The organism is Synergistetes bacterium HGW-Synergistetes-1 (genome assembly GCA_002839185.1).
GTDB lineage: Bacteria > Synergistota > Synergistia > Synergistales > Synergistaceae > Caenicola.
Genome location: PGXO01000005.1, coordinates 173015 through 230685 on the forward strand (window position 1 = coordinate 173015; position 57671 = coordinate 230685).

The window sequence follows — 57671 nt, forward strand, 5'->3', positions numbered from 1 at the left end:
AGTGAGGACTGATATCGCAGATCCTTCAACAAGCCTTGGATCATCAACACATTCCGCAAGATCCTTGTTGTTCGTTATACAGACATAAAAAAAAGGGAACAAGCCCACAGGAACCCCGCCTTCCAGCAAGAGATCCTCTGTCCTCGTTCCCTAAAAGTCATACAAACAACCTTTAGCCGTCTTCAGAGTACTGTCCGGCAGCAATCCTTATGCCTGAGAGTTTCAGCTAATTAATGCCTTGCCCCTTCGGCGCTCCCGACGATAAACCAGGAGTCTCTCTTGCTGCTTTCATACAGATTATTGTCAGTATAACAAGAGCCACGTTCTTGTCAACCGTAGCTCTTGTTTTGCAAAAAAATATTTTCTGGTTACTTTATACGATATACGATGCTATTTACCACTTGAGTCCTGTAATAAATATCAATCCAATGCATACAGGTGCTACAACGCGGCAGATCCAAAGCCAGACAGTGTACATCGGGAAGGCGAGCTTGCCGTTGTCAGTAACTTCGGCCTTGGCGCCATCTGTCCACACCCATCCAACGAAGATTGCGATAAAGATACCGCCAAGAGGCATTATGACGTTGTTAGTAAGGAAATCTGCAGCGTCAAGGAAATCCTTGCCCGCGATCTGCGGTATGTGTCCCCCGACAGAAAGAGCTGAGGGGATCCCCAGCAAAGCTATGGCTGTTCCCATGATTATTGCAGCCTTTGCCCTGCTCCACTTTAGCTGGTCGATAGCATATGTGACGACGACCTCAAGCAGAGAGATGGCAGAAGTAAGCGCCGCGATGAAAAGGAGAAGGAAGAATGCAAATGAGAATACCGCTCCCATGGGCATCTTAGCGAAGACCGCGGGAAGTGTTACGAAGGTAAGACCAGGTCCTGCTCCGGGCTCGATCCCAAATGCGAAAACTGCCGGGAAGATAACAAAACCGGCCAGAATAGCAACAGAGGTATCAAGAAAAACAACAGTCCTTGCTATCGACGGCAGGTAGTCGTCTTTTCCAAGATAGCTGCCATAAGTGATCATACAGCCCATGCCAAGGGAGAGCGAGAAGAAGCCCTGCCCAACAGCAGCAAGTATGGCTTCGCTGGTAAGTTTGGAGAAGTCAGGTTTGAGGTAGAATTCAAGCCCTGCACCCGCCCCTGGGAGAGTGACTGAACGGACGATCAGGACAAGTAGTATAACGAACAGGGCAGGCATAAGTATCTTGCAGCTTTTCTCAATACCGCCGCTGATGCCTTTGTAAACGATACCGCTTGTTATCGCCATTACTGCTACATGATAAGAAATCGACTGCACCGGATCTGAAACAAAAGCGCCAAAAACATCTCCCGCTTTCCCTTCTCCTGCAGCAGCCATAAGACCACCAAAGGACTTGAACATGTATGCAAGAGTCCAGCCGGCAATGACCGCATAATAAGACAGGATAACAAAACCGCAGAAAAAGCCCATCCAACCTACCATAGGCCACGCTCCGCCACCAAGTTTCCTGAAAGAGCCGACTGCGTCAGACTGTGCTTTCCTACCAATTACAAATTCCGCAAGCATTACAGAAATCCCCAAAACTATAACTACAGCAAGATAAACCGCAACAAAAGCCGCTCCGCCAAATTTCCCCGTGATGTAAGGGAATCGCCAGATATTACCAAGACCTACCGCCGAACCTGCAGCAGCCATAATAAACCCAAACCGGCTGCCCCACTGTTCTCTGTTCTCAGACATATGATCCTCTCCTCTCGATAATTAAAAAAGCCACAGCCAAAGAAAAGCCCCTTCAGCGCTTAAGTTGTATATCATATTACAGTCAAAAACACAAGTTTGCAAATAGTTACAAAGCGGTCGTAATATCACATAATGGTATGATTATTTAAACTAATTACCATAAAAAACAACATAACAAAGGTTCCATATAGTAAAACTTGTTTATAAGAAAAGGTGGATTTAGTAAAAGTAATGGCGGGAGAAAAACAAGAAACCATGAAGGCAATCTCCCGCCATTACTTTAATATCAGCGTTAAATATTAGTTATCAGTTATCACACTGAGTGTTGATCCGTCGAATATCCATTCCCCTGCCTGTTTCATCATCAACATCAATTACCACGGCCTGGAACCTTACGTCTGTATCACATATCTCGAATTTGCTCGGGGTGCCGTATAAAAATTTAGGGATCACAGACTCTGCGGTCATCCCAATTATTCCACCATGTCCACCTGTCATTCCTACATCAGATATAAAAGCGGTACCCCCTGGAAGGACCTGTTCGTCCGATGTCTGTACATGTGTGTGGGTCCCTGCTATTGCAGAAATTTTACCGTCAAGCCAATACGCAAGTGCCTTTTTTTCTGACGATGCCTCTGCATGGAAATCAACAAAGATACATGGAGTCCTGGATTTCTCTATCAGTTTCTCTGCCGTACGGAATGGGCAATCGAGAGGGGGCATGAAGGTTCTTCCCTGAAGGGAGATCACTGCAAGTTCCTTTCCATTCTTTTCAAATATCCCAAATCCTCGCCCGGGAGTTCCTTCCGGATGATTGGCAGGTCTCAGTATGCGTTTTTCACTGTCGAGCAGAGGTAAGATCTCTTTCTTGTCCCATACGTGGTTGCCGCTGGTCAGAATATCTATGCCCATTGAGAAGAGTTCTTTCAATACTGATTCAGTCAGGCCAAAGCCAGCAGCGCTATTTTCTCCGTTGGCAATTATAAAATCAAAACCGCCATATTCTTCGCGCAAAGAAGGCAAAACCCGGGGGACAGCTTTCCGCCCGGGTCTTCCCATTATGTCTCCGATAAAAAGGATCCGCATCATGCCTCACCTATTTTGCGTATTCTACAGCTCTTGTCTCTTTGAGCAGGGTCACTTTGATCTGCCCCGGGTATCTCATTTCTTCTTCTATCTTTCGGGCGATGTCATAGGCCAGTTTCTGCATGGCTCCGTCATCAGTCACAGAAGGAGAAACGGCGACACGAACTTCGCGACCTGCCTGGATGGCAAAAGCTTTGCTTACGCCGCTAAAGGACTTGGCAACTTCTTCCAGTTTTTCAAGCCTCTTGACATAAGCATCAAGACTTTCTCTTCTGGCTCCCGGACGTGATGCGCTGACCGCATCAGCTGCAGCTACAAGTACAGCATAAATAGTCTGCGGCTCTTCATCTTCATGGTGAGCTGCGATCGAGTTTACGATGTCAGGGGCTTCTCCATATCTTTTTGCAAGATCGGCTCCGATTTTTGCATGAGGTCCTTCTACCTGATGGTCAACAGCCTTTCCGATATCATGGAGAAGTCCTGCTCTTCTTGCCTTAAGCTCATCAAGACCCATTTCTGCAGCCATGATCCCTGCGAGGTGAGCTACTTCAAGGCTGTGAGCAAGTGCATTCTGACCATAGCTGGTACGATATCTAAGTTGACCTATGATCTTCGTAAGTTCTATATGCATGTTTTTGATACCAGTTTCAAGCAGTGCCTGTTCCGCTGTTTCAAGTATCTGTATCTGGACGTCTTTTTCTGCACGTTCAATAATTTCCTCTATCCGCGCAGGATGGATGCGTCCGTCAACAACAAGCCTTTCAAGGGAAAGACGTGCAACTTCACGCCGCACTGGGTCAAAGCTGCTCAACGTAACAGCTTCCGGAGTATCATCTACAATCAGGTCGACACCGGTAAGTGTTTCAAAGGTCCTTATATTGCGGCCTTCTCTGCCGATTATCCGGCCTTTCATCTCGTCGGAAGGAAGATTTACAACGCTGACCACTGCGTCAGACGTAAATTCAACACTGCAGCGCTGGACTGCGGTTGCAATAATTTCCTGAGCTTTACGATCTGCATCACGCTTCGCACGTTCTTCCAGTTCTTTAAGCCTGAGACCTATAAGATGGTTGGCTTCAGTTTCTACTTCAGCCAGCAAGAGGTCTCTGGCCTGTTCGCGTGAAAGCTGGGCGATCTGTTCGAGATTGGAAATCAGTTCCTGTTCCTTAACGGAGAGCTGGTTCAGTTTTTCCTGTGCTTGTTCGTGTTTTTGGATAAGTTCCTCTTCTTTGCGGCTTATGCTTTCGATCTTCCTGTCAAGGTTCTCTTCTTTTTGTTCGAGACGCCTTTCAGAACGCTGCAGTTCATTCCTTCGTTCTTTAGTGTCCCTGTCAAGTTCTTGTCTTAATCTGTGTATCTCTTCTTTTCCTTCGGAAACGATATCCCGCTTCATCTGTTCGGCTTTTTTTACTGCTTCGGAAATTACCCTTTCTGATTCAGAGAGCGCTCCTTTGTACTTCTTATCTGATGCATTTTTTTGATACATAAACCCTATCAGGACTCCAACAGCGAGTCCTGCAATCACACTCAAAATTACTGTCATTGTCATTATCTATCACCTCAGTTTCAATTGTCATGGTTCGGTTGGTCACATACATTTAAACCTTGATCATTCTATTTACAATTTGACTATATTGCATACTGCTTCATGTTTCACGCCGATGGGATGTATTGTACAGAATAAAACCTAACTTCACAAGTGGTAGTTATATGTATATATTATGCCTTAAATGATGCATCAATGCCATTCATCCGGAAAATTTCAAGTTTTTTAGCAAATCCGGGATCATTTAAAAGGGCCGGGGCATCAGAGATCAGCCATTCTGCATCTTCCTTCGCATATTTAAGTAATTCACTATCCCTTAAAACATCCGCAATTTTGAATCCGGCAGCTCCATGCTGTTTCAAACCGGTTATCTTTCCCGGACCCCTCAAAAGGAAATCAGCCTCGGCAATTTTAAAACCGTCATCTGTCTTCAGCATTATCTTAAGCCTTTCAGCAACTTCGTCCCCGATCATATTTATAAGCAGCAGACAAACTCCACGTCTGCTTCCCCTGCCCACTCTCCCTCTAAGCTGATGGAGTTGGGAAAGGCCATACATATCAGGAGATTCTATTACTACCACCGAGGCTTCAGGGACATCCACGCCTACTTCAAGGACTGTCGTTCCGACTAGTACCTTTGTAGTTCCATCCCTAAACTTTTCAAGCTCGGTATTTTTTACATTACCTGCCATTTTACCGTGGATAAAACCTATCCCGAGTGGTCCCAAATGTTTTTTCAGGAAAGCGTACCTTTTTTCAACTGAAACCAGTTCGTTTTCTGCGTCGTCTTCCACTCTTGGGCAGATCCAGTATGTTCTGCCCCCCGCAGCAGATTCATTTATGATAAATTGCATCAGATCCCTGATTTTTGTGAAATCGATCAGTCTGGTTTCAGTCTTTTTTCTTCCTACCGGTCTTTCTCGGATCAGCGAAATATCCATATCACCAAACAGACATACAGATACAGTTCTGGGTATAGGGGTCGCTGACATCATCAGAAGATGAGAGGTTTTTCCTCTGCTGAGCATTTCTCCTCTTTGCATTACCCCAAAGCGCTGCTGTTCATCTATGATCACCGTTCCCAAATTTAAGAACTCAACACCATCCTGTATCATCGCGTGAGTCCCTACGACTACTTTAGTCCGGCCATCCCTTATCGATCCGATCAATGGGATCCTTTCTGACCTGGCTTGCCCTCCTTTAAGCAGTGCGCACGATATTCCGGAAGGAGAAAGAAATTTTTGAGTCTGTGAGTAAAGCTGTTCTGCAAGTACCTCTGTCGGCGCCATGATCGCCGTCTGTATTCCGGCATCAGCGCCCGCAGCAGCAAGGCCAAGCGCTATGACAGTCTTTCCTGAACCTACATCTCCCTGTAATAGCCGCGACATAGGATGACCATTTTTCGTATCTTTAAATATCTGGGCAAAAACATTTTTTTGAGAAGCAGTAAGTTCAAAGGGCAGAGAGTCCATGAAACTTAAGTAGTAATATCCGTCCGGCGTTATTTTTGCTGCCTCATGAGATCTCTTAAGTCTTTCTTTTCTCAAAACCAGAACTGTCTGGAGAAAAAGAAATTCCTCATAGGCGAGTCTCTTGCGGGAATCTTTCCATCGTTCTTCTGAATCAGGTCTGTGCATACCCCAGAGGGCCTCACTAATGCTTTGCAAACTCCTTTTTTCCATGATCCCTTGGGGAAGATATTCCGGAACAAGAGGAAGATGATCTTCCAATACTTTGCACATAAACTTTCTGAACCACCTGACAGGCAAACCCGCTGTTGAAGGATATACAGGCACTATTCCTGAAAAACTTTCGACATCTGATTTATTTTTTACTACTTCAAAATCGGGATTTGAAAATTCTATCTTGCCGTCACAAAAAGAAGGGAGTCCGAAAATCGCTATGGACATCCCTTGTTTTAAAATATTATTAAGGCCTTTTCTGTTGAACCATACTATAGAGACAGTTCCGGTCCCGTCTTCTGCTTCGCACAGACAAATGTGAGTGCCCGTCCTGAAACTTCTTTTACAGTTGACGCTCGTTATCCTTGCGGCCACTACAGAGCTTAGGCCTTCCTTCAACGCAGAAATTTTACATATTTCTCTTCTGTCCTCATACCTTCGTGGGAAAAACCATAAAGCATCATTTACTGTAAAAATGCCCAGGTTTCCCAAAAGCCCGCCTCTTCCAGGACCGATCCCTTTAATATTTATTACCGGTTCATAGATATCTGCGGTCACGGATAATTCAGTTATGTCCCTCTCTGCCCGGATCCTTCTCCATTATTTCCTTTGGATCAACTCCAAGCATTGCATAAGCAGCTTCCAGATCTCCCTTGTCAACAGAAGTTGCTGTTTCCCTTTCCATTGGATCATCCGTTACTGGGATCTCTTCAAGTATCGAATTTACCGCTGCAGTTAGTGTGGAAGAGTTAATGCTCTGGTTGAGCATGTTGTCAAACTTTGCAAGCAGGCCCCTAAACTCCTGTTCGTATAAATTTCTTACATTTCTGATCTGGGATACTCCATCGCGCAGGCGCTCTGCCTCTTGCGCAGCATCCTTGCATATTATGTCAGCTTTTTCTTTTGCCTCAAAAATTATTTTTGACGCCTGCTCCTGCGCGCTTTTGACTTTTTCATCAGCACTTTTTTGTGCCATAAGGAGCGCTTCATGAAGTATATCCTTCATTTTTTCATATTCCGCAAGGCTATCCTCTTTTACAGTCAGGTCACGCTCCAGATCCTTTGTCCTTTGTGCATATGTCTGAAGTGTCTCCGCCACATTGTCAAGGAATTCATCTACCTCAGCTGAATCGTAGCCTCTCATGCTTTTTTTGAAAGATTGATTGACCACATCAAGAGATGTTAAAAGCTCAACCATAAAAACCCACCGTCCTTTTCGCTTTTACATAAAAAAGCACTAATTCTGTTCATTCATTATATATATTTAATAATAATTATACATTTATCTAAGGTATAAATTGGTAATTAAATAATTTTAACTCTGTAATTTTGGTCTTGAACCGAATATCCCTGTCCCAATCCTGACTATCGTACTTCCTTCTTCGATCGCAATTTCATAATCGCTGCTCATTCCCATTGATAGGTCATAAAGGGAAAGCCCTGAAAACAACCTTAAGTTATCTCTTAAGAGGCGGAGCCCTTCAAAAGCTTTTCTTATTTCTCCACTATCATCCGTGTTGGGTCCTATCGTCATCAATCCTTCTACAGATAAACGTGGGCAATAACGCATCACTCTTTCAAGAAGGCTAGCAGCTTCCTGAGGAACTGCTCCGCTTTTTGTCAGCTCACCGGACATGTTTATCTCAATATAAATTGGAAAACCATGATCATCAGTTTCAGCCAGTATCCTGTCCAGCATACGTGCAAGATCAAGTGAATCGACAGTTTCTATCAGATCAAAGACTTCAAGCGCTTTTCTTGCCTTATTCCTCTGGAGGTGACCAATAAGGTGCCATGGCGTCTTATCTTCTGAGGGCCATTTAAGCCTTTTGTCAGCTGCCTCCTGGACTCTGTTTTCTCCAAACATGTCAAGTTTAGCTGCAGCAGACAACATGTATTCTATAGGTTGGGTTTTTGAGACCCCCATCAGCTTTATCTCCGCCGGATCAAGACCGCTCCGCTTTGCTGCGGATCTTATCTTTTCACGGATGTCAACTATGTTCTGATCTATGAAATCTACCAAAGCTGTATCCTCCCCTCACGAGCAGTAGAGGCGTCTTCTACTACGGCATCTCCCACAGAGACCCCTTCAGTAATGATAAACATATTGTTGTCTACTCTTTTGCCCTTAACAGGAACAAAAACAACTCTGGAACCTCTTACCATGTATACTCCTGATCTTCCATCAAGTTCTATGATCGAGGTTTGCGGTACCAGTGCGCCCTCTGTCCTTCCTGCTTCTATTGTCAACGTATATTTTCTTGAAAGGACAGATTCGGGCTGGAACCAGGGCAGCGTAAGATATAATTTTATTTTATTGTCTGCCTTCGTGCTTACCCTTATGTCTGCTGCGGAAACTGTGTCTACCCCGTCCATTTTTACTCGCAGTTTTTTATTCTTTATTTGTTCCGCCATATTCCCTAATATCCTTGAGTAGCCAATAAACCTCAGCTCCTGCGGCTGCTCGATAAGCTTTCCAACCGGCTGGCCTTTTCCTACAAGCAAACCATTTTTTAAACGATTTAATGCCCCCGGCTCAGGCAAAGTCTGAAATCCAGGCCAGATCTCTGAGTAACGCCAGGTCTGTTCCTTCCCGTCAAGTGCCGCGACGAAATACCCCTGCTGATATGCCTTGACATCAGAGGCCCTGTTTCCTGAGGTGATCTTCGCAACGACAGAACCTCTTGAAACACGTACCGGCCCGGTACCCTGAGGATATGTTACTATACCCCCAGCAGAAGCCGGAAGGGGAACTTCTTTCCATAGCAAAACTCCGCGGATCTTCACCAGTTCTACATCTATCCCAGGTATAGCCCATGTTATCTCCGGGTGGAGATACTCGTACCTGTCAAAATAGAGTTTAAAAGCCCAGATCCATATGACAATTATTAAAAATACCATGAGCCAGTACATTGGTTTGAATCTTCTTGGTTCATCGGGCTCAAAACGTCTTACCATCGATTATACCTTCTGTCACTCAGCAAAAAGCAGTGGGATCTCTCCGAGGTCGTCCTTGACCTCCCATGCTCCGGCTTCACTCAAAGCTCTCTTGTCGAAATTGCCCGTAGTCATTCCTATTCCCCTGCAGCCGGCAGCCACTGTCGTCATCATGTCTATGTCCGTATCTCCCGCATAAAGTCCTTCTGACGGCGCTACTCCCAGAATTTCAAAACCCTTGAGGAGGGAGTCAGGTTCTGGTTTAGCCCGTTCAACATCTTCCAGGCCGACAACCACATCAAGCATTGGAGTGAGTCCCATAAACTCAACGGGTCTTTTTGCAAAACGGCGGTTCGATACTACTCCGACCTTGATCCCCATCATCCGCAGCCGTTCAAGAGTGCTGAGTGTGTTTGGGAAAAACTTCAGCCTCGCCTGTTCTTCTTCCCTGTAGTTTGCCCTGTAGAAATCCACCCATTCCTGGCGAAAATCTCCCCAAAACATCCGCCAGCTGTCCTCTATCGTCAGCCCTATCGCCGAAAGGACTTTTTCTCTTGAAATCTGATCAAACCCAAGATGACCTGCGAGTAAATTGGTACAGTGGTGTATTGCATAGCTGCTGTCGACAAGCGTCATGTCAAAATCGAACAGTACAGCTTTGATTTTTTTTGTGCATACCATTAAGACTGGACCCCCATAACAAAACCTTTGAGATAATCTGTTTCAGGTACTGCGGAAAGAGCCGGATGATCAAAAGGCTGATGTATCTCCAGCGCAATGCGGCATGAGATCCCTGCATCTATGGAGGCTTCGTTGAGCACAGAGAGAAGCATTTCTCTTGTAAAAGCATGGCTGCAGGAAAGGAAAACAAGATGCCCTCCATCTTTGATCCGGTTAAGTCCTCTGATGGCAAGTTCCTTGTATCCGCGACGTGCTGAATCCACCTGTCCTTTGGCTGGTGAGAAGGGAGGCGGGTCCATTATTACTATGTCGAATCTCTCCCTGTCGCTGTCCATCTTCCTCATGATGTCGAATGCATTCCCGCATATCCACTCCATCTTTTTGGGAAGACCATTTATCTCCAGGTTTTTCCGTGCAATCTCTATTGCAGATTGTGACTGTTCTACAGCCACGATCTCAGAAGCTCCTGCGGCAAGGGCATGAAGCCCGAAATGCCCCTGATAGCTGAAACAGTCCAGCACTCTGGCTCCTTTGAAAAGAGGTGCTATCATATCGGGAATACTTTTAACATCCAGATATGCCCCAGTTTTTTGTCCGTTTTGAATGTCTACGAGTTCATAAATGGAACCCATTTTTATCTTGAGCGGTTCCTTAGGTATCTCTCCAAGGAGAGCCCTTATCTCTTTGGGTATACCCTCTTTTTCGAGATGTTTGGTCTCGTTGCGAAGCACTATCGCAGATAGTTTGCGAACCTTCCTGAAAACATCCGCAACCTTGTCGATGTGCTTGTACCATCCTGCAGCTGATATCTGAAGAGATAAAACATCACCGTAGAGATCAGCGACTATCCCCGGCAGGCCATCAGCTTCCCCATGTACCCACCTGAAAGCTTCTTCTCCCTGATACCATGTCTTGCGCCAGTTTAGCGCTGATGTCAGTCTTTCCCTCAAAAGCCCCATCTGATCAGGCTCTTTGGCTCCGTAAGTCAGGACACGTATTGAAAGAGCGCTTTCGCTCCAAAGGCCCCATCCTTTGATCGAACCAGCCCTGTCAGTAAAAGCGATCAGATCTCCCTGTGCGCATTGCGGGATCTGCCTGAGATTGCCCCTGAATATCCATGGGTGCTTCATCCTGACCCTCTCAAGACCCGATTCGTCAAGGACAGCCCTTCTTGCAAGTCTTTTTTCTGAAGGCACTAATTTTTGCTCCTCTCTACACTGGCGAAAGCATCATGATTATGTATGCTTTCGTGGCTTGTCACAGAAACGCTGTACCATGTTATCCTGTGATCTTTTTCCATCGCAATTGATAGTTCACGGACCGAATCCTCCACAAAACGGGGATTGGCATATGCTTTTTCTGTTACTGCTTTCTCGTCCTCGCGTTTAAGTATACTGTAGACCGGAGCAGAGGCGCAGAGATCAGCCGCCTCGGCAAGTTCTTCGATCCAAACAAAAGTCTTCATCCTTACTGAGATCTTTGCATGTGCTCTTTGGTTGTGCGCTCCTCTGTCCGATATCTCTTTTGAGCAGGGACACAATGTCTGAATAGGAGCTGTAAGTTCAGTTATGAGATCAAACTTGCTGCCCTTAAGTTCCGCGAAGAAACGGACATCATATCTCATTCGTCCTGGAGCACCGCTTACAGGAGCTTTTTTTGTAATAAAATAGGGAAATTCAAAATCAGCATGGGCTTCATCCGCGTCAAGCCTCTTCTGGAGCATCTTAAGAAGATTCTCCATGTTGTGAAATGTGACCTGATTTTCCTGTTCTCCCAGCACTTCAATAAAACGGCTCATATGCGTTCCCCTATAGTCACGAGGCAGAAAAACAGAAAGGCTGACATTTGCGACAGTATCCTGGATACCATTTGAACGGTCAAGGACCTGTATCGGCCAGGACAGACCTCTTATGCCAACTTTGTCTATCGCAATATTCCTTTTGTCATGCTCACTCTGAACATCACGCACCTCTAGACATCCTCCCTGCGGCAAATAACAGATGAGCTTTCTGTCTCCCAGACTTTGACCTCGTATAGCTCACAGTTATCGCGTTTTAGCGGCTTGTCCAGTATTTTAAATATCCACATAGCAATATACTCTGCTGTCGGCTGAGGCAGTATGTCATTGATATAAGCATGATCCAGCTTTGATAAGACAAGCTCTGTGACATGCTTTTTGAGCTCCACAAAATCAAATACCATACCTTCATCGTCAGGCTGCCCTTTTAACATGACCGCAAGCCTGTATGTATGGCCGTGGAGGTTCTCACATTTTCCGTGATAGTTTACAAGATTATGGGCTGCGTCAAATTTGAATTCCCTGCAAAGAAACATCTGAGATACACCTCACAAATAATCAGAAACCTTCTGATAGATTGTACCACTGCTTCAATAGATGATATACTCTACCAAACAAAAAGGGGGCAACGCAAGTGAAAATAACAGGCATTTTCGCACCCGTCCCGACGCCCTTCGCGTCGGACGGATCGCTTGACATAGAAGCGTGGAAGATCAACTTAAGGATATGGAAAGAGTCAGCTCTGGACGGCATCGTAATATGCGGATCGAACGGGGAAATGCCTTTTGTGACACAGGAGGAACGTGTTGTATTAACTGAGATTGCCGCGGAAGAAGCTGAAGGCAAGCTCATGCTTATGGCTGGAGCACACTTCCCATCGACTCGTGAAACTATTTCGTGCGCAAAGGTTCTCGCATCTGCCGGCGCCGGATCACTTCTGCTGCTTCCCCCGCACTACTTCAAAGGGAATCAGACAGCAATATTAAATTATTTTATTGAAGTCGCCGATAATTCCCCGGTTCCGATATTCATTTATAACATGCCGGCAAATACCGGGGTCGACATAGAGACAGAAACGATAATATCAGCTTCGCGACATTCAAATATCAAGGGGATAAAAGACACTTCAGGAAACATGACCAAGCTGGGGTACCTTGCCGCAGCCGCTCCTGAAGATTTTTCGGTTTTCGGAGGCACAGGCAACTGGTTCCTTGCAGCCCTTTCAATGGGTGCCTGCGGAGGCACGATGGCTGCATCTATCCTATATCCCAACACATGCAGAAAAATATACACCTCCTTCCATGAAAACAACTTGAAAGAGGCAATGGAGCTGCAGGCTAAGCTCCTGCCGGTAAGTGATGCGCTGACTCGCAGATTCGGCGTACCTGGACTTAAGGCAGCGCTTGACAGCAAGGGCATGAAAGGCGGCCCCTGCAGATCGCCGCTGCTCCCTGTATCTGAAGAAGTAAAAAAAGAGATCATTAAGATACTGGATAATTCCGGTCTGGATAAATATGAGACATGGAGAGGTTAATTTTTAATATTTTATAAGGAGGTCCGGAAATGGAAGATAAAAAAGTTCTCACCCTGCTTCTGGGAAGTCCCAGAATCGGAGGCAACACAGAAAAGTTAGCTGACGCCCTGGCGGAGGGAGCCGCTGAAAAAGGTTATGAAGTCAAAAAAGTCCATCTTGCGGCTTTAACACTCAAAGGATGTCTCGATTGCAGAAAGTGCTGGAGCACAGGCAAGCCCTGCATACAAAACGACGACATGGATCAGGTCTACCCTGATATAGAGGCGGCCTCTGTTATAGCATTTGTTTCCCCTCTATATTTTTATTCCTGGACCTCACAGATCAAGCCAGTGTGGGACAGGCTCCTGCCCTACTACATGCCCGGAGCGCTACGCACAACTCCGTCCAAAAAAGCGATACTACTGGCAGCAGCCGGTGATACGGAAGAGCGTGTATTCGACGGAATGCGTGCTTCGTTCAAGCTCGCGACTAATTTTCTGGGATGGGAAGTGTTAGGGGAAATCTGCGCACCTGACATTTACTCAAGGGGAGATATCGAAGCCAAGGGAGTTAAATGGATTGAGGAAGCAAAAGAACTAGGTGCTTCACTATAGAAAAATTAATATTCAACATCCGGATATTTAAATTTTAGTGACAAGAACTCAAAGGATGATCGCTCAGTAAAATTAGATGGTCATCCTTTTTTTAACAGTTAAACTTGATATTTTAACAATATCTGAATAAATATTATTTAAGTTATAGGGGTTAAGGAAAATTAGATAGTTTTTACTTACACCTCAGACAAATAATTAAAAAATCTTTAATAATTGAGCAGGTAATCGATATTGACGTTTTTAATAAACGGGCAACAATTATGCAAACATAAAACTATGCTAGTCAAACAATAAAACACCACGGTACTAATTCAATTATATAAAAGCAATATCTGCCTCATTGATACAGGTTATTAAACACTGGAACTGCAATATATTCGAGGTGGTTTTTAAATGAGTAGACACGCATATTTGATAACAGCACATCACCAGTTCGAGATACTGGAAAAGTTGCTCATTTTGCTTGATGACCCAAGGAATGATATCTACATCCACATAGATGACAAAGTAAAAGACTTTGATTCTGATCGTTTTGCAGGCATCCTAAAATGTTCTTCTGTTTTTTTTGTACCCCGCATCCCTGTTTTTTGGGGAGGTTACAGTCAAATAGAGGCGACTCTCATACTCTTGAAGGAATCAACTAAGAAAGGCTATGCTTACTATCATTTTATTTCAGGAGTTGATCTTCCTTTAAAAACACAAGACCATATACATAACTTTTTTGACAAGCACCAAGGCACTGAATTTGTAGGTTTTGAAGCCCCAATTATGGCACAGAGATTTTACTCCAGATTTCAGATCTACCATCTGCACCAAGACAGTATAGGGAGAAAAAAAAGTCTTCTTTACTATTGGGAGGAGATCCTGGTATTCATACAGAAAAGGTTTCGTTTACACAGGATCAAACCTGAAGAAATCATTTTTCAGAAAGGCTGCAACTGGTTCAGCATTACAGATAATCTTGCCAAACACATATTAAGTAAAGAAAATTTTATCAAAAGCACTTTTGCAAACTCAAGATGCTGTGATGAACTGTTCATACATACATTGATCATGAATTCGGATTTCAAAGAAAAGATCTACCAGAATAAATACGATAATGATGAGGGAAGTTCTGCGTGCTTGAGGTATGTAAATTTTAAATATAAAGACAACGTCTTCAGAACTGCTGATTACGATGACCTAATATCTTCAGAGCTTTTCTTTGCAAGAAAATTCGATATAAACGTAGACAGAGATATTATTGAAAAAGTTTTTTTGTATGTATCCGCAACTAAGTAATTGTGATGCTTCAATTATTTACTCAAGTCTTTGAATAAAGGGCTAAGCTCGTTTATCACTTATATGAGAGGATTGAGACCTTCCTGGAATTACGAGAAGTAATCCCCAAACAGCCCAAAAAATAACGCTGACATCTCTTCTCCCCTCGAAAACATCTCCATTTGTTCCGTATATTGCCATAGATACCAGTAGAATAAAACCAATAAGATTCCAAGGTATTTCGTCGGAAATAACTTCATACCTTAGTCTGGACCACGATTTTTTTATTGACAGCACTAAAGCGACCATAAAAAACAATAACGCCGGAAAGCCGCCGGAATATAAAATTGAAAGATACATGTTATGAGGATGAGAAACATCGTGTTCCAAGCTTTGACTAATTGCACCTTCCATGTTGATTCGTTCCTTTTCAAAAACTGTCCTAAAAGTAGTCCAGCCACTTCCTGTGACCGGGTGAATTTTTGTCATGAATAAAGATACATTCCAAATATCTTTTCTGCTATTAGTGAATGCATTAATATCATTGAAAGACATTATCTGTTCAATTTCTCTTTTAAATGAAGCAATGGGACCGTTATCAAAAACAGAAACAATAGTAAATAAAAGAAAAAACAAACCTATAATCAATATTACGACAGATCTGATCGTCGTTTTTTTCGATGCTGTCGCATAAAATGCGAAAATTACCATCTGAACTGCAGCGGTGATCCAACCTCCTGAAGAGAATGAAAAAATGATAAGCAAAATACTTGTCAGACTTAAAAAATATTGTAAAATAATTTTTTTTTCAAAAAACCAGAATGCATAACAAAAGAAAAAAGGCATCAACAATAGTGAATAACTGGCTACTGAATTGCCGTTATCAAGAGAGGCGTTCCAACCAAGCATAAAAAAGTCTGGTCTGAACATAACGTCAAAACAAAATACAAGGTTAACTGCCACAACCGCAAGTCCAAAAACTTTTCTCTTGTCTGAAGTATTTATCAGTCGCATAGCCAGATAAAGACCCGTTAAAAATTCAAGAGGTATAGAGGCGCCTTTACCCCATGTATAAAAGCTGTCGACATAGGGGATATGCGCGAACATTGACCACAACAAAAAGAAAAATAGGAAATAAATTATCTGTCTGCTATCCCGCTCCAGCTTAACTGCAAGAGGAGCATTGTATCTTATCCTGCCGTATACAATGCTTAGCAAAGCCAAAAACCATCCAATATAGTGAGCAACAGGGCCAAATGCTGTCATTGCAACTCCCAATGTATATATCCAGAAAGCAAAAGTTTCGTATGTCAAAAGTGACAATCGTTGTCTAAGCCCATATATCATAAAAGTCTGTCCTACTTTCCATTCGATACTACGATTTTCACAGATTATATCTACAACATTATTTTACATATCAATAATTAAAATATGCCAAAAACTTTAATAATAGCAATATTTATATGCAAGAATGTTACAATTTGTTCCTGTCGTTAAACAATACATAAATTTATGTCTAGTGATAATAAATAAACATGTAAAAATTACTATATTTACATAAAACAATATTTTGTATATATATAACTAAATTAAAAGCTACACATTAAATATTAACATTAAGTAATATTTTATATTATCATAATAACACAAAAATTAAAGTTGCTTCTTTATTTATCTCTATCCTAGATAATGATTATTTGCTTGTTAAGTTGGAATATATACTCTCGTTCATATCCACCATTCGATTTAATGTGAGAATACTGGAAACTGGAATTTTCGCAGTAGCTTTTCCTGTGACAATAAAATCCATGATGGCATCACGCCATCCAGATATATCTCCTGCTGATATTAGCCCCTCAGTTGATCCGGTCATTTCAGAAACTGACGATATATTCGATGCAATGACCGGTATCCCTATTTGTACTGCAAGTACCAAAGTGAGCGGCATTCCCTCTGTATGCGAAGGAAATAAAAGACATGATGAATTTGCCATAAAATTATCCACTTGATCAGAATATCCTCTGAAAATAACTTTATCAGAGATTTCAAGTTTTTGGGTAAGCGATTCCAGATCTTGTCTTTCAGGGCCGTCTCCAAGAACGTCAAGCGTCCAATTGTCATCCCTTAATTTTCCCAATGCTTCAATGACTGTATCCAGTCCCTTTATCTTTGTAAGGCGTCCGACAAATATAAAGCGGTTTTTACTTCTGTAAGTGCTATCCCATCTGACCGTAGGCTCAGGAAGCGCAACAGGAATGACAGTAAAATTTACTGGCAGATAACTTTTTATGTGATCCTGGACTGTTTCGCTTACTGATATCACAAACCCGGCATGTTTCAGTGGTATCAAACCATAATTCAGGCTGTAGCAGGCATGGGCTGTGTAGATCCACGGGATCTTTGTTTTGGAAGAAGCCCGCCATGCTATCCATGCCGGGACTCTTGAATGAGCATGTATCAATTCCCATCCTTCCTGCCTGATCCATGATGATATTTCCCCCGAACAGCGCCATGCAGTAATAGGATTCTTTTTATGAACAGGAAGATCACGATGCAGGACTTTGCCTGAGAGTTGGTTCTGCATCTGCCCTCCGTTAGATATGACCATAACTTCATGACCTCTCTCTGTCAGCTCGTTAGAGAGATCGATGACATGGCGCTCAACTCCGCCGATATCCAATTCAGGCAATATCTGGATTATCCTCATTCATGTTCCACCTGTCCGTTTTTTGATTCTGGCTATTTGCTTTCAGAGAGACCGCCCGAACTATTCTTGCTCCCGGCAGGAGGAAGATATGGAACCAATACATTAAGCAGTTCCTGGTTCCGGATCTGCCTTGCCAGATTTAGAAGCTCCATCAGCTGTTTGGCCTGCGGACTTATGGTAAAGGATCTATACAGCTGGTTGATGGCATTTGCCCAGTCCTGGGGATCCTTGGTCACCTTTGCTACTGCCATCAGGTGATTGGCATACTGCTCCTCTGCTTCGTCTCTTGTCATTGCTTTAGCTTTTGCTTTTTCTATGTAACCAGCCTGCAATTCAGCCTGATCAGTATCTGCTGCATACCTTAGGTATTTATCTCCTGCCAGCCCGTTCCCAAGAAATACAAGTCCAAATACTGATATCGTACAAATAAAGACACCCAATATTCTGTATATTGATGTATGCCTTACCTCTGACCAAGAATAGCTCTGTGGAAGCAATTCCCTGTTTGCTATTGCAAAAGCCAAGGAAAGCCATACTACGTTCTCTATCCGGTGGAAAGGCCTGCTGAATATTGCGTCGAACAGTATGAGAAAAAGCATCGCACATGACCATGAAGCTTCGATAGAGAGCATTTTTTTCTGAGATAGGAATTTTATGAACCTCCATATCCACCAGGCTGCAGCAGACAAAAGGAGTATGATCCCAAATATTCCAAACTCGGCAAACCACTGTAGGTACTCATTATGAGCCCAGTATGTGAACTGCCATTCCATTTCAGGGTCTTTCTGGAAGGCAAGCTTCTGCCCTTCAAGGTAATGCCACTTATAATGGCCTATGCCCACACCTTTTACCGGGTGTTCCATAAATATTGCCCAGCTTGTTTTCCAAATTCCTCGCCTTTTGCCAAAAGTCCTGGTGTTCATTACCATATCCATAGTTTTGTTCAAAAGGGCATAAGCCCGGCCAAATCCAAAATAACTCATTCCAATGTTAAGTGCAAGCATCAGCAGGACTATCGCAACACCCTGTCCTACCCTTTTCAGCATTTGTTTTCTGTCGTTCCGCATAAATATGATCGAGATTATGACAGTGCCTGTGATAAGGGATAAGAAGCCTGCCCTTGTGGTCGAATTCCACATTCCCCATGAATTAAGGGCAAGGAGGCTAATATTGATGTATCTGAGTATGGATGACCGACTTGTTTTACCTGAGATATCCTTTGAAAAGACTTCATAATATGCGGCATTAAGATATATGCCGTTCATTACAGCCATTGCCATCCACAGCCCGAACATTTCCTGCTGGCCTGTGTTTCCGATGTAGTTGCCCGGGACGTTCATTATGAAAGGAAAAGGCCCGTTCATATTTCTGATAAGTAATTCTGCAAAGATGACATTTATACCTGCGTTAATGTTCGCAATCCAAAGGATAGTTCTGTGGGCTTTAGCATCTTTAAAGAGGTTGAAGGAGAAAAGATAAATTGCTGTCAGAGTAGCGAAGAAAAACCATTCCTTCATGTATGTGGACCATGAAGTGATGTCGACCCACATTGTCTGGATCGAAATATATCCGAGCATTATCAGCCATAAAAAACCGAAGAGGTCTATTTTGAAATCTGTACGTTCATTCCCGTATAGGGCAAGGGACATCCCTCCGATAACTGAGATTATCGCAACGGGGACCATTGCAAAGGTCCATTTCATAATGTGAAGTGTGTCAAACCAGCTGATGCCGGAAAAGATCAAGTTAGGCGATCCGAGAGAGATAAATATCAAAAAATAAAAAATGATCGGGTGGACAGCATTCTTATGCTCCGAAGACTCAATTTGATCTCTTTTGATCGTACCTCCCAAAAGGTTTTCAGAGGGCAATTTAGTCGCAGCTAAAAACTTTGATTTCATTTGCAGATCCCCTTCGATTTAATGAATCTTCAACGGTTGCCTATGACAGGGAAAAATAGACATAAACTGAAATAATGTCCGAACCGGATCAATAATGACCGCTAAGTTTGTTTTCAAACCTCGCATATTCTTTGAAAAATATCAGGTCTACTTTACCGGTGGGGCCGTTTCTGTTCTTTGCTACTATGACTTCAGAGGTGGGGTCGACTGTCTCACCCTCCTGGGCATAGTATGCTTCCCTGTAAAGGAATATGACCATGTCAGCATCCTGTTCTATAGCTCCGCTGTCTCGAAGGTCTGAAAGCTGTGGTTTTTTGCTTCCCCCGCGTTTTTCAACATCCCTTGAAAGCTGGGAAAGCGCCAGCACTGGCACTTTAAATTCCCTCGCTATACCCTTGAGTGCCCTGGATATCTCAGACACTTCCTGCTGTCTGTTCTCGATCTTTCTGGCAACGTTCATAAGCTGGAGATAATCAAGTACCACCAACCCTTTGCCCGACTTATGCTTCGCAAAAAACCTCCTGCATCTGCCTCTTAGGTCAAGTGTGTTAAGTGTTGAGCTATCGTCGATATAAATGGGGCTTTTCGATAGATTTCCTGCAGCCTTCGAAAGTTCCTGCCACTGTTCGTTCTGGACTTTCCGTGATTCAAACATCTGTCTGAGGTTGACCCTGGATTCAGCGGAAAGCATCCTCTGGGCTATCTGTTCCGCGGACATTTCAAGACTGAACATCAGAACCGGGATGTCTTCCTGAAGGGCAGCGTGCTGCGCTACATTAAGCGCAAAAGCTGTTTTACCCATAGAGGGCCTTGCAGCAAGTATGTAAAGGCTGCCTGGCTGCATTCCTCCGGAAAGTTTGTCAAAATCTGTAAAGCCGGACGGCACTCCGGTGATATCCAGTCCTCCGGCCAGTCGTTTCTCAATTTCCCCGATAGCTGAAGTTACAACTTCTCTGGCTCCCTTTAGTCTTGAAGATCTTCCTGACCTGGCGATTTCAAATACCTTTTGTTCGGCAGTCTCCAAAGCCTCGTCAATTCCGATCTCCTCCGAAAAACCCATCCGTGATATGTCGGTCCCAACCGTTATGAGTCCTCTATGTACAGATTTATCCCTTACGATCCCTACGTGGTACTCAATATTGGCTGTTGTAGTCACCGCGTCCATAAGCTCTGCTACAAAGGGAAGTCCTCCCATACGGTCTTCCACACCGCGTTTTTTTATCTCTTCTCTGAAAGTCAGGGAGTCTACTGCATTGTCCTGCTCCGCCATGGAAGCGATTATCTCAAATGCAGTCCTGTGCCTTGGATCATAGAAATCCTCGGCTCGCAGACCTTCAATTACTATAAGCAGGGAATCCCTGTCAAGGAGACATGAACCGAGCACAGAGCGCTCGGCTTCAAGATTGAAGGGAGGTATCCTGTCGAATTCCCTGCTGGTGCTCAATTTATTCTGACTCCACTTTAAGGGTCATTTCTGCTTCAACGCCAGTGTATAGTTTTGCTTTAAACTGGTATTCACCGGTCTTTTTGACTGTTTCCTCTATTTTCAAATCTTTTTTGTCTACGGGAATAGAGAACTGGGCGACCAGAGCTTCCGCGATCTGGGCTGTCGTTACGCTTCCAAACAGCTTGCCGCCCTCGCCCGTATTGACCTTTACCCTGACTACTTTACCGCCAAGTTTTTTTCTTGCTTCCTCAGCAATTTTTAATTTTTTATCATCTTTTATCTTCTGAGTCTTCTGCATCTGCTGAAGCTCGCGTACTTTTCCCTCTGTGGCTTCTTCAGCAAGTCCTCTGGCGATTAGGAAATTACGGCCGTAGCCGTCAGCGACTTCAAGAAGGTCGTCTTTTTTCCCTATTTTATTAACATCCTGTTTAAGAATCACTTTCATTCTTTTTCCCCCTTATCCTAGTACGTAAATCGTACCAGATATCAAAGATTCCAACCATAGACAAAATATACGAGACAGGAGAGAAGAGTATGCAGAAAAGCGAAAATATCACTTTTATAACCTTCGCTATCCTCCTGGATGACATATAGTACCAACATAATGACAGGCCTTCAAGCATGAATATTGCCCTGAGAACTTCCATGAGGTTTGCAGATACTACAGTGTATACTCTCTCATCCGGGAAAGCCTTGCCTGCAAGATCCATTATCACCGCTGCAGCCAATGCCCAAAAAAGGTTTTTAGGGAAACGCCATGTTTCAAATTTGGGAAGGCTCGGTAAAGGTTCTCCACCTGATCTCCTGATAAGATATGAAACCGTCCAGTAGGTCGCAAATGTGTCTATAGCAGAGAAAAAAATAATCATGGAGGGCATCAAGAGTGATACAGTCTCTACCATAGCCAGTGAATAATTTTTAATTATTTCATCTGAGGCACCTATGCCGCCGGATGAAAGTTTGCTTGCCAGCGAAGATACTATCTCCATCGCTGTTTCAGGCGACATTGCAAATGGGTTCATTCCCGAAATGCTTGTAAAGGTGACCAGCAGGATTATCTTGGCTATAATTGAGGCTGTGACAGAGAGAAGGATGAAATCGATGCCTTTTTCAGTCCTGCCTGAAATATAGCCGAAGACTACCCCTAAAACACCAAACTCAAGGGCATACATAAAAGCAGGAAGACTTCCAAAGAGAATAAAGACAAATACAGAACCGAATAGGACTCCTAATAGCGATTCACGGAATCCCTGCCTTATTTCAAGTACCATAAGCGGAGCCGGAGCTATAAGGATCAGGAAGGGAGATGCGAGAGCAACATACATTCCACCCGAGAACATAACTATGCTCAAAAGTATCAATGACAACCATTCAAAAATAATTTTCGATTTCACTTTCCGACCCCCACAAAGACAATAAAAAAAAGAGAGAGCCCTACGGCCCTCTCCCAATTATACAGCACAGACTTAATTTTTAATCTGATGTAAAAGGCAAAAGCGCAATTATTCTTGCCCTCTTTATAGCCCTTGTGAGCTGGCGCTGGTGCTTGGCACAAGTCCCGGTAACTCTTCTTGGCACTATCTTGCCGCGTTCTGTAATATATTTTTTAAGCTTTTCTACTTCTTTGTAATCTACATGATCGATTTTATCTACACAGAAATGACATACCTTCGGCCGGCGCTTACGGCGTTTACGGTTAAAATTCGAACTGTTTTCCATCAAAGACTCAACCCCTTCCTAGAATGGTATCTGTACATCTCCAGGTCCCTCAGTTCCGCCCATTTCAGAGAAATCAAGTGGGAATTCATCTTCAAATCCCTCTTCTTCTCTTAGGCTTCCCATGTCCCCGCCAGACATCGCATCGGAATGGATCCTGGCGCTTCCGGGATTCTGTTCAGCGTGAGAAGTGGATCCTGAAGATCCTTCATCTTCCCTGCGGCCTGAACCAAGGAGAACTATATTTTCAGCGACTACTTCCGTCACCCATCGGTGCTGTCCTGTCTTTGGGTCGTCGAAATCACGGACACTTATGCGCCCCTCGACTAAAACAGGACGTCCCTTTTTGAGATAGCGTTCGCAGATATCTGCCGTAAAACCCCAAGCAGAAACATTTACGAAGTCAGTGTGGTTCTGCAGCTCTCCTGTCGCCTTGTTTTTCCACTGGCGGCCGATCGCCACAGTTATCCTTGCTACCTTCTGCTTGTTCGGAGTAAACCTCACGTCAGGATCTCTTGCCAGGTTACCCATAATGATAACCTTGTTGTATCCGCGAGCCATGACGTTTACTTCTCCTCCAGGTTAACGACCATCTGGCGTATAACCTGGGGTTTGAGGCTAAGGAGACGTTCCATTTCCTTGACCTGTGCGGGGTCGAGCTTAAACGTATACAGAACGTAAAAACCCTCGAGCTGTTTTTCAATGTGGTAGGCAAAACGCTTTTTGCCCCAAAGATCCACCTTTTCCAACTCTGCTCCCAAACCGCGCACGACCTCGGCAATTTCTTCTGATACCATTTTATGGTCCTCAAGATCTGCCTGAAGAATCACAACCATTTCGTAAGATCGCACGTACTTCACCTCCTCCCTTTGGACTCTGGTCTCTTCTCAAGGAAGAGACAGGGACATACAATCAAGTACTATAGCACCGAAGTTAGCCTAGTGCAAGACATCGTTTGAAGTTATTTCTATCTTATAGATAACCTCACCTGATAGGACCAGATTGAACTGTTCCCTTGCAAGTCTGGCAATGCCCTCCGGGGTACTGTAGTATTCAATTTTCTGTTTAAGTTCCTGTGATTTTCTTTCTTCAGCGACAAGCTCTTCCATTCTTTTATCCATGGTACCTGAAAGGACATCTATCCTTTCAAGTTCCTTGAAAAAAGAGGTAAGGAGAACTGCTATTAAAAATGTCACTGCTGCAGCAAATATGATCCACCGCAATCTGGGAGCTTTCATGATCTGTCAGCTAATAAACTTTCAGCTATCGTGCTACATCTTTTCAGGAGCAGAAACTCCCAGCAGTCCGAGTACATTTTTAAGTGTTATCTTTGCTGCTTCCATCAGCAGAATACGTGTTTTCATAACAGGCTCGTCCACACCAAGTATGCGCTGGCTGTTATAGAAAGAATGGAATGCTTCTGCAAGCTCCGTAGCATAATATGCAATCCTGTGCGGCGCAAACTCGTCAGCTGACTTTGCCACTTCCTCAGGAAGTCTTGATATAGCCTTCGCTAGATTTATCTCAGACTGGTCCGTTATCAGCGAAACATCAAATTCTTCGATCCCAGGCAGTGTTACCCCTCTCTCCTCAAGTTCACGATATATGCTGCATATTCTTGCATGAGCATACTGAACGTAGAAAACAGGGTTTTCAGAAGTCGCCTTTTTCGCCAGCTCAAGATCAAAATCAAGGGTACTATCGCAACGGCGCATCACGAAGAAAAACCTCGTTGCATCTACTCCGACTTCATCCATTATCTCTCTCAGTGTTATTATCGTTCCTGCACGTTTTGACATCTGGACCGGTTTACCATCCCTGAGGAGGTTTACCATCTGTATCAGAAGCACATCAACAGCATCGTCCGGATGACCAAAAGCCTTATTGACCGACTTAAGTCTCGGTACGTACCCGTGATGGTCAGCGCCCCAGACATAGATCAGCTTTTCGAAATTCCTGTCATACTTGTTTTTCAGATAGGCCACATCAGATGTGAAGTAGGTCGGTACTCCGTTGGTCCGTATAAGGACCCTGTCTTTATCATCCCCGAAAAGAGTGGACCTGAACCAGAGTGCGCCTTCTTCCTCGTATGCGTAATCCCTCTTCTTCAGTTCTTCCATCGCCGGTTCTACCTGGCCGTTGTCATAAAGTGATTTTTCTGAGAACCAGACGTCAAATGTCACACCAAACTCTTCCAGATCCTTGCGGATCATTTCGGTAACTATTTTGCCTGTCTCTACAGAAAAAAATTCAACGGTCTCTTCCAATGGTTTTTTTGCCGGTTCTTCACCATACTTATCAACGAACGACCGAGCTATGTCCGTCATGTATTCTCCGTGATAGCCGTCTTCGGGCATTGGCGCTTCGTCCCCTCTTCCGAGGGCTTCAAAGTATCGGGACTGGGCTGATTTGCCCAGAAGTTCCATCTGCAGACCGGCATCATTTATGTAGTATTCACGTTCAACATCCCATCCGGCAAAGTCGAGTATCGAGGCTGTTATGTCTCCCACTGCTGCGCCGCGTCCATGTCCCATGTGCAGCGGGCCCGTCGGGTTGGCGCTGACAAATTCCACCTGGATCCTTCTGCCTTCGCCCGAGTTGACCCTTCCGTAATTTTCATTTTGGGCTATCGTGCTTTTTATTGCCTCTGTGATCCAGTTTGAGGCAAGTGTAAAATTGATAAAGCCGGGACCTGCGACCTCTGCCTTTTCAACGATCTCTCCAAGCGGCACCTTGTCGATCAATTTGTCAGCAAGTTCTCTGGGCTTCATGCCGAAAGGCTTCGCCAGCTGCATTGCAATATTGGTCGCCCAGTCACCATGTCCTGCCTGTCTTGGGCGCTCAAGGCGCACCATAAAGCCTTCAGGTAATTCCTGCTCCACGTCCCTTGCGATATCATCCACTGCTCTTTCAAGTAATTGCTTAAGTTCTTCTGTCATGTTCTGCAAAGTCAAACACTCCTTAAAAAATAAAAGACTTTATTTCCTGAAAGGAAGATCAAGTACAGGCCATCTCATGCAGGCAGCAAGCTCTTCCTTTAAAATTGCAGCAAGGCTGTCATCTACGATCACACTTTTTACTGTCCACGTGCTGTCCGCTATTAGCTGGGCTTTTTTGGGCCAGTGTGTGATCGATTCTATGAGGACAGCTTTTGTTCCTCCCCCAAGTTTTTTAAGCGGGGGAGACTGGATCATTTTATACCCTGATGGCATGTTCATCCTTATTTTCTGATCAATTATGAAGGGAAAACGCAAAGTATAGCTGCTTTCTTTTCCGATCATCTCCCCGACTCTTGATGGGACTCCTCCCGGAAGTCGAAGCAGGAGATTATCTCCCAACGTTATTCCCGGAACGCACTTTACTTTGAATTCAAGTTTGTATCCCGTCTTGGTAGGTTCCACTGAAAGAGGGTCAAGGACCATGCCCGGTATTGCGAAGTTTACCCTTTTTCTTAGAAAATCACTAAGTCCGCTCTGTGAAGGCAAATATCCATCAGACATCAGCTGTGCCCAGCCTCCACTTACGGCTATCGTCAATGTCCCCTCGGCAGAACCTATCTCGTTGAGATCCAGCTTCCAAAGAAAGTCAAGTTTGTGATCGGCAGGGCTGCCTGAACTCACAGTCTTTTTTTCGTAATCCTCGTCTTTGAGTCGGTAAAGAAGTGCTCCTGTTATTGAGGGCGCAGTGACCCCATAAGCGGATGTCTGGCCGGCCTGATAAAATTCAGTTCTGCCTCCGTTTGGAGACAGCTCAAGGACAGGGGCTGCCCAAAGGCTTGTAGAACCGGGGCTCTCTTTGTCCAGTTCCATTGATGCCTGCCACCATATCTTTGTCTCCCATCCAAGGGATTTTAGCCATTTATTAAGGATCAAGGTCTGTTCCCATGGAGTCCAGGGACCCTCTTCAGGAATATTTTCAGGAGATCTGACCCAGTTGCGGGGGTATCCTGAGAGTTTTTTTGAGGGCTGGGCTATCCATTCCATGAGCTTCATACCTGTCTTTGTTTTGTCTCCTGAAGATATTGACTTGGGGAGCCCAATGGATGGAAAAGTGTTCACAAATTCACTCATAACGGAAAGGCTCTGGTTGATACCCTTCCTTGAGCTGAAAGACAAGCTCGGCCTCTTATAAACGACAAAACCTTCTCCATCCCATTTTTCCTGATTCATGACTGTCCATTTGAATTTTTGCTGTCCTGACGATTTTGTAACTACAGGATCTTTGACATCCCTTCCATGCCAGTAAAGCTCCCTTCCCTCTGGGAGCTCGACAGTGACGTTCTGTTCCCATATTGGAAGGTGTCCTGCCATATCTATAGTTTCATCTACACCATAACGTTTTTCATGTTTTGTTCTGACAACAAGCGCAACAACCCTTCCCACCGCTTCATCAGTTGTGGTGATCTTTTTTACCAATGCTCCGCCGTTAAGTGTTTCTTCGGAAAGCGATAGCTCGCCCTCTTTCATGGAAGTCATTGGGTTGTACCAGGCGGCTTCCAATATATCAACGGAACCATTTGCCGGAATAGGTATCTTTATATCTTTGAGTTGGTCAGGAATGCTCTCTCCAGTCAGAACAACGTAATGGAGGGTGTCTTCCATCGTTCCGTCATTCAGCATCCTGAAATCATTGTTCTTGAGCCAGACTACTGAGGTGGCCCCGGTGAATCCCTCTATCGAAGGAGCTTCCTTGTTGAGTCTCCTGACTTCTTCAGAGGTGTTCCAGGCTTCTGCATCAGCAGGCAGAACTAAAAACGCTGATAGCAGTGTCAGAAATATTGCAGTAAAGCTAAAAAAACGTCTCATCAAATACCTCCCGGTCATCTGCCGCAGCATTGCTTGTATTTTTTACCGCTCCCGCATGGGCAGGGATCATTGCGTCCAACCTTGTTGACGTTCACTATCGGCTGTGTTTTTTGCGCCGTTGCCAATGTTCCAGGGTTTTCCATATCTTCGCTGTATCCAAACGTATCGGGTATCTCAAGTGCATCCCGGCTCTCGATCCAATTTGTCCTGCTCTTTTCTTTTTCTTTATTTACAACCGACACCTTAAGAGCAAACTCGGTGATACCCTCCCTGATCTGAACCAGCATCGTCTGAAAAAGGCTGAAAGACTCAAACTGATACTCGAGCAACGGATCTTTTTGACCTATGGCCCTGAGCCCTATACCCCTTCTGAGTTCATCCATCGCCAGCAGGTGTTCTTTCCAGTTCGTATCAAGGACCTCAAGAAAAATATAGCGGAAGATCTGCTCTGAAACTTCAGGCCCAAGGTCTTCCGTTTTCTGAGTGAAGCGTGATCTTATGTCTTCGAGGATGACCGGCTTTGCTTGATCAAGATCTTCCTTTGTCTCAACATTTTCAATGTGCTTCGACATGCCCGGCCAGAAGAGTGCGTTCAGTTTCACGCTCACTGATTGTATATCAGGTTCTGCATTGTCATTATCTCCAAAGACTTTATCTAAAAGGGACTGTGCAGTATCTTCCAGAACACCAAGCATTCTGGAAGCGATATCCTTATCATTCAGTATTTCGCTTCTTTCTTTGTACAGGGCTTCGCGCTGCTGGTTCATTACGTTATCGTATGCAAGGAGCTGCTTTCTTATATCAAAGTGCATCTCTTCGACTTTTTTCTGGGCGTTCTCAATAGCCCTGGAAAGAAGTGTGTGTTCAATGCACTCTCCCTCTTCCATTCCGAGCTTCTCCATAATTCCCTGAACCCTGTCTCCTCCAAAGAGGCGGATAAGGTCATCTTCAAGTGCAATATAAAAACGGCTCTCGCCCGGGTCGCCCTGTCTTCCGGAACGGCCTCTGAGCTGATTGTCTATACGTCTGGATTCATGCCGTTCGGTACCGATTATGCGAAGCCCACCAGCCTTGATGACCGCTTCATGTTCTTCTGTGCAAAGTTTTTTATATTCTTCCAGGACGTTTTTGTACTCCTCATCGTTGTCCTTGATACTCAGCCCTTTTTTCTGCATCTCCTCACGAGCCATGAATTCAGCGTTGCCTCCGAGAACAATGTCTGTTCCGCGGCCTGCCATATTTGTCGCAACAGTAACTGCTTTGAGGCGACCGGCCTGGGCAACGATAGAAGCTTCTTTATCATGAACTTTGGCATTGAGGACACTATGGGGTATCTTCCTTGCACGCAGCAGTCTGCTGACCTTCTCTGAGTTTTCGATAGAGGTCGTACCGACCAGGACAGGCTGTCCCTTTTCGTATGCTTCAGATACCTCGTCGGCAGCAGCGTTATACTTCTCAGGCACTGTCCTGTATATGGCATCGTGATGATCCTGCCTTACCATTGGCATATGTGTCGGCACAAGGATGACTTCCAGACCATATATCTCCTTGAACTCTTCCGCTTCTGTGAGTGCGGTACCTGTCATACCGGCAAGTTTTTCGTACATCCTGAAATAGTTCTGGAGCGTGATTGTAGCAAGGGTCTGATTCTCCCTGCCGACTTTCACACGTTCTTTGGCTTCAATGGCCTGATGAAGACCATCTGAATACCTGCGGCCAAACATAAGTCTGCCTGTGAATTCGTCAACGATAACTATTTCACCGTCTTTAACGACATAATGAACGTCCCTCTGGAAAAGATGGTGTGCTTTAAGCGACTGGGCTATTTTGTGTGAGAGCGAAGAGTTGGCAAAATCAGTAAAAAGGTTGGGCAGCTTCATTAATCTTTCTGCTTTTGCTATTCCGGTTTCAGTCAAAGCAAGATTGCGTTCTTTTTCTTCTATCTCGAAGTCAGTGCCCCTTATTAGCTCCCTGGCCACGCTGTCAGCTATCCTGTAGGGCTCGGTATCATCTTCAGACGGTCCTGAAATTATTAGTGGTGTTCTTGCCTCATCTATAAGTATGGAGTCGACTTCGTCTACTATGCAATAGAAATGACCTTTTTGTACCTGCTGATCTTTTTGTATTGCCATGTTGTCCCTTAGATAATCAAACCCGAACTCACTGTTGGTACCATAGGTTATATCTTTGCGATAGGCTGTGAAACGGTCTTCCTGATCCATGAAAGGGGAGATCACACCAACAGAGAGTCCCATTCCTCTGTAAACAGGCCCCATCCATTCAGCATCGCGTGCTGCTAGGTAGTCGTTGACAGTGATAACGTGGACTCCGCGGCCTGCTATTGCATTTAAAGCTACTGCCAGAGTGGCAACAAGAGTTTTTCCCTCTCCTGTCTTCATTTCGGCTATTTTACCCTCGTGAAGTGCCATTCCTCCCATAAGCTGTTCTTTAAAATGGCGAAGTCCAAGTGTACGCACTGAGACTTCCCTAACTCTTGCAAAAACCTCAGGAAGCATGTCGTCAAGCGTTTCTCCATTTTCAAGGCGTGCTTTAAAAAATGATGCTGACTGGGCAAGTTCTTCATCTGTAAGATCTTTTAACTGTGGTTCGAAGGAATCTATTATCGAAGCTTTTTCCTCATAACGCGCGATCGCTCTGTCATTAGGATCTAATCCCAGTGCCTTTATGACACCGCTAAACAGTCCCATTGAAACTCCACCTCTCAAAAACATAAAACAATTCTTTTGTGATGATATTTCTTCCCATCGGCTGATTATATCCTTTTATGCATATAGCAGTCAAAGCAATATGACCTATACTTAGAGATCAAAAAAATTGGGCCGGCGTTACATGCCGCGCCGGCCCAATCGATTATCGCTCAGGTTTCTTTGTATTCAGTTTTTCTTGAGCATCATCAACGCAAAGACCTTGGCTTCGTTGATCATGTGGTCTATTTCTGCATACTCGTTTGGCATGTGCGCCACATCGGCTTCCTGGCACCATACTACAGCGGGGATACCTTCATCTCTGAAATATTTGGCGCAAGTGCCTCCGCCTACTCCGCCGACATGCGGCTCAAGGCCATAAACGCATCTTATCGCTTCTCTTAGGATCTCTACCACAGGAGAGCCAGAAGGTGTCGGAGATGGGGCCTGCTCTCTCTGTAAAAAATCGTAAGTGATTTTTACATTTCTTCTATCCTGGATTTTCCTGATCTCTGCGTCGACGACTTTCAGTACTTCTTCCAGAGGAATGTTCGGCAGTACCCTGCAGTCAAAACAAAAAACATCACGTCCGGGCACCGTATTCACATTCGGGACGTTTGCATTACGCCTCGTGGGTTCAAAAGTGGAACCTGCCGGATCAAAAATATCGTCTTTATCCGGAAAAGCGTTGTGGAGCGCTATATCGAGCGAGCATGAAAATTCGTTGGCAGCCCTGCATGCGTTGCTGCCAAGCTGCGGTCTGCTTGCATGCACCTGTTTCCCCACCACATTAAATTCTATCCAGCAAATACTCTTTTCAGCTATTTCTATGAAATCGCCTTCTTCATTGCCTCCGTCAGGAACTATTACTAGGTCATCAGGACTGAAAAGACCCTGCCTGATAAGATGCTGTATCCCGTGAACACTGCCGACCTCTTCGTCTGCCACGAAGCAAAGGCAGATCTCATGTTCAGGCTGCAGATCATTTTCTCTTAAAGCGACCGCGGCAAAAAGTGACGAGACAAGTTCCTGACAGTTATCGTTCGATCCCCGTCCATAAACTCTGCGATCTTTAACTACAGCCTTGAAGGGATCTGTCTCCCAGTGCTTCCTGTCTCCTTCAGGAACCACATCCATATGTGAAACTATCCAGAGGCGTTTTGAAGTTTTTCCCGGTATCCTCACGATCAAATTTGGTCTTACGCCCTCTTCAGCTTTGGGATCTTGTGAGTTATATATTTCAGGTTTGCCAAAGCCCATCTCTTCAAGTTTTTCTGCGATGTATCTGGCTTTTCTGTATTCTCCATTGCCTCCGCCAAGAGGACTTATCGCCGGTATCTCCACCAGGTCCGACAATAGAGAGACCATTTGCGGCTCAAGTTTTTCTATAGTTTTAAAAAGTTCGTCCTTCAAAATACATTCCTCCTCTATCCGGAATACGTTTTTGAATAAATGTATATTGCATCTGTCCATCAATACAAATCAAAAGAGTCAGTTCAATCAAGCAGGTCGATGCATTTTACAAGATAGTCCCCGCCTGACCATATAGTAAGAGCCATGGCGATCCACATTACTGTCAGGCCGCCTGGGATGTTAAAGATCAGCAGGATAATGCCTATGATCTGGCTCACTGTTTTGAGTTTGCCTCCTTTGGAAGCCGCAATGACTACCCCTTCAGAGGCTGCTATCATCCTGAGTCCGGTAACGATAAACTCTCTTGCTATTATGACTACTACCATCCATGCAGGGACTCTGTGCAGATCCACAAGCGCTACCAGCACAGCGACCACCATAATCTTGTCCGCGAGAGGATCTATAAACTTTCCAAGGTTGGTTACTATGCCCCTCTTCCTTGCGATATATCCGTCGGCGGCATCTGTAAGAGAGGCTATTATAAATACAAGCCCAGCAAGAAGGTCGCCAATATTGACTCCCTCAATAAAACCAAACTGGGTACGCAATGTAAGAAATACCATCACCACCGGCACAAGAAAAACTCGTGATATGCTGAGCAGGTTTGGCAGATTCATTGCAGAAGGTATTTTCATGGCTTCCTCCGCTGTGGAAATATTGTGTTTTCTGTTTCTGCAGTTACATTTTATACTACAACAACTACTTTTAATAGCATTGATAAACTAATATTTTGAAAACTGATTAAGATACCTAAATAATGATTTTAGTAATAAATTTAATCTTATAATAAAAAATACATCTAAAATAAAAACAACAAAATTCCCGCTGCACCGTAACCGCAGCGGGGACTATCATCGCAGCCAATTTCTAATATTAATAAGGTCATCCTCCCAAGTAGGCATCTATTACGCGTCTGTCTCTCAACAGATCTATGCCCTTGCCCTCAAGGGTGATCGCACCGACTTCCAGAACATATGCATAATCTGCTACATTCAAGGCTCCAAAGGCATTCTGTTCAACAAGAAGTATCGTTTTGCCCTCTTTGTTGATCTCCCGGATGATCTCAAATACTTCCTGTACCAATAATGGGGCCAGTCCAAGTGAGGGTTCGTCCATCATGATCAGTTCGGGATCGCTCATAAGAGCCCTTGCAAGCGCAAGCATCTGCTGTTCTCCTCCTGAAAGTGTCCCGCCCTTCTGCCAGACTCTCTCTTTCAGCCTAGGGAAGAGATTGAAGGCTCTCTCTATCGACTCTTCGAGTCCTGACTTGTCTTTGCGGGAATATCCGCCTAGCTTGAGATTTTCAAGAACTGTAAGTTGTGGGAAGATCCTGCGGCCTTCGGGACATAATGCAACACCGGACATCAGTATCTCTTCCGGCAGGAGGCCAAATATATTTTTGCCTTTCCATGAGATGCTTCCCGTTTTGTTCTTGACCAGCCCCGCAACAGACCTCAGCGTGCTGCTTTTTCCGGCACCGTTTGCTCCGATCAGCGTGACGATCTTGCCTATCGGGACTTCAAGCGAGATACCACGGATAGCATGGATCCCTCCGTAACGGACGTTAAGGTTTTCAATTTTCAGCACAGGCGACGGCCTCCTTTCCAAGGTATGCCTCGATCACTTTGCAGTTCGAGCGGATCTCAGCAGGAGTTCCTTCGGCAATAAGCTGGCCGTAGTCAAGTACCCTTATCCATTCAGATACTCCCATGACGACCTTCATGTCATGTTCTATCAGGAAGATGGTCAGGTTGAATTTATCCCTTATCTGCCTTATAAAATTCATCAGTTCCTGGCTTTCCTGTGGATTCATGCCTGCCGCAGGCTCGTCAAGCAGGAGAAGTTTGGGTTCCGTTGCCAGCGCCCTTGCGATCTCAAGTCTTCTTTGGGCGCCATAGGGCAGTCCTGTGGCTATTTCTTTAGAGAGATGGCCCAGGCCGACTGCATTGAGCAGTCCCATCGACTTTTCCCTTATCTCGCGTTCTTCCCTGAGAAAACCCGGAAGCATAAGTGGGGCTGTCCACCAGGGTGATTTCTGACGTACCCAGCAGGCAGTCATTACATTCTGCAGAACTGTGCCTCCGGCAAAAAGCCTGATATTCTGGAACGTCCTTGCTATCCCGGCCTTACAGACATCATGAGGCTTCATGCCTGTAATGTCATCATCCATGAATAATATTTTTCCCTCAGTGGGAGTGTAAAAGCCGGTTATTATGTTGAAACAGGTAGTCTTTCCCGCTCCGTTGGGGCCTATCAGACTGGAGATACTTCCTTCTTCTATCTCTATGTTGAAGTCACCGACAGCGGTCAGTCCGCCAAATTTTATCGTTACATTTTCTGTCCTGAGAACGGATCTGCCCATCTATTCGTCCTCCTTTTTACTGCTGAATCGTCTGGTAACGCTATCCCAGCTGAATTCATACCCCCCGATTATCCCTTCCCTGCGGTATAGGATAATTAAGAGAAGCACCAGCGAGAATATTACCATCCTCATCCCGGGAATTCCGACAAGTACGAAAGAGCCGATCTCTATCGTGTCTTCTACAAACCTCAGCCATTCAAGAAGTACAGTTATCACGACCGCCCCTACCATTGAGCCCGTGATTGAACCCAGCCCTCCGGCAACAACGATCATAAGGATATTGAATGTCAGCTGGAAGTTGAACATCTTGGGGTCGATCGTAGTTATCAGGCTCCCCATCAGCGCTCCTCCGACACCTGCAAAAAAAGCGCCCACTGCAAAAGATATTGCCCTGCACTTGAAAGTGTTTATTCCCATCGCCTTTGCAGCCACTTCATCGTCACGGATCGCTCTCAGACAGTTTCCGAAATTGCTTGAAAGCAGTTTAACGATCACAAAAAAAGTCAAGACACACCAGAAATAATTCCAGCCAAGGTTGGCATAAGGCGGTATTCCTTTTAACCCCAGTGCTCCGTTTGTGACCGGCGTGATATTTGTAAAGACGACCCTGATTATTTCAGCAAATCCAAGAGTAGCGATCCCAAGATAGTCTCCGCCAAGGCGAAGTACCGGAAGCGCGATCAGAAGACCAAGAAGTGCAGCGATTAGTCCGCCTGCAAGAACAGAGATGAAAAACGGAGCTTCAAGGACTGAGAAGGGCCAGATTATCGGCTCCAGAATATACATCATCTCCTTCTGTGCAGCAGGAAGGATGAGGATGGCGCTGACATATGCACCTATGGCCATAAAACCTGCATGCCCCAGCGAGAACATCCCCGTAAAACCGTAGATCAAGTTCAGACTTAGTGCAAGGATCGCGTTCACTGCAATCAGGTTGAGAACCTGGATCTTGTATCCGTCCAGATTTCCATTGGCCCACCAGAGGAAAAGTGCAAGCAGAAGTGTCAGCAGAAGGTTAAGAATGATTTTTGTTTTTTTCTCCATCATATCTTGTCCTCCAGTTTTTCTCCCATTAGCCCGGTGGGTTTAACAAAAAGTATCATTATCAGCAGCACAAATGCGAAAGCATCCCTGTAACCAGAAAGCTCCGGGAAGAAGGCAATTATCATTATCTCTATGAAACCGAGCAGAAGTCCGCCTATCATTGCCCCCTGAACAGAGCCTATCCCGCCCAGTACTGCCGCTATAAAGGCTTTGAATCCCGGGAATACTCCCATAAAAGGATGTATCTGGGGATACCTGAGCGCCCACATTATGCCTGCTGCCGCAGCAAGGGCTGAACCAATGGCGAATGTGAGAGCAATTATCCTGTCCACTCTAACTCCCATGAGACGAGTAGTTTCTATGTCTTTTGATATTGCCCGCATGGCTAATCCGGGAGGAGTCCTGTAAAGTATCCATAGAAGTCCGGCTACAAGCAGAAAAGAACTTATTGGAACAAATATTGCCAGGGGAAGGATCCTTATATTGCCAAACTGCATGACAGTTACAAGCATTTCAAGCCTGGGCATCGGTTTCGGGACTCCAGTAAAGAGGACCAGACATATATTTTCAATAAAAAATGAGACTCCTATTGCACTTATCAGAGCAGATATCCTTGGCGCATCTCTTAAGGGCCTGTAGGCTATCCGGTCTACCATTACACCGAAAAGGGCTGTTCCTGCAATAGAAAGGATGACGGCAGCGACCCATGGAAGATTAAGGAGGGTTATCGCAAAAAAGACGAAATAGGCGCTTATCATGAAGATGTCGCCGTGAGCAAAATTGATGAGCCTAAGAATACCGTAAACCATAGTATAACCAATGGCGATAAGGCCATAGAGGCTTCCCAGCGTCAACGCGTTGAATGAGTGCTGAATAAACATATCCAATGTCATAACTATTCTCCCCGCTCTCGAAAAAGGGGAGGGATATACCCTCCCCCCATTTTAGGAGCTTAAGTCAATATTATTTATTTAGGTTCAACTACGGTAAGGAATATCCTCTTCCCGTTTTTGATCTGCATAATGCCGACAGATTTCTCTGCATCATGGGAAGCATTGATCGTAGTGTTTCCTGTGACTCCTGGGAAGTTCTTTGTAGCTGCGATCGCTGCTGTTATCTTTTCGGGATCATCGCTTTTCGCGCGTTTGATGGCGTCAAGGATAAGCATGTAGCTGTCATAACCGCAAGCTGTGAGTGCGTTAGGATCTTTGCCCGGAAAAGCCTTCTTCCAGTTTTCCGTGAATTTCTTGGCTATTGGGCTCATTTTTGGCATTTCTGGAGCATAAGCGAATGTGGTGTAGCTGAAACCTTCGACAGATTCTCCGCCTATTTTGACAATTTCAGGGTTGTCCATGGCATCGCCGCCAAGGATCTTGAACTTAGCGCCAAGTTCTCTTGCCTGACGCATGATGATCGCGCCTTCAGCAAAGTTGGCAGGGATGTAAAGGACATCGGGCTTCTTGCTGATGATCTCTGTCAGCTGGGCTGTAAAATCCTGGTCACCCTTCTGGTAGTTGAGTTTTGAAACTATTTTCCCGCCGTTTTTAGTAAAACTGCGCTCGAAGAATGAAGCAAGACCTACGCTATAGTCCTCTGTGACTTCGATAAGGCAGGCTGCAGTCTTGGCTTTCAGCTCTTCCTTCGCGAAGGCGGCAGCACCTGCCCCCTGGAATGGGTCTATGAAGCAAACGCGAAAAACATACTTTTTGCCCTGGGTTACGAGGGGGTTGGTGCAGGAAGTGCCTACCATCGGGATACGCGCCTTCTCTGCAACTTCTCCGCCGGCCATGGCAAGGGAAGAACCATATGTGCCTATTATGGCGTTGACTTTCTCTTTGTCGACAAGTCTCTTGACTGCATTTGCTGCTTCAACTTTATCGCTCTTGTTGTCAACAAATATGATCTCTACCTTTTTGCCCAATACAGTCGGGGCTTCCTTATGCGCCAGTTTCACACCATCAAGCTCAAGCTGTCCTCCGATGGCGTTTCCTCCTGTTACAGGGAGGTAAACTCCAATTTTCACCGTATCCGCTGCCATAGCCGTTCCGGCCATGACAAGTACGACACAAAAAGCCACTAAAATTTTCTTTGTTAACTTCACTGCAGAACACCCTCTTCTCAACTGGATTTTTAGATTACAGAAGCCGTAAAAATTGTGCTTATGCGCCGACAATTATAACTCATTCACTGATCTTTTTCATCATTATCCTCTCACCTTTATGCCGGAGAATTTCTCTCTCAGCTTCTCGGCATCTGCTGCAGGAAACAAGCAGTAGCTGGGATCAAGACAGTTAACGGGCCTGAATGCCTGTATTATCCAATGAGCGTCATCTATCAGTTCTTTTCTTATCTCGATCATATCCTCTATCGTAAGCAGCCCATCTATAAAAGTGGTCCTGAATTCATAAGCAGGAACGGACCTTTTTATGATATCGATGCTTCTCTTTATCTTCTCGGGATCAACATCAACACCTGTAACTCTCTTAAGAGCCACTTTATTAAGAGGGGCTTTCACATCCATTGCAACGTGATCTGCCAGTCCCTCTTCAAGCACTTTGCCTAGTATGTCGGGCATTGATCCATTAGTATCAAGCTTAACGCTCATTTTCAACTCTTTCATCTTTCCCAGAAAATCAAACAACCCATCCCATAAACAGGGCTCTCCTCCGGTTATGACTACTCCGTCAAGAAAATTTATCCTTTTGCAGATGTCATCGATGATAAAACTAATGTCGATAATATCAGTCTTTTGAAGGACAAGTTCGCTGTTGTGGCACCATGGGCATCTGAAATTGCATCCTGAAGTAAAGACTACTGCGGATACATGACCGTCCCAGTCTAAAAAAGATGCGGGGAGATATCCCCCCGCAGTATAACGTTTCATTTCTTCCCCACTACTCATACCGAAGCTCTTACAGGTCCTCTTGCCCTGTCCCTGAGCTCTCCTCTTTTGCCGGCATTCCAGGATGAAGTCCTTGTAAAATAACCGGTCACTCTGGTTATGCCGTCAACATCCTCGGAGCCGCATCTCGAACAGGAATCAGAAAGTCCCCTCTCAATATGGTTGCACTCGTTGCAGATGGTAAATTCGGGGCTGAATGCCACCTGGGCGTTTTCTGAATGTCTGAATGTCTTGATCACAAACGAAGCAAGCGCCTTGGGATCCGGTTTATGTTCTCCCATCCAGACATGGGTGATGGCACCGGCCTTTATCATGGGATGAAGCACACCCTCCCTCGTCACTTTGTCGATCGGGTCCTGTACCAGTTTGTAGTTGAGGTGAGTGCTGTTTGTGTAGTATATTTCGCCTGTGTCGAAACTGCCTTTGATATACTTACGGGCAATATCGGGATAGGCCCGCAGGTCAAGCTTTGCAAAACGAAGCGCGGTGCTCTCCGCCGGAGTCTGTTCAAGGACGATCTTGAGGCCAAGTCTTTCCGACAGCTGCTGGCACTTGAGATCCATATACTGTATGACCGCTTTGCCGAGCTGTTCCGCATGCTCGCTCTCGTGGAGCTGACATCCTGTAACAGCCTCTACCATTTCATTCAGTCCAAGTATGCCTATAAGATGGCTGGCTTTTCTCATTCTAAGATAGCCTTCGTCATCATGTGAAACGCATAAGGCTGCAAGAGGGCCATGCAGCCCCAGGTCAAGAATGCTCTTTATAAACGCCCTTTTCTGCAGATGCGCTTTAGCGGCCAGTTCCATCTCTTCGTCGATTATCTCAAAAAGAGTCTCTTCGTCACCATTGCACCTGTATGCTGCTCTCGGTAGGTTCAAAGTAATGTTTTGAAGAGCACAGTAACGCATCTTCCATGGATGCTTTGCCTCATCAAGATCCTCCGGAGTCAGCTCGAAAGATAGCCTGCAGCATTCCGAGAGCTTTGCTACACCGCCGCGGTCAAAGACAAAGTACGTGTTGCCCTTTTCTGAAGAAAGCTCACAGGCCTGGTTCAGAAAATCTTCCCATCCCGGCTCCTTAAAGAAATAATCCGTGATGTGGAGCAGCGGTTTCGGGAAGAAGAAAGGCTGTCCCCTGCTGTCGCCACCCATATACACATCAAAGAGAGCTTTGAGGAACAGTTTTGACTCGGCATCGTAATCAGCATAGGTCTTTCCTGTAAATTTACCCCCAGGTCCTATCGCGGGAACATCCCTGAAATGATTTGGAATCTCATAGTACAGATTAATATCTGTAAACGCCACCTGACCGCCTCTGCCTCCTGCCAGCTGGTTGAATTCAAAGATAAGCTGCTGCGCAAGCTGTTTGAGCTGTTCATATGTCCATCCGACCAGATAGGGCGCAAAGTACATATTTACAGCGTCCCATCCTATAGCTCCTGCAAAATGGTTCTGCAGTACAGAAGTCATTTTAAGTATGTGGGCAAGAAGCACGTCCGCATGCTTAGCTGGTTTAGAGACACTTGTTATCGAAGGAATATTAAGACCGTAACGGGCAACATATGCAACGCTCTGTCCTGAACAGTAAGGGCGATTTACCATGCCCAGATCATGGAGATGAATGTCTCCCTTAAGGTGTGCCTCTGCTATGTCTTTAGTGAAGACCTTTGTAAGGGCGTATTCTTTGAGGACCATCTCCGCTATGGATAAATTTATGGATTCAGGATTATGGCTTGTATTGCTGTTCTCTTTATTTCTGGTCAGCATCATTTTCTCAAGGTCGTGAACAGGCAGACCTATCCTGCTGTGATCCGCCAGTTTTGCTCCCAGCCCCCTCTGGAAAAGCTTGACATTGACCATTTCACGTATGATCGTTGTCGTGACATGGCTTCTCTCAAACCTGAGCAGCTCCTCTTCGACCTCGAGGGCTATCCCTTCGGCGGTAGCCGGATCAACCCCGGCTTCGATTATCAGGGCATCCCTTATCCTGCTGGCATCCCAGGGAGAGCTTTCTTCCTGGGCCAGTGCATCGACCATCAGTGCAAGATCTGTCGATTCCCCCTGTTTTTCAAAAATCTTTCCCTGTTTGCCGAAAAATGACCCTGATTCATGTAATGCATCATTTGCCATTACGATGTGCCTCCTTGTCCTCCAGTAGTTTTGCTATTTCATGGGTAAAGCTGGAGATATCTGTAAATTCTCTGTATACTGACGCAAATCTGACATATGCGACTTTGTCTATCTTCCTGAGTTCTTCCGCAGCGTATTCACCAATAATGGAAGTCGGAACTTCTCCCTGTCCCCCGCCGCGGACTTTTGCCTCAACGTTTGCAACAGCTTCTTCTATACTTTCAAGGGGAACTGCCAGTTTTTCACAAGCCCTCTGGAGCCCCTTCATCAGCTTTCCTCTGTCGAAAGCCTCTCTGCTTCCGCCTTTCTTGACGACCCAAAGGTAGTTCTTCTCTTCGAGCCTCTCGTAAGTAGTAAAGCGGTTCTGGCATTCCGGGCATTCGCGCCTTCTCCGGTTAACTCTGCCTTCATCAGCACTCCTAGTTTCGATTACCCTTGTCTCAAGCGCACCACAGGCCGGACAGCGCATTAAACATCCCCCCTGACACTATATATAACGGTTTTTTAAGTATAACACTAGATATAGGGATTGAAAATGCAAAAAAGAAAAATATATTATCGGTATAAAAAAATACTTTGAATATTAAATAATTGACTTCCAAAATAAAACCGGGCCTGCCTCAGGCCCGGTTTTAACTGATCGGACAAAAGGATAGCAGGTACAAAATTATTTGTTCAACACTTTTTCGAGGACATCCATGCCTTTTTTCACAAGCTCTATGTTCGCCTGTGATCCCATATGTCCTATTCTGAAAACTTTCCCTGCAAGATGGCCGTAGCTTCCGCCCGCACCCATCCCACGCTCTCTTAGCGATCCATCCAGCTCCTCCCAGGTCCACCCGGAAGGTATTTTGACGGCGGTCACTGTAGGTGAAGCAAGTTTAATGTCTTTTGCGTACAGCTCAAGGCCCATTGCAGTGATCCTTGAACGGCAGTATTCTGCGACATCCCTGTGCCGTCTGAAGGAATTTTCGAGTCCTTCTTCGAGCAGTGATCTAAGAGATAGGTTCATTGCGGCATTAGCATGCCAGTTGTGAGTGCAGGGCATTTCCATTTTTTCTTCAGCGTTTCTCCATGGGAGCACTGCGTCATACCCGGCGTAATTTACTTTCTCGGCTGCAATCCAGGCCTTTTCACTCATCGTCAGGACAGAGAGGTCCGGCAACAGTGAAAGGCATTTCTGGCTGCCGAGAAGTCCAAGATCTATTCCCCACTCGTCGACCTTCACTTCCGCTCCGCCGGCGCTTGCCACGAAATCCACACAGAAGAGTGCTCCGCTCTCTTTTATCATCGGGGCTATTTCCCCTATGGGGTTGAGCAGGCCGCTGGGAGTTTCACAGTGGACAGCTGTAACGACATCTGGCCTGAAAGAATCCAGTTCACGCTTAAGGATACTTTCGTCAATAAAACTGCCGTCCGCAGCCTCGAGATATCTGACTTCCGCTCCCAAGGATCCTGCCATCTCGCCAAGACCGTGGCCAAAAAGTCCGTTCGAGAGGGTCAGCACCCTGTCTTTAGGTTTAACTGTGCTTTTGAGGGCCCCCCAAAGGACGAGCATTGCTTCTCCTGACTGGATTGTCACACTGTTTTCTGTATTTAATATTTTTTTCAGTAATCCCTGATTCTCTTTGAGCAGATCATAGAAATCTTTTTCCAGGTCAGAGCTCCCGAAATCTGTCATATAGGCTTCTCTGAATCTGACCGGTACAGAGACCGGGCCGGGGATCAACGGTATCATATAAGTTTTCATCGATAGCACTCCCTTCAATACGTTCAAAGACATGAAAGATCAAAAAAAATTTTATTTTTATTCTGTTATTATCGCCCTAAACGCAAAAAATGCCGAACTTACGTCCGGCATTTTTATTTGTTCTTCTGGTTTATGACTTTGAAGAAAGATGTTTCAGGACCAGTTCTTTTATTCTTCCGCCTTCTGCACGGCCTTTAACAGCAGCTACAGTTTTGCCCATTACTTTTCCCATATCTTTCAGACCTGACGCTTCAACCTGTGTTGAAATCTCCGTTACTATTTTTACGATCTCTTCGTCAGAAAGCTGTTCGGGCTGGTAAGAATCAAGCACCTTGACTTCCTCAAGCTCAGTTTCAGCTCTGTCATGCGCACCGCCTGACCTGTACATTTCAGCTGCTTCATTCCGCTGCTTGATAAGTCTCCGAACGATAACAAGGACTTCATCGTCTGTAAGGGGAAGATCCCTGCCTTTTTCGATCTGAGCCATCTGTATCGCAGACTTCAGCATCCTAAGGACTGAGAGCCTTAGTTCATCCCTCTTTTTCATTGCATCGACCAGATCGTTCTGGATCTTCAGCTCAAGGTCGGACATAACTAATAATCAGCCTTCCTGCCTTTGTTTCGGGCCATTTCAGCCTTCTTACGTTTTTTGATTTCGCTGGGTTTTTCGTAATGTTCATGCTTCTTTGCTTCACGAAGCACGCCCACCTTCCGGAGTTCACGCTTAAAACGCTTCAGCGCATCCTCTATCGACTCGTTATCTCGTCTGGTTACGGTGGTCACCTACATTCCCCCCTTTCTCGGCCACTCACAAAACATAAACACATATGTGCAGTGGGGGATAAACACCATGTTATTGTATCGTACTATTGAATTCGATACAAGCGGTCAGTTACAAAAACTCAGGGAATTCGCAATTATCCGGGGAACATTTCGAGACAAGGTCTGATGTCAGAATCCCGTTCACATATTTTTGAGGCGTAACATGGAGCACTTCACCTATTTCTGCATTTTCGGAAAGTGCAGCGACCCTTATATAGTTGCGGGCAAGTCCGCGAACGGTATCATTGATTTTTTGCTCAACAAGGATTTCAACATCTTTACCGATCCATTTTGAACAGTAATTCCTGTGAAGAGCGTCTGCTTCCGTGAGTGCTTTTGCAAGCCTTTGCTTTACTTCGTTCTCAGGCGGACAGGCCATCTGTGCAGCAGCTGTGCCTTCTCTGGGAGAATAATTAAAAATATGCATCTTTCCAAAACCTATATCGTTAATGAACCGGATGCTGTTTTCAAATGCTTTTTCATCCTCACCGGGAAAACCTACCATCAAATCAGTGCTCAGGTGTACATCTTCTCCGAGCTTTTTTCTGATGTTATCGGTTATCACACGGAATCCTTTTGTCGTGTAGCCCCTTCTCATAGCGGCAAGAACACCGTCATCGCCGCTTTGCAGCGGAAGGTGAAGATGCCTGCAGAAGGTCTCTGTCTCCGCAATCGACTCCAGCAGCCTCTTATCAACGGCAAAAGGCTCTATCGATCCAAACCTCAGCCTCTTTAGTCCTTTTATCGAACCGATCTTTCTTACAAGAAGCGGAAGGTCTTCATGCAGCCCAAGGTGGACCCCTGTAAGTACGATCTCAGGGCAGCCTGACTGAACGATCTTCTCCGCCTCGGCAAGCGCTTCATCGACATCCCTTGAGACCGGGTTCCCCCTGACATAAGGGACTATGCAGTAGCTGCAGAAATGGCTGCATCCGTCCTGCACCTTAAGGAATGCCCTGGTGTGAAGTCTGGGTCTGTCGAGAAGGAGGTCATCCCACGATCCGTCCGTCATTATGTCATCGTCAAAAATGGAAAAACATGATCTTCGCTCATTCTTTATAAACCAGTCGGCCGCAAGCTCGGCAATTTTGTGTTTCATTCTGTTGCCTATCAAAATATCAACGCCGAGAGTTACTCTGTCTGAGTCAGACATCCTCTGTGCGTAGCATCCGCATGCGACGATAAGTGAATCGGGATTTTCCCTCTTCATTTTACGGATCAGCTTTCGGCACTTTCTGTCTGCGGCTGCTGTTATGGTACAGCTTACGATCACTATAATGTCGGGGGCGTCAGAGGATTGAACCGCACCGGCCTTTTCAAGTGAGGCAGCAATGGCCTCTCCTTCATATTGGTTTGTGCGGCATCCCTGTATATGTACTGAGTATGTTTTGTCCATTAAAGGGTACATTTTACGAATCGTCCTTCAGTTCATTGAGAACCAGCCGCAGGCAACCGCAACTGCCGTACTTGCCCTGAGTATCCTATTGCCCAGGTTCACCGGCTTAAAGTTTTTTTCCAGCAATAGCTCTGTTTCAGAGGGAGACCAGTCTCCCTCCGGCCCTATGGCGATCACTGCAGGACTCGTGATCTCCGTCTTTGAAAGTGGCTTGGCTTCTGGAGAGAGCATTGCCGCTAACCTGCAGTCTGGCAGCAGGTCAGGATCAAGCTCTGTTAATGTCACAGGCTGCAGGAGCACAGGCGGAGCAGCAGCGCCAGCCTGCCGGGTAGCCTCTTCAAGGATCTTGTCCCAACGGGACATTTTTTCTTTGAGTTTAATTCCGGAATATCTGGGAACGCTTCTTTCACATGCAAGCAGATGTATCGTATGCACGCTTGTCTCGGCTGCAAATCTGAGAGACTGGTCGAATTGATCGTTTTTAAGCAGCCCCAGCAGCAGGTGAAGTTCTATAGATGGAGATGCTTCAGCAGTTCTTGACAATTCCTCGGCAAAGACAAGTTCTCCTTCACATAAAAGCCGAAGCTGGACTTTCTCGCCGGAGAGCAGTCCTTCTGCCAAAGATCCCGTGCAGCAGCGTCTCACTCTTATCAGATGATGCGCCTGCTCCTGATCTATTAGCCAGCGTCCATCTTTACAAATGCATTTTTCAAGACGCAGCCTTGGCAGCGACACCCCACCAGTCTCCCTTCGTATGCTCTTTGACTATGACCATTTTTGCTTTTTCCAAAGCCTCAACAAAGATGTCTCTCTCTGTGAGGAGCATGCCCGAAAAAATAGCCATACCCTCTCTCCCGATCACTTTTGGCACCTGGCCGACCATTGTTGTGAGAGGTTCGAGAAGAATGTTTGCTGTCAGCAGATCCACTTTATGCCTGAAACCGACAAGGAGATCTCCTGTTGCGATATCAATCTTTGTCGGATCCAATCCGTTCAGTTCGAAATTTTTATTGACCTCTTCTATCACGGCCGGGTCGATATCACGCGCATAAGATTTATCAGCGCCTAATTTTATTGCGCATATCGTCAGTATACCAGAGCCGGTACCGATATCTGCCGTAGTCATCCCGGGCTTCACAAAATCTTCCATCAGCTCCAGGACTATCTGAGTGCTCTCGTGATAGCCCGTTCCAAATGCGCTTCCGGGATTTATGTAAAGAGGAATGAGTCCTTCGGGCTCGGTTCCCTTATGCCAGGGAGCAAGAACCACCATAGACTTTCCTACGGGCAGCGGAGGAAAAGCCTCCTCCGATGCAACATTCCATGGCTGGTTTTCTATTTTTCCAAAATCATCTATTTTGATATTGCTCCATTCCTTCATCGCATCAAGAAGCTTTGCTTTCCAATAATGCAGGTCTTCGCTGCTCCTATAGTATGCCCTTAACTTGACGCCCCCTGAGGGTAGTTCCTGAAGTTCAGTACCGATACTCCCTGAAATGTCAGCTATCGAAAAAAGAACTTCCTCTTGCCCGTCATCAGCTGATAAAGTTATATACCACCAGTAGCTGTCATTTTTAATCACCAAACCCAACTCCTTTCAAGGCGCACTTTATTGTACTCCATTAAGCCAGATGCGAACAACAAAACATTTGATCGAAGCAACAAACAGCGGAGGATCCTTAATTCCAATAATGGAACAGGATCCTCCCCTGATTTATTCCATGAGCTAAACTAAAAAAAATCGTTTAGGTTTATTTCTTCTTTCCTCCCAGATACGCTTCCTCAATTTCAGGATTATGGAGAAGTTCCTTTGAATCTCCCTCAATTATGATCTTGCCAGTCTGCAGGACATATGCCCTGTTGGAAAGCAGGAGGGCCTTCCTCGCGTTCTGCTCAACGATCAGGATGGTCATTCCCAGCAGCTGGTTGATCTCGGTCAATTCCTTGAATATCTCGTTGATTATTATTGGTGCAAGTCCCAGTGAGGGTTCATCCAGCAGCAGCACCCGGGGCATGGCCATGAGCGCTCTTCCTATGGCCAGCATCTGCTGCTCTCCGCCCGAAAGCGTACCTGCATATTGGCTCTGTCTCTCTTCAAGACGCGGAAAGAGGTGATAGACCTTTTTTAACTGCTCTGAAACCAGACTGCGGTCTTTCAGGGGGAACGCTCCCATTTGAAGGTTTTCATATACAGTCAGCGGGGCAAATACTTTTCTTCCTTCCGGAGAGAGGCTTATTCCTGCTGTAACGACCTGAAAACTCTTTGATGGCAGGGATTTTCCGTCAAGCAGTATGTCTCCGCCTGCCTTTGGGACATCTCCCATTATCGCGCTCATCATTGTAGATTTTCCTGCACCGTTCGCACCAATTACCGCCACTATCTCACCCGGATAAACATCAAGGTCGACACCTTTAAGAGCCTGGATGGCTCCATAATTAACAGACAGATTTTTTACTGAGAGAATAGGCCTTTTATCTTCCATTGTCCTATTCCTCCTCTCCCAGATAAGCCTTGAGGACTTCAGGATGACTCTGTATTTCATCAGGGGAACCTTCGGCAATTTTTGCTCCAAAGTTCATGCAGACGATATGGGGGCATATCTCCATGACCATGTCCATATGGTGTTCGATGAGCAGTATCGTAAGATTGAAATCGCTGTGAATAAGCTTGATCAGTTCATTAAGCTGTTCAACTTCCTCCGCGTTCATTCCTGCGGCAGGTTCGTCCAGAAGCAGCAGGTCAGGCCTGAGGGAAATAGCTCTTGCTATTTCCAGACGCCTTTGAAGTCCGTATGGAAGATTTCCTGCTGCCTGATCGGCACGATCTGCAAGCCCGACTCTCTCAAGAAGCTCCATGCTTTCATCCCTTGTAGCTTTCTCCATGCTTTTCCATCGTCCCAGGTGGCTGACAGCCTCAAAGAAGCTGTATTTATAATGCTGCTGCGCCGCAGTCATTACGTTATCGAGTACAGAAGATGCGGCAAAAAGCCTGAGGTTCTGGAACGTTCTTGCTACTCCCAGAGATATGACCTGATAGGTCTTAAGCCTGTTTATGTTTTTGCCCTTGAATTCTATCTCACCGCTCGTTACGTCGTATACACCGGTGACGAGGTTGAATATCGTCGTCTTTCCTGCTCCGTTGGGTCCGATAAGGCCTGCCAGTTCCCCTGTCTCAATGACAAAGGACATATCCTTGACAGCCTGAACTCCTCCGAAAGACTTATTGACGTCTTTAAGTTCAAGTATCGCTGACATCAGCGCACCCCCCCATCCTCAGCAGTGATCTTCTTCCTGCGGGAGAAAATGCTTTTTATGTAGTCTTTCGTAAGTTCGTTGGTCCCCATGATCCCCTCCGGCCTCAGTACCATGACCAATACCAGGACAAGTCCGTAAACCAGCATGCGGTACTGTGATATCGGCCTGAAGATCTCAGTTACCAATGTCAGTATGGTCGTTCCTATAAGACATCCGCTCATTGAACCAAGTCCACCGAATACGACTATTGAGACAAGCTCCGTTGATTTGGCCATGTCAAACATGACCGGCTGTATAAAGGACATGAATCCCCCCAGCAGTGCGCCTGAAACACCGCAGTAAAAACCTGAAATGGCAAGACTGAAGACCCTGAACTTTGCTGTGTTGAAACCAAGGAGGGAAGCAGCGACATAGTCATCCCTGCAGGCCTTGAAAGCCCTGCCGAAACTGCTGTTTACAAGGAAGAACATTCCAACGGCCATTATCACCAGGAAAGTAAGAGCCACCGGCATAGTCGAATAGTTCTCAATACCGGGATAACCTCTGGCGCCCCTGGTCACGCCTTCCCAGTTTTCAATGACCAGCCTTATAGCTTCCCCCAGGCCCAGGGAGGCTATCGTATAGTAGTCCCCTACAAGCTTAAGAGTAGGTATACCTATCAGATAGGCAAAAACCATCGCTAAAATACCACCCGCAATTATTGCTCCAATAAAGTTCACTTCATACTGTACAGTAAGGATCGCCGCGGTATATGCTCCAATCGCCATGTAGCCGGCATGTCCAAGAGTGAAGACTCCCGTGAAACCAGTAAAGAGAGAGACTCCCAGAGCGGCTATGCAGTTGATGGCAAGCAGAGTAATTATGCCGGTTGTGTAACCATCCATCTATGGTCCCTACACTTTCTCGCCCACGGATTTTCCGAAAAGGCCCGTGGGACGGATAATGAGAGTTACGATAAGGAGACCAAAAACGACCAGATCCCTGAACTGGCTGGATATAAAACCTGCAGTCAGCATCTCCGCCAGACCAAGGATGAGGCTCCCTACAACAGCGCCCGGAAGTGAGCCAAGTCCTCCAATTACAGCTGCTACAAATGCCTTTGTGGTGATCATTCCAAGCTGGGGATAAAGTGTATACCTGACAGACAAAAAGATTCCCCCGACTCCTGCGAGAAGTCCGGCTACAAAGAAGACTATTGAAATCAGTCTGTTGACATTGACACCCATGAGGCCGGCAGTCCTGAGGTTATAAGAAGCCGCCCTGATAGCCAGCCCCCATTTCGTTTTTGATAGGAAGAGCTGAAGTCCAACAAGAAAGACTACAGCTGTAACCAGGGAAAGGAGATCAAAAGCGCTCGTAGTTGCAAGTCCGAAGAAATTTACAGGCTGCGTCGGAATTACCGGAGGAAGTGCCCTGAAGCGGCCGCCTACGGTAACTACGAAAATATTCTCGATAACTATGCTCATACCCATTGAAGCAATAAGCATGTAGAGGGTAATGGGAGTGCGCTCACGTATCGGCTTGTATGCGAGACGCTCAACTATCACTGCCGAAACTCCTGCGCCGATCAACGCGGCAAAGGAGGCTGTCCAGATATTCATCCCGGCTCCCTTTAATACGAAATAGCAAATATAACCTCCAATAACAAGAAAGCCTCCATGTGCAAAATTTGAGAATAGAAGGATAGAATAGACTAATGAGTAACCAACTGCTATCAAGGCGTATACCGACCCAAGAGAAAGGCCGTTAATGACTTGCTGGATTATCATATCCAATTTAAAACACCTCTGCCTTTCTGGTGCTTAACCAGTTTTCAGAACCTGTTGTATGGGCCTGAACGGGCTTGGGGAATAAATTCCCCAAGCCCAAATGGAATAGCTTTCAGAGAAATTATTTGGGTTCGACTTTCTGGAAGAATTTCGCTTTAAGGTCATCGCCGACCTTAAGGATAACTCCTGCCTTGTTGAGCGGGTTGTGATCCTTGGCATTGATCGTCAGCGTGGCATGATTAAGTTTGAGGCCTTTTGTTGATTCGAGCGCTTTAGCGATCGCAGGACCCTCTGCTTTGCCTGCGCGCTTGATAGCGTCTACAAGCCAGTATGTTGCGTCATATGCCATTGTACCGTTTACGAATTCCTTACAATCATCATTGTAGACTTTCTTGTAGCGGGCAAAGATCGGCGCCATTCCGGGATCTTCAAGGTATGTGTGGTTGACCCAGTAGGTACCCTTCATAGAATCTCCGGCGATCTCATTCATGAACTCGCCGTATCCGTCGCCGCCTATAATTATAATGTCTTTAAGGCCAAGCTCTTTTGCCTGTTTGATGATCAGGGCCATGTCCTTGCCCATTCCCGGCAGGAAGAGCACGTTGGCGCCTGAGCTCTTTACCTTTGTCAGCTGTGCACGGAAGTCAACGTCTGTTTCACGATATCCTTCGTCTGCTACTATCTTGCCCTTCAGCGCAGTGTAGTTCTTCGTGAAGAACTCTCTGAGTCCCTGTGCATAGTCAGAACCTACGTTGTAAAGAACTGCTGCTTTGTCTTTTTTGAGGGTTGTCATTGCAAGCTCTGCTGCAAGTGCTCCCTGGTATGGGTCTGTGAAGCAGATACGGAAGGAATAGGGGCGGACCTTGCCCTTATTGTCCACTGTAACGAGCGGGTTGGTTCCGACTGTTGATATCTGAGGTGTCTTTCCCTTGTCAACGATCGGCGCTGTTGCAATGTTGATGCCGCTTGAGTTCGCTCCGATGATGGCGACAACTTTGTCGCTTTCGATCATACGGCGGACAGCGTTGACCGCGTCTTCGTTACGTGTTTTTGTATCATAAATGACCAGTTCGAGCGGACGGCCGAGAACTCCACCCTTGGCGTTTACATCGCCGACTACCATTTTAGCCATGTTGACTTCTGTAATTCCATATGCGGCGTAGTCGCCGGTGAGGGCTGCCAGATATCCGACTTTGATAGGATCTGCTGCGAATGCCGCACCTGCGGCGCAAAGAATAATAATAACTGCCATAACTGCAAGGATCTTCTTCAATATACTGCACCTCCAATAATGTTGTGGAAATGTTTCGGATACTAGTGAAATTGCCGAGTGATTCCAGAACTTACTGCCTGTGCCTCACCTCCAGTCAGATGCACAGCTATAATAATACAATAATGAGAAAAATGCTAAGAAGGTAATTGATCTGCTTCAATTATTCTATAATCCATAATTGGATATGTAAAGAATAAATCGTCAGTGAATTCAAAATTTTGAATTTTCATAACGATGAGGTTTATTTTCTATTTTTAAGAAAAATATTAAATTACTTTTACAGAAGCGCCTGATGGTCAAATCATAAAAGCTTTCTCCCTCTCATAAAAACAAAACCGGGCTTTCCTGTCCTCAGAAAAATCCGGTTTTGTCGCTTGATGCTCTTAATTTAGTTTATTTCTATCGCTTTATCTTATCGAAGAATCCCTCTTTGTTTTTTACAGGAACCTTCATTTCTTTTGCGATCTGTTCCAACAGTTCTCTTTCTTTTGCAGACGGATCTTTGCTTATGCTGACCTTTACAAGGATATTCATGTCGCCGCTGCCCTTTCCCCGAAGACGCGGCATTCCCCTGCCCTTAATCCGGAGCTTTGATCCGGGTTGGGTTCCTGCAGGGATATCCAATTTCTCAAAACCGTCAAAGGTCTCAATTTTGACTTCACATCCCAATGCCGCCTGAGGATACTGTATATCGACCGAGGTATTCAGGTCGTCCCCCTTGCGCTGGAACCTTCTGTCGTTTTTTACCTCTATGAGGAGGAAAAGATCCCCGGAAGGCCCCCCATTGATACCTGCTTCTCCCTGACTGGACACCCTCAGCCTTATTCCGGTGTCTATTCCGGCTGGGATCTTCACATCAACAGAATGCTGTTTTCGCACACGACCCTGTCCTCTGCATTCGCGGCAAGGCGTCTTTATTACCTTACCCTTGCCGTGACAGGTAGGACAGGCAGTCACCTGAGCCATCTGGCCAAAGGGCGTGTTGACGGTCTGCTGTACCTGTCCGCGACCGCCACATGTCGGACATGTTTCTATTTTGGTGCCTGGTTCAGCTCCACCGCCTCCGCAGTGCGGACATGTCTCAAGGCGCGGAACCTCGATCTTTTTGGTGACTCCCCTGAATGCATCCTCCATCGTGATCTGCATGGTGTATTCAAGGTCATTGCCCCTTCGCGAAGCGTTTGGATCGACAGAGCGCCTGCCGGATCCACCGAAAGCACTTCCAAAGAGATCTCCGAAGAGGTCACCAAAATCTGCTCCGCCAAAGCCGGCTCCGCCGAAGCCCCCAAAGTCCCCTCCTGGCGGCATGTCACCAACATACCCAAACTGATCGTACTGAGTTCTTTTTTCGGGATCGCTGAGAACTTCGTTAGCCTCATTAATCTCTTTGTACTTTTTCTCTGCTTCAGTATCTCCCGGATTTGCGTCAGGATGATATTTCCGGGTGAGCTTACGGTATGCTTTCTTTATTTCGTCGGCCGAGGCTCCCCGTCCAACACCCAATATTTCATAATAGTCTTTTTTGCCGGGAGCAGCCATCAGCGCCTCACCTCACGTTATTTATTGTCTTCTTCATGGAACTCGGCATCTACAGTAGTTTCGTCGCTTGAGTCTCTATTGTCGGTATTTGCCTGTGCATCCGCCGGATTATTCTGTGCTGCCTGTGCTTTTGCATATGCCTTCTGTGAGATCGGGTGCATCGCGTTCATAAGAGCCTCGACGGCAGACTTAATCGCCGATGTATCTTCGCTTGTGAGAAGGTCCCTCAGAGCTTTGATCTTTTCTTCAACGGCTGCCTTTTCTTCAGGTGTAGCGTCTTCGCCAAGTTCCTTCAGCGACTTTTCAGCATTGTATGCGGCACTGTCTCCCTCGTTTCGGGCTTCAACAAGCTCTTTCTTTTTCTTGTCTTCTCCCTCGTTCATTTCAGCATCGTGACGCATTTTTTCAATTTCCTCATCGGTAAGCCTTGAAGACTGTATCGTGATATTCTGCACTTTGCCAGTGGCCTTGTCCTTGGCGGTAACGTTGACAATACCGTTTGCATCGATGTCAAAAGTCACCTCTATCTGAGGAATGCCTCTTGGAGCAGACGCTATACCGTCAAGGAAAAATCTTCCAAGCGACACGTTATCACCTGCCATAGCTCTTTCTCCCTGGAGGACATGGATCTCGACCTGAGGCTGGTTGTCAGCAGCCGTTGTAAATACCTGGCTCTTGGAGACAGGGATAGCGCTGTTTTTCTCAATTATCTTGGTGAATACTCCGCCAAGGGTCTCAAGTCCGAGTGAAAGCGGCGTTACATCTACAAGTACTATTCCCTTGTGTTCTCCGGAAAGGATTGCTCCCTGGATAGCTGCTCCGACTGCAACGCATTCATCCGGATTTATCCCTTTTGTCGGTTCTTTGTTAAGCAGCTCTTTCACCTTGCGCTGGACCATGGGCATACGCGTCGAGCCTCCAACAAGAAGTATCTTGTCAACGTCAGTCGGCTGGAGGCCTGCATCTTTTAGAGCAGTGCGAACAGGCTGTACTGTCCTGTCAAGGAGATCCCTCGTAAGTTCTTCGAATTTTGCCCTGGTAAGTGTCATTTCAAGGTGCTTGGGTCCATTCTGGTCTGCTGTGATAAAAGGCAGTGAAATAGAGGTCTCTGCCATTGATGAGAGCTCTACCTTCGCTTTTTCAGCGGCTTCACGAAGACGCTGGGCTGCCATTTTGTCTTTCCTCAGGTCAACTCCGTCTGTCTTTTTGAATTCATCCGCTACCCAGTCTGCGACCTTTGAATCCCAGTCGTCTCCGCCAAGCCTGTTGTCTCCTGAAGTTGAAAGGACTTCGAAAACTCCTTCCCCAACATCAAGGATAGAGACGTCAAAGGTTCCGCCTCCCAGGTCGAAAACCATTATTTTATGGTCACCTTCCTTGTCTACGCCATAGGCAAGACATGCTGCGGTAGGCTCATTTATTACCCTCAGGACCTCTAGTCCTGCAATAGTACCTGCATCTTTTGTAGCCTGTCTCTGCGCATCTGTAAAATATGCAGGGCATGTTATAACTGCTTTTGTAACAGTCGTTCCCAGATATTCTTCAGCATCCCTCTTGAGCTTCTGCAAGATCATAGAGGATATCTGCTGAGGGGTATACTTCTGTCCATCGATAGTCACCTTATAATCGCTGCCCATTTCTCTCTTTATCGATATTATGGTGCGGTCAGGGTTTACTATTGCCTGCCTTTTTGCCAGCTGCCCTACTAGTCTTTCATTGCCATCTTTAGTAAAGGCAACTACCGAAGGAGTGGTACGTCCACCTTCAGGGTTTGGGATAACTGTTACATTGTCTCCTTCTTTTACTGCTACACAGCTGTTTGTTGTTCCAAGGTCGATCCCTATAATTTTTTCCATAACTCATTCCACCTTTGAAATAATTTATTTTTATACTTCGCTTGTTTCCTTATCCGGAAAAAGATCAGTCAGTGTGTTTACCGACTCTCACCTGGGGGGCTCTGATTATACGGCCTGCAAGTCTGTAGCCCTTTCTCAATGTGCCTATTATACAATTGTCTTTTGATCTGTCTTCTATAGGTTCTATCGAAACAGCTTCATGCACGGAGGGATCAAATTCACCCTCAGTCTCAATTTTTTCAAGCCCAAGGTTTTCCAAGGCTTTGTAAAACTGCTTTATGATCATGGTCATTCCTTTGTATAGGTTACTCTCTTCATCTTCTATCGCACAGCACACTCTTTCCAGATTCTCAAAGACAGGCAAAAGCTCTTCGATCGATTTTTCTGCTGCAAGTTTGCAGTTTTTCTCCCTGTCCCTTTCGACTCTTGTCCTGAGGTTGTAATAATCAGCCCTTGCCCTCGCAGCTTCTTCGGTAAGACTTTTTATATCTTTTTTCATTTTTTCAATGATCTCGAGTAAATTTTCCTGATCATTCTCAGGTGAGATCACATCTTCTGCAGCAGATAATTTCTGCTCCTTTTTTTCAATGCAATCGCTTTCTGCCGTATTTTGTATGCCTTCAGCTTTCTCACTTTTGTGCATCTTCTATTCAGCCTCCTCTTCAGGTCCCAGATCCATGGTCCTAAATACTCTGTCAATCGTTGTAATTACCTTTTCGTAGTCCATTCTCTCAGGCCCCACTACACCTATCATTGTCATTTGTCCGTTGCAGATAGTCGAAGCAGCCACAAGAGACGATCTCTTCATCGCCGGAGATTCGTTTTCCTCACCAATGATTATGTTAATACCCTCTTTGGAACAGCTTTTAACAAGTTCAGCCATTCCTTCTTCCTGCTCGAGGAATTCATATAATGCCTGTATTCTGCTGAGATCCTGAAAATCCGGAAGATTAAGCATGTGGCTCATGGACCCCGTGAATGCCTTTATTGAAGGGGAGATCATTATCCCCTCAAGCTCACGGAGCGCAGCTGCACAAGCAGATTTGTAATCCTGAAGTTCCTCCATAATGTAGGCTTTCAGGGACTTTTTTATCTCAGTCCATTCACAGCCTGCAAATACATTTATCCTTCTTGAAAGATCGTCCAGATACTCCTGAGTCATATCCCAGGGAAGGCTGGTCATCTTCTGATGCACAAGTCCCCCCTGAAGCACTACAAGCAGTAAGACATTTCTCTCTCCAAGCCGGACAAAATCAACTCTTTGAAATTTGACTTTGTCCAATGGTGTTACGGCAGCCACTCCTACATAGTTTGACACACGGCTGAGGATATCGGACGCTGACTCAAGAGCGCCCTCAATTCCTTTGTGGTGCTCGCCAAGGCTCTTGATCCACTCCTTGCTGTATTTTGAAGAATCGACCCTTTGAAGTACAGAGTCGACATAAAGCCTGTAGCCAAGGGTCGTGGGTATCCTGCCTGAAGAAGTGTGGGGCTGTTTCAGGAAACCCATCTCTTCCAGGTCAGACATCTCGTTTCTGATAGTGGCAGAGCTGTGCCCTGTAAGATAGCGCCTCGAAACAGTACGGGAGCCGACACTTTCACCGCTTCTAATGTATTCATATACTACGGAAAGCATTACTTCCAACTGTCTTTCTGTAAGCAAAGGTTTCACTTCCTGCCTTGTTAGCACTCTCGCAGCACGAGTGCTAATTCATTTACAACGGGACAAGAATAACAGCGCTTCGCACAAATGTCAAGACAGGTCAGATTATTTATATAGTTGTTTTTACTTAATAATATTGACTGAGTTTTTTAAAGAAGCGGCTGTCGATAATGTATAATAAACCCCGAATGACTGATCGTTGTTTTGAAAATCTGTCTCTTTGACAAAAAACTAAAGAGGTACAAATGGCCAAAACCTCTATATATCTGATTAGGCATGGCGAATGCGCCGGCAATAGGGAAAACCGAGTAAGGGGGCGCGTAGACTTCCCCCTTAATAATAATGGTATTGCACAGGCCGGAGCTCTTGCTGTAGCAATGAAAGACAGAAATTTGACTCATGTCTATTCAAGCCCGCTGAAAAGAGCCTTCTCAACAGCGGAGATGATAAGCAACAGCTGCGGGTGCGGGCTTTCTTCCGATGATTCATTCAACAACATAAAACTTGATCCATGGGAGGGCAGATTTAAAAGTGATATTGCTGCAAGCGAACCTCTGTTGTGGAACACTTGGATCAACGACCCGGAGAGCCTTATCCTTGAAGGCGCAGAAACTCTGGATCAGGTGATGGAACGGTCACTCTTAGGACTTCAGCGCCTTATCGAGAAACACCGCGGTGGAACTTTTGCTGTTGTTTCGCACAGAGGCGTACTTAAACCGCTCCTTTCAGGAGCGATCGGAATTGAAAAGCCCAGATTCTGGAGGCTGCATATGGATACCGGATCTTACAGCCTATTGACACACGACGACATCCATGGGTTTTGTCTTATGGGACTTAATTATTCAGAACACCTGAAAGACTTCCCTCTGATCCAGGAGTTTGAGTAGGAAAAGCAGCACATGGCTGTCTATGAGATAAAATTCAGAGACTCAAAAGAACTGGCTGCCTCCCTTAATGCCATAGGAGCAGATGTGAGAAGTCTGCCTTTCTTTGACAACAGAAGGGAGATAAGAGCTTTATACCTTTCCTGCATAGATGCAAGGGCAGCGAATGTCATCAAACAGGAAATGCTTTCAAGAGGAGGAGACGCCGCGGTACATGCCCATGCGATAGACTGCAGTGTGCAGGAAAGCGATGTCATAATATTCGGGACAGTCAAACAGATCTCCTTTCTCGCCGACAAACTTGAGATCATGTCGTGGTGGGGATTTCCCGGGATAGTAAAATCCCTGAGGTGCGCAATTGACTCCTTTTCAAGAAAAACATCTATGGTATCGCTTCCTTCCGGCAATGATCTTATGCTTGGCACTAGGACCCTTTTGATGAGTATCATCAACCTCAGCGATGATTCCTTCCATAAGGAGAGCAGAACATACGGAAACATAGAGACAGCTGTAGCCCGTGCCTTGGAACATGCTGAAAACGGGGCTGACATCATGGACCTCGGGGCAGAATCTACAAGGCCCGGCGCCGCAAGGATATCCGAATCAGAAGAAATCGAACGCATGATACCAGCGATAAAAGAGATCAGAAAAAATCTTCCTTTAATGCCTATCTCTGTTGATACGACCAGAAAAAATGTTGCAGAAGCTGCTTTGAAAGCCGGAGCAGACATCATCAATGATATTTCGGGACTGTCGTTTGAACCTGAGATAGCAGAGACAGCAGCCAGATTTGGAGCCATGCTGGTAATAATGCATATGAGGGGAACTCCGCAGACTATGGGGTCAATGTGCGGTTACAGCAATCTGCTTAAGGAGATCAATGAATTTTTTGATGAAAAAATCAAAATTGCCTCTTCTTTGGGGGTAGAGAGCTCAAAGATGATCCTTGACCCAGGGATAGGTTTTGCAAAGGATCACAGCCAGAACCTCTTCCTTCTCAGACACATCGAATCTTTAAGGATACATTCAAAACCGATCCTTGTCGGTGCCTCCAGAAAGGGATCTATCGGCAGGGCAACTGACAGCAAGGATCCTTCTGAGCGCCTTGTAGGCACATTGGCAGTCTCTTCTCTCTGCGCCTGGTCCGGAGTAGACATTATCAGAGTCCATGACACAAAGGAAAACAAAAAAGCGGTAATGATGGCAGAAGCCATAAGAGATGCAGATTATGCCTGAAAAAATCAGAGTTTTGATGTCTCTGGGCTCAAATACGGGCAACAGGCTGATCATGCTGACTAAAGCGCTTTCCGAACTTGAACGGGGCGGTTTTTGCATTACTGATAAAAGTAAAATATGGGAGACATCTCCCTGGGGTTTAACCAATCAGCCAAGGTTCCTTAATATGTGCATATGCGCTGAAACAAAATTCCCCCCGGAAGAAATGATCAGAACTATCAAAAACATTGAAAAAAAACTTGGACGCA

At 45.6% G+C, this 57671-nt stretch carries 56 protein-coding genes and 1 riboswitch (2 of these 57 running past the window's edge); of the genes, 6 read left to right on the forward strand and 50 right to left on the reverse strand.

Annotated elements, in window-relative coordinates:
* The 12 genes from CVV54_06035 to queD form a co-directional block, all read right to left on the reverse strand.
* Positions 1–129, reverse strand: partial view of a hypothetical protein gene (locus CVV54_06035; protein PKL04435.1) — the 5' end (the start) only. 324 nt of this gene lie to the left of the window's left edge; only the first 129 of its 453 coding nucleotides appear in the window; it begins with the start codon at positions 127–129; its stop codon lies off the left edge, out of view.
* A 62-nt stretch (positions 130–191) separates the two neighbouring features.
* Positions 192–292: riboswitch (glycine riboswitch) on the reverse strand.
* A 102-nt stretch (positions 293–394) separates the two neighbouring features.
* On the reverse strand, positions 395–1729 hold the full coding sequence (locus CVV54_06040; GenBank protein ID PKL04436.1) for a sodium-dependent transporter: 1335 nt from the start codon (positions 1727–1729) through the stop codon (positions 395–397).
* A gap of 306 nt (positions 1730–2035) precedes the next feature.
* On the reverse strand, positions 2036–2815 hold the full coding sequence (locus tag CVV54_06045; protein PKL04552.1) for a TIGR00282 family metallophosphoesterase: 780 nt from the start codon (positions 2813–2815) through the stop codon (positions 2036–2038).
* Positions 2816–2825: 10 nt separating this feature from the next.
* Complete coding sequence (gene rny, locus CVV54_06050; protein ID PKL04553.1) at positions 2826–4358, reverse strand: ribonuclease Y; 1533 nt, start codon at positions 4356–4358, stop codon at positions 2826–2828.
* Positions 4359–4534: 176 nt separating this feature from the next.
* Positions 4535–6634 (reverse strand): ATP-dependent DNA helicase RecG, encoded by a 2100-nt coding sequence (locus tag CVV54_06055; GenBank protein ID PKL04437.1) that lies wholly within the window; start codon positions 6632–6634, stop codon positions 4535–4537.
* The gene (locus tag CVV54_06060; protein PKL04438.1) at positions 6609–7241 is read right to left on the reverse strand and encodes a cell division protein DivIVA; all 633 of its coding nucleotides are present in this window, start codon (positions 7239–7241) and stop codon (positions 6609–6611) included. The genes CVV54_06055 and CVV54_06060 overlap by 26 nt, the downstream gene beginning before the upstream one ends.
* Before the next feature lie 117 nt (positions 7242–7358).
* Positions 7359–8066, reverse strand: coding sequence for a YggS family pyridoxal phosphate-dependent enzyme (locus CVV54_06065; GenBank protein PKL04439.1), 708 nt, complete (start codon positions 8064–8066; stop codon positions 7359–7361).
* Positions 8060–9001, reverse strand: a complete 942-nt coding sequence (locus tag CVV54_06070) for a hypothetical protein (protein ID PKL04440.1) — start codon at positions 8999–9001, stop codon at positions 8060–8062. The genes CVV54_06065 and CVV54_06070 overlap by 7 nt, the downstream gene beginning before the upstream one ends.
* Positions 9002–9016: 15 nt before the next feature.
* Complete coding sequence (locus CVV54_06075) at positions 9017–9661, reverse strand: haloacid dehalogenase (GenBank protein ID PKL04441.1); 645 nt, start codon at positions 9659–9661, stop codon at positions 9017–9019.
* Complete coding sequence (locus tag CVV54_06080) at positions 9661–10857, reverse strand: class I SAM-dependent rRNA methyltransferase (GenBank protein ID PKL04442.1); 1197 nt, start codon at positions 10855–10857, stop codon at positions 9661–9663. Before CVV54_06080 ends, CVV54_06075 begins: the two co-directional genes overlap by 1 nt.
* The gene (locus CVV54_06085; GenBank protein PKL04443.1) at positions 10857–11630 is read right to left on the reverse strand and encodes a GTP cyclohydrolase I FolE2; all 774 of its coding nucleotides are present in this window, start codon (positions 11628–11630) and stop codon (positions 10857–10859) included. The genes CVV54_06080 and CVV54_06085 overlap by 1 nt, the downstream gene beginning before the upstream one ends.
* A 2-nt stretch (positions 11631–11632) precedes the next feature.
* Positions 11633–11995, reverse strand: coding sequence for a 6-carboxytetrahydropterin synthase QueD (queD, locus tag CVV54_06090; protein PKL04444.1), 363 nt, complete (start codon positions 11993–11995; stop codon positions 11633–11635).
* 98 nt (positions 11996–12093) lie between these two features.
* Here queD and CVV54_06095 point away from each other — a divergent pair, with 98 nt between their 5' ends.
* The 3 genes from CVV54_06095 to CVV54_06105 all read left to right on the forward strand — a co-directional run bounded on the left by CVV54_06095 (position 12094) and on the right by CVV54_06105 (position 14867).
* Positions 12094–12993 carry a dihydrodipicolinate synthase family protein gene (locus tag CVV54_06095; protein ID PKL04445.1) on the forward strand — a complete coding sequence of 300 codons (900 nt, stop codon included), beginning with the start codon at positions 12094–12096 and terminating at the stop codon, positions 12991–12993.
* A 29-nt stretch (positions 12994–13022) separates the two neighbouring features.
* Positions 13023–13586 (forward strand): flavodoxin family protein, encoded by a 564-nt coding sequence (locus CVV54_06100; protein PKL04446.1) that lies wholly within the window; start codon positions 13023–13025, stop codon positions 13584–13586.
* Between the two features lie 393 nt (positions 13587–13979).
* Entirely contained in the window at positions 13980–14867 is an 888-nt protein-coding gene (locus CVV54_06105) for a glycosyl transferase (protein ID PKL04447.1), read from the forward strand.
* A gap of 42 nt (positions 14868–14909) precedes the next feature.
* Here the strand turns inward: CVV54_06105 and CVV54_06110 are convergent, their stop codons facing one another.
* The 38 genes from CVV54_06110 to hrcA all read right to left on the reverse strand — a co-directional run bounded on the left by CVV54_06110 (position 14910) and on the right by hrcA (position 55303).
* Positions 14910–16193 carry a hypothetical protein gene (locus CVV54_06110; protein PKL04448.1) on the reverse strand — a complete coding sequence of 428 codons (1284 nt, stop codon included), beginning with the start codon at positions 16191–16193 and terminating at the stop codon, positions 14910–14912.
* Positions 16194–16539: 346 nt separating this feature from the next.
* Complete coding sequence (locus CVV54_06115; GenBank protein PKL04449.1) at positions 16540–17553, reverse strand: glycosyltransferase; 1014 nt, start codon at positions 17551–17553, stop codon at positions 16540–16542.
* A gap of 32 nt (positions 17554–17585) precedes the next feature.
* Positions 17586–19454: a polymerase gene (locus CVV54_06120; protein ID PKL04450.1), complete on the reverse strand. Its 1869-nt coding sequence runs from the start codon at positions 19452–19454 to the stop codon at positions 17586–17588.
* An 88-nt stretch (positions 19455–19542) separates the two neighbouring features.
* The gene (gene dnaB / locus CVV54_06125; protein ID PKL04451.1) at positions 19543–20898 is read right to left on the reverse strand and encodes a replicative DNA helicase; all 1356 of its coding nucleotides are present in this window, start codon (positions 20896–20898) and stop codon (positions 19543–19545) included.
* Between the two features lies 1 nt (position 20899).
* Complete coding sequence (gene rplI / locus CVV54_06130) at positions 20900–21346, reverse strand: 50S ribosomal protein L9 (GenBank protein ID PKL04452.1); 447 nt, start codon at positions 21344–21346, stop codon at positions 20900–20902.
* Positions 21330–22295, reverse strand: a complete 966-nt coding sequence (locus CVV54_06135; protein ID PKL04453.1) for a hypothetical protein — start codon at positions 22293–22295, stop codon at positions 21330–21332. The genes rplI and CVV54_06135 overlap by 17 nt, the downstream gene beginning before the upstream one ends.
* Positions 22296–22374: 79 nt before the next feature.
* Positions 22375–22620, reverse strand: a complete 246-nt coding sequence (rpsR, locus tag CVV54_06140) for a 30S ribosomal protein S18 (protein ID PKL04454.1) — start codon at positions 22618–22620, stop codon at positions 22375–22377.
* Between the two features lie 18 nt (positions 22621–22638).
* The gene (locus tag CVV54_06145; GenBank protein PKL04455.1) at positions 22639–23178 is read right to left on the reverse strand and encodes a single-stranded DNA-binding protein; all 540 of its coding nucleotides are present in this window, start codon (positions 23176–23178) and stop codon (positions 22639–22641) included.
* 5 nt (positions 23179–23183) lie between these two features.
* Entirely contained in the window at positions 23184–23468 is a 285-nt protein-coding gene (rpsF, locus tag CVV54_06150; GenBank protein ID PKL04456.1) for a 30S ribosomal protein S6, read from the reverse strand.
* An 87-nt stretch (positions 23469–23555) separates the two neighbouring features.
* Positions 23556–23855, reverse strand: a complete 300-nt coding sequence (locus CVV54_06155; protein ID PKL04457.1) for a septum formation initiator — start codon at positions 23853–23855, stop codon at positions 23556–23558.
* A 33-nt stretch (positions 23856–23888) separates the two neighbouring features.
* Entirely contained in the window at positions 23889–25565 is a 1677-nt protein-coding gene (locus CVV54_06160; GenBank protein ID PKL04458.1) for an arginine--tRNA ligase, read from the reverse strand.
* A 30-nt stretch (positions 25566–25595) separates the two neighbouring features.
* Entirely contained in the window at positions 25596–27422 is a 1827-nt protein-coding gene (locus CVV54_06165) for a hypothetical protein (GenBank protein ID PKL04459.1), read from the reverse strand.
* Positions 27423–27436: 14 nt separating this feature from the next.
* Positions 27437–30124 carry a preprotein translocase subunit SecA gene (locus CVV54_06170; GenBank protein PKL04554.1) on the reverse strand — a complete coding sequence of 896 codons (2688 nt, stop codon included), beginning with the start codon at positions 30122–30124 and terminating at the stop codon, positions 27437–27439.
* A 192-nt stretch (positions 30125–30316) separates the two neighbouring features.
* Positions 30317–31600 (reverse strand): diaminopimelate aminotransferase, encoded by a 1284-nt coding sequence (locus CVV54_06175; protein ID PKL04460.1) that lies wholly within the window; start codon positions 31598–31600, stop codon positions 30317–30319.
* Between the two features lie 23 nt (positions 31601–31623).
* Positions 31624–32175, reverse strand: coding sequence for a CDP-diacylglycerol--glycerol-3-phosphate 3-phosphatidyltransferase (pgsA, locus tag CVV54_06180; protein PKL04461.1), 552 nt, complete (start codon positions 32173–32175; stop codon positions 31624–31626).
* A 247-nt stretch (positions 32176–32422) separates the two neighbouring features.
* The gene (locus CVV54_06185) at positions 32423–33127 is read right to left on the reverse strand and encodes an ABC transporter ATP-binding protein (GenBank protein ID PKL04462.1); all 705 of its coding nucleotides are present in this window, start codon (positions 33125–33127) and stop codon (positions 32423–32425) included.
* Positions 33114–33902: a high-affinity branched-chain amino acid ABC transporter ATP-binding protein LivG gene (gene livG, locus CVV54_06190; protein ID PKL04463.1), complete on the reverse strand. Its 789-nt coding sequence runs from the start codon at positions 33900–33902 to the stop codon at positions 33114–33116. The genes CVV54_06185 and livG (CVV54_06190) overlap by 14 nt, the downstream gene beginning before the upstream one ends.
* A complete protein-coding gene (locus CVV54_06195) occupies positions 33903–34949 on the reverse strand; it encodes a branched-chain amino acid ABC transporter permease (GenBank protein ID PKL04464.1) in 1047 nt (348 codons plus the stop codon).
* On the reverse strand, positions 34946–35839 hold the full coding sequence (locus tag CVV54_06200; GenBank protein PKL04465.1) for a branched-chain amino acid ABC transporter permease: 894 nt from the start codon (positions 35837–35839) through the stop codon (positions 34946–34948). The genes CVV54_06195 and CVV54_06200 overlap by 4 nt, the downstream gene beginning before the upstream one ends.
* Before the next feature lie 74 nt (positions 35840–35913).
* The gene (locus tag CVV54_06205; protein ID PKL04555.1) at positions 35914–36999 is read right to left on the reverse strand and encodes a branched-chain amino acid ABC transporter substrate-binding protein; all 1086 of its coding nucleotides are present in this window, start codon (positions 36997–36999) and stop codon (positions 35914–35916) included.
* Between the two features lie 150 nt (positions 37000–37149).
* Positions 37150–37848, reverse strand: a complete 699-nt coding sequence (locus CVV54_06210) for an anaerobic ribonucleoside-triphosphate reductase activating protein (protein PKL04466.1) — start codon at positions 37846–37848, stop codon at positions 37150–37152.
* Entirely contained in the window at positions 37845–39980 is a 2136-nt protein-coding gene (gene nrdD / locus CVV54_06215; protein PKL04467.1) for an anaerobic ribonucleoside-triphosphate reductase, read from the reverse strand. Before nrdD ends, CVV54_06210 begins: the two co-directional genes overlap by 4 nt.
* Positions 39970–40449, reverse strand: a complete 480-nt coding sequence (gene nrdR, locus CVV54_06220; protein PKL04468.1) for a transcriptional regulator NrdR — start codon at positions 40447–40449, stop codon at positions 39970–39972. The genes nrdD and nrdR overlap by 11 nt, the downstream gene beginning before the upstream one ends.
* Positions 40450–40647: 198 nt before the next feature.
* Positions 40648–41730: an aminotransferase gene (locus CVV54_06225; GenBank protein ID PKL04469.1), complete on the reverse strand. Its 1083-nt coding sequence runs from the start codon at positions 41728–41730 to the stop codon at positions 40648–40650.
* Positions 41731–41860: 130 nt separating this feature from the next.
* The gene (locus CVV54_06230) at positions 41861–42322 is read right to left on the reverse strand and encodes a glutamyl-tRNA amidotransferase (protein ID PKL04470.1); all 462 of its coding nucleotides are present in this window, start codon (positions 42320–42322) and stop codon (positions 41861–41863) included.
* 2 nt (positions 42323–42324) lie between these two features.
* The gene (locus CVV54_06235) at positions 42325–42513 is read right to left on the reverse strand and encodes a 30S ribosomal protein S21 (protein ID PKL04471.1); all 189 of its coding nucleotides are present in this window, start codon (positions 42511–42513) and stop codon (positions 42325–42327) included.
* Between the two features lie 109 nt (positions 42514–42622).
* Complete coding sequence (locus CVV54_06240) at positions 42623–43960, reverse strand: tRNA (N(6)-L-threonylcarbamoyladenosine(37)-C(2))-methylthiotransferase MtaB (GenBank protein PKL04472.1); 1338 nt, start codon at positions 43958–43960, stop codon at positions 42623–42625.
* Between the two features lie 15 nt (positions 43961–43975).
* Positions 43976–44704, reverse strand: a complete 729-nt coding sequence (locus CVV54_06245) for an RNA methyltransferase (GenBank protein ID PKL04473.1) — start codon at positions 44702–44704, stop codon at positions 43976–43978.
* A complete protein-coding gene (locus tag CVV54_06250) occupies positions 44658–45530 on the reverse strand; it encodes a 50S ribosomal protein L11 methyltransferase (GenBank protein PKL04474.1) in 873 nt (290 codons plus the stop codon). Before CVV54_06250 ends, CVV54_06245 begins: the two co-directional genes overlap by 47 nt.
* Positions 45531–45699: 169 nt before the next feature.
* The gene (locus CVV54_06255; protein ID PKL04475.1) at positions 45700–46431 is read right to left on the reverse strand and encodes an ABC transporter ATP-binding protein; all 732 of its coding nucleotides are present in this window, start codon (positions 46429–46431) and stop codon (positions 45700–45702) included.
* 4 nt (positions 46432–46435) lie between these two features.
* Complete coding sequence (gene livG / locus CVV54_06260; GenBank protein PKL04476.1) at positions 46436–47203, reverse strand: high-affinity branched-chain amino acid ABC transporter ATP-binding protein LivG; 768 nt, start codon at positions 47201–47203, stop codon at positions 46436–46438.
* Positions 47203–48087 carry a branched-chain amino acid ABC transporter permease gene (locus CVV54_06265; GenBank protein ID PKL04477.1) on the reverse strand — a complete coding sequence of 295 codons (885 nt, stop codon included), beginning with the start codon at positions 48085–48087 and terminating at the stop codon, positions 47203–47205. The genes livG (CVV54_06260) and CVV54_06265 overlap by 1 nt, the downstream gene beginning before the upstream one ends.
* Before the next feature lie 9 nt (positions 48088–48096).
* Complete coding sequence (locus CVV54_06270) at positions 48097–48972, reverse strand: branched-chain amino acid ABC transporter permease (GenBank protein ID PKL04556.1); 876 nt, start codon at positions 48970–48972, stop codon at positions 48097–48099.
* 121 nt (positions 48973–49093) lie between these two features.
* On the reverse strand, positions 49094–50245 hold the full coding sequence (locus tag CVV54_06275; protein ID PKL04478.1) for an ABC transporter substrate-binding protein: 1152 nt from the start codon (positions 50243–50245) through the stop codon (positions 49094–49096).
* Between the two features lie 399 nt (positions 50246–50644).
* The gene (dnaJ, locus tag CVV54_06280) at positions 50645–51784 is read right to left on the reverse strand and encodes a molecular chaperone DnaJ (protein ID PKL04479.1); all 1140 of its coding nucleotides are present in this window, start codon (positions 51782–51784) and stop codon (positions 50645–50647) included.
* A 17-nt stretch (positions 51785–51801) separates the two neighbouring features.
* Positions 51802–53640 (reverse strand): molecular chaperone DnaK, encoded by a 1839-nt coding sequence (locus tag CVV54_06285; GenBank protein ID PKL04480.1) that lies wholly within the window; start codon positions 53638–53640, stop codon positions 51802–51804.
* Between the two features lie 64 nt (positions 53641–53704).
* Entirely contained in the window at positions 53705–54283 is a 579-nt protein-coding gene (gene grpE, locus CVV54_06290) for a nucleotide exchange factor GrpE (protein PKL04481.1), read from the reverse strand.
* A 3-nt stretch (positions 54284–54286) separates the two neighbouring features.
* Positions 54287–55303 carry a heat-inducible transcription repressor HrcA gene (hrcA, locus tag CVV54_06295; protein PKL04482.1) on the reverse strand — a complete coding sequence of 339 codons (1017 nt, stop codon included), beginning with the start codon at positions 55301–55303 and terminating at the stop codon, positions 54287–54289.
* A 245-nt stretch (positions 55304–55548) separates the two neighbouring features.
* On the opposite strand from hrcA, the gene CVV54_06300 reads away from it, so the two are divergent.
* The 3 genes in view from CVV54_06300 to folK are tightly spaced (at most 12 nt apart) and all read left to right on the forward strand, a layout consistent with a single transcriptional unit that may run on beyond the window.
* Positions 55549–56190, forward strand: coding sequence for a phosphoglycerate mutase (locus CVV54_06300; GenBank protein PKL04483.1), 642 nt, complete (start codon positions 55549–55551; stop codon positions 56188–56190).
* Between the two features lie 12 nt (positions 56191–56202).
* Positions 56203–57423 carry a dihydropteroate synthase gene (gene folP / locus CVV54_06305; GenBank protein PKL04484.1) on the forward strand — a complete coding sequence of 407 codons (1221 nt, stop codon included), beginning with the start codon at positions 56203–56205 and terminating at the stop codon, positions 57421–57423.
* Positions 57416–57671, forward strand: the 5' portion of a protein-coding gene (gene folK / locus CVV54_06310) for a 2-amino-4-hydroxy-6-hydroxymethyldihydropteridine diphosphokinase (protein PKL04485.1). The gene runs 233 nt beyond the window's last position; only the first 256 of its 489 coding nucleotides appear in the window; it begins with the start codon at positions 57416–57418; its stop codon lies beyond the right edge, outside the window. Before folP ends, folK begins: the two co-directional genes overlap by 8 nt.

Bases quoted from the DNA above. Each gene is read 5' to 3' on its own strand.
- CVV54_06040 (PKL04436.1), bottom strand. From the start codon at position 1,729: ATGTCTGAGAACAGAGAACAGTGGGGCAGCCGGTTTGGGTTTATTATG.
- CVV54_06045 (PKL04552.1), bottom strand. From the start codon at position 2,815: ATGCGGATCCTTTTTATCGGAGACATAATGGGAAGACCCGGGCGGAAA.
- rny (PKL04553.1), bottom strand. From the start codon at position 4,358: ATGACAGTAATTTTGAGTGTGATTGCAGGACTCGCTGTTGGAGTCCTG.
- CVV54_06060 (PKL04438.1), bottom strand. From the start codon at position 7,241: ATGGTTGAGCTTTTAACATCTCTTGATGTGGTCAATCAATCTTTCAAA.
- CVV54_06070 (PKL04440.1), bottom strand. From the start codon at position 9,001: ATGGTAAGACGTTTTGAGCCCGATGAACCAAGAAGATTCAAACCAATG.
- CVV54_06075 (PKL04441.1), bottom strand. From the start codon at position 9,661: ATGGTATGCACAAAAAAAATCAAAGCTGTACTGTTCGATTTTGACATG.
- queD (PKL04444.1), bottom strand. From the start codon at position 11,995: ATGTTTCTTTGCAGGGAATTCAAATTTGACGCAGCCCATAATCTTGTA.
- CVV54_06100 (PKL04446.1), top strand. From the start codon at position 13,023: ATGGAAGATAAAAAAGTTCTCACCCTGCTTCTGGGAAGTCCCAGAATC.
- CVV54_06105 (PKL04447.1), top strand. From the start codon at position 13,980: ATGAGTAGACACGCATATTTGATAACAGCACATCACCAGTTCGAGATA.
- CVV54_06110 (PKL04448.1), bottom strand. From the start codon at position 16,193: ATGATATATGGGCTTAGACAACGATTGTCACTTTTGACATACGAAACT.
- CVV54_06115 (PKL04449.1), bottom strand. From the start codon at position 17,553: ATGAGGATAATCCAGATATTGCCTGAATTGGATATCGGCGGAGTTGAG.
- CVV54_06120 (PKL04450.1), bottom strand. From the start codon at position 19,454: ATGAAATCAAAGTTTTTAGCTGCGACTAAATTGCCCTCTGAAAACCTT.
- rplI (PKL04452.1), bottom strand. From the start codon at position 21,346: ATGAAAGTGATTCTTAAACAGGATGTTAATAAAATAGGGAAAAAAGAC.
- rpsR (PKL04454.1), bottom strand. From the start codon at position 22,620: ATGGAAAACAGTTCGAATTTTAACCGTAAACGCCGTAAGCGCCGGCCG.
- CVV54_06145 (PKL04455.1), bottom strand. From the start codon at position 23,178: ATGGCTCGCGGATACAACAAGGTTATCATTATGGGTAACCTGGCAAGA.
- CVV54_06155 (PKL04457.1), bottom strand. From the start codon at position 23,855: ATGAAAGCTCCCAGATTGCGGTGGATCATATTTGCTGCAGCAGTGACA.
- CVV54_06165 (PKL04459.1), bottom strand. From the start codon at position 27,422: ATGAGACGTTTTTTTAGCTTTACTGCAATATTTCTGACACTGCTATCA.
- CVV54_06175 (PKL04460.1), bottom strand. From the start codon at position 31,600: ATGGACAGATGCAATATACATTTATTCAAAAACGTATTCCGGATAGAG.
- pgsA (PKL04461.1), bottom strand. From the start codon at position 32,175: ATGAAAATACCTTCTGCAATGAATCTGCCAAACCTGCTCAGCATATCA.
- livG (PKL04463.1), bottom strand. From the start codon at position 33,902: ATGGGCAGATCCGTTCTCAGGACAGAAAATGTAACGATAAAATTTGGC.
- CVV54_06195 (PKL04464.1), bottom strand. From the start codon at position 34,949: ATGATGGAGAAAAAAACAAAAATCATTCTTAACCTTCTGCTGACACTT.
- CVV54_06200 (PKL04465.1), bottom strand. From the start codon at position 35,839: ATGACATTGGATATGTTTATTCAGCACTCATTCAACGCGTTGACGCTG.
- CVV54_06205 (PKL04555.1), bottom strand. From the start codon at position 36,999: ATGGCCGGAACGGCTATGGCAGCGGATACGGTGAAAATTGGAGTTTAC.
- CVV54_06210 (PKL04466.1), bottom strand. From the start codon at position 37,848: ATGAGTAGTGGGGAAGAAATGAAACGTTATACTGCGGGGGGATATCTC.
- nrdD (PKL04467.1), bottom strand. From the start codon at position 39,980: ATGGCAAATGATGCATTACATGAATCAGGGTCATTTTTCGGCAAACAG.
- nrdR (PKL04468.1), bottom strand. From the start codon at position 40,449: ATGCGCTGTCCGGCCTGTGGTGCGCTTGAGACAAGGGTAATCGAAACT.
- CVV54_06225 (PKL04469.1), bottom strand. From the start codon at position 41,730: ATGAAAACTTATATGATACCGTTGATCCCCGGCCCGGTCTCTGTACCG.
- CVV54_06230 (PKL04470.1), bottom strand. From the start codon at position 42,322: ATGTCCGACCTTGAGCTGAAGATCCAGAACGATCTGGTCGATGCAATG.
- CVV54_06240 (PKL04472.1), bottom strand. From the start codon at position 43,960: ATGTACCCTTTAATGGACAAAACATACTCAGTACATATACAGGGATGC.
- CVV54_06255 (PKL04475.1), bottom strand. From the start codon at position 46,431: ATGGAAGATAAAAGGCCTATTCTCTCAGTAAAAAATCTGTCTGTTAAT.
- livG (PKL04476.1), bottom strand. From the start codon at position 47,203: ATGTCAGCGATACTTGAACTTAAAGACGTCAATAAGTCTTTCGGAGGA.
- CVV54_06265 (PKL04477.1), bottom strand. From the start codon at position 48,087: ATGGATGGTTACACAACCGGCATAATTACTCTGCTTGCCATCAACTGC.
- CVV54_06270 (PKL04556.1), bottom strand. From the start codon at position 48,972: ATGATAATCCAGCAAGTCATTAACGGCCTTTCTCTTGGGTCGGTATAC.
- dnaJ (PKL04479.1), bottom strand. From the start codon at position 51,784: ATGGCTGCTCCCGGCAAAAAAGACTATTATGAAATATTGGGTGTTGGA.
- CVV54_06285 (PKL04480.1), bottom strand. From the start codon at position 53,640: ATGGAAAAAATTATAGGGATCGACCTTGGAACAACAAACAGCTGTGTA.
- grpE (PKL04481.1), bottom strand. From the start codon at position 54,283: ATGCACAAAAGTGAGAAAGCTGAAGGCATACAAAATACGGCAGAAAGC.
- CVV54_06300 (PKL04483.1), top strand. From the start codon at position 55,549: ATGGCCAAAACCTCTATATATCTGATTAGGCATGGCGAATGCGCCGGC.
- folP (PKL04484.1), top strand. From the start codon at position 56,203: ATGGCTGTCTATGAGATAAAATTCAGAGACTCAAAAGAACTGGCTGCC.